This is a genomic window from Burkholderia sp. Z1 (genome assembly GCF_014893795.1).
In the GTDB taxonomy this organism is placed as follows: Bacteria; Pseudomonadota; Gammaproteobacteria; order Burkholderiales; family Burkholderiaceae; genus Burkholderia; species Burkholderia theae.
The window spans coordinates 3036084-3091825 of sequence record NZ_JACFYL010000002.1; the positions used below are offsets into that span (position 1 = coordinate 3036084).

General features: G+C 66.0%; 56 protein-coding genes (2 of these 56 cut by a window edge). 20 read left to right on the forward strand and 36 right to left on the reverse strand.

Going from position 1 to position 55742, the window contains the following annotated elements:
- The 5 genes from H3H55_RS30480 to gstA all read right to left on the reverse strand — a co-directional run.
- Positions 1-557 carry the 5' end (the start) of an efflux RND transporter permease subunit gene (locus H3H55_RS30480; RefSeq protein ID WP_193101486.1) on the reverse strand. 2650 nt of this gene lie to the left of the window's left edge, so the window shows 557 of its 3207 coding nt (coding positions 1-557); its start codon is at positions 555-557; the stop codon falls past the left edge of the window.
- Complete coding sequence (locus H3H55_RS30485) at positions 554-2086, reverse strand: efflux RND transporter periplasmic adaptor subunit (protein ID WP_193101488.1); 1533 nt, start codon at positions 2084-2086, stop codon at positions 554-556. The genes H3H55_RS30480 and H3H55_RS30485 overlap by 4 nt, the downstream gene beginning before the upstream one ends.
- A gap of 11 nt (positions 2087-2097) precedes the next feature.
- The gene (locus H3H55_RS30490) at positions 2098-3390 is read right to left on the reverse strand and encodes a TolC family protein (RefSeq protein ID WP_193101490.1); all 1293 of its coding nucleotides are present in this window, start codon (positions 3388-3390) and stop codon (positions 2098-2100) included.
- 92 nt (positions 3391-3482) lie between these two features.
- Positions 3483-3869 (reverse strand): hypothetical protein, encoded by a 387-nt coding sequence (locus H3H55_RS30495; protein WP_193101492.1) that lies wholly within the window; start codon positions 3867-3869, stop codon positions 3483-3485.
- Positions 3870-3975: 106 nt separating this feature from the next.
- Complete coding sequence (gene gstA, locus H3H55_RS30500) at positions 3976-4608, reverse strand: glutathione transferase GstA (protein ID WP_193101495.1); 633 nt, start codon at positions 4606-4608, stop codon at positions 3976-3978.
- 136 nt (positions 4609-4744) lie between these two features.
- On the opposite strand from gstA, the gene H3H55_RS30505 reads away from it, so the two are divergent.
- Both H3H55_RS30505 and H3H55_RS30510 read left to right on the forward strand, forming a co-directional pair.
- Complete coding sequence (locus H3H55_RS30505; protein ID WP_193101497.1) at positions 4745-5125, forward strand: winged helix-turn-helix transcriptional regulator; 381 nt, start codon at positions 4745-4747, stop codon at positions 5123-5125.
- 22 nt (positions 5126-5147) lie between these two features.
- A complete protein-coding gene (locus tag H3H55_RS30510) occupies positions 5148-5516 on the forward strand; it encodes a hypothetical protein (RefSeq protein ID WP_193101499.1) in 369 nt (122 codons plus the stop codon).
- 129 nt (positions 5517-5645) lie between these two features.
- On the opposite strand, the gene H3H55_RS30515 is transcribed toward H3H55_RS30510, so the two are convergent.
- The 8 genes from H3H55_RS30515 to H3H55_RS30550 all read right to left on the reverse strand — a co-directional run bounded on the left by H3H55_RS30515 (position 5646) and on the right by H3H55_RS30550 (position 14125).
- Positions 5646-6407: an Asp/Glu racemase gene (locus H3H55_RS30515; protein ID WP_319022339.1), complete on the reverse strand. Its 762-nt coding sequence runs from the start codon at positions 6405-6407 to the stop codon at positions 5646-5648.
- On the reverse strand, positions 6404-7432 hold the full coding sequence (locus tag H3H55_RS30520) for a carbon-nitrogen hydrolase family protein (RefSeq protein ID WP_193102243.1): 1029 nt from the start codon (positions 7430-7432) through the stop codon (positions 6404-6406). The genes H3H55_RS30515 and H3H55_RS30520 overlap by 4 nt, the downstream gene beginning before the upstream one ends.
- Entirely contained in the window at positions 7425-8396 is a 972-nt protein-coding gene (locus H3H55_RS30525) for a fumarylacetoacetate hydrolase family protein (RefSeq protein WP_193101500.1), read from the reverse strand. The genes H3H55_RS30520 and H3H55_RS30525 overlap by 8 nt, the downstream gene beginning before the upstream one ends.
- Before the next feature lie 53 nt (positions 8397-8449).
- Complete coding sequence (locus H3H55_RS30530; RefSeq protein WP_193101502.1) at positions 8450-9589, reverse strand: cupin domain-containing protein; 1140 nt, start codon at positions 9587-9589, stop codon at positions 8450-8452.
- 40 nt (positions 9590-9629) lie between these two features.
- The gene (locus H3H55_RS30535; protein ID WP_193101504.1) at positions 9630-11045 is read right to left on the reverse strand and encodes an amino acid permease; all 1416 of its coding nucleotides are present in this window, start codon (positions 11043-11045) and stop codon (positions 9630-9632) included.
- A 73-nt stretch (positions 11046-11118) separates the two neighbouring features.
- The gene (gene kynU / locus H3H55_RS30540) at positions 11119-12354 is read right to left on the reverse strand and encodes a kynureninase (protein ID WP_193102245.1); all 1236 of its coding nucleotides are present in this window, start codon (positions 12352-12354) and stop codon (positions 11119-11121) included.
- Positions 12354-13295 (reverse strand): tryptophan 2,3-dioxygenase, encoded by a 942-nt coding sequence (locus tag H3H55_RS30545; RefSeq protein WP_129516427.1) that lies wholly within the window; start codon positions 13293-13295, stop codon positions 12354-12356. Before H3H55_RS30545 ends, kynU begins: the two co-directional genes overlap by 1 nt.
- Positions 13295-14125 carry an alpha/beta hydrolase gene (locus tag H3H55_RS30550; protein ID WP_193101506.1) on the reverse strand — a complete coding sequence of 277 codons (831 nt, stop codon included), beginning with the start codon at positions 14123-14125 and terminating at the stop codon, positions 13295-13297. Before H3H55_RS30550 ends, H3H55_RS30545 begins: the two co-directional genes overlap by 1 nt.
- Positions 14126-14307: 182 nt before the next feature.
- On the opposite strand from H3H55_RS30550, the gene H3H55_RS30555 reads away from it, so the two are divergent.
- On the forward strand, positions 14308-14781 hold the full coding sequence (locus H3H55_RS30555) for an Lrp/AsnC family transcriptional regulator (protein WP_048249133.1): 474 nt from the start codon (positions 14308-14310) through the stop codon (positions 14779-14781).
- A 213-nt stretch (positions 14782-14994) separates the two neighbouring features.
- Positions 14995-16374 (forward strand): MFS transporter, encoded by a 1380-nt coding sequence (locus H3H55_RS30560; RefSeq protein WP_193101508.1) that lies wholly within the window; start codon positions 14995-14997, stop codon positions 16372-16374.
- Positions 16375-16411: 37 nt separating this feature from the next.
- Here the strand turns inward: H3H55_RS30560 and H3H55_RS30565 are convergent, their stop codons facing one another.
- From H3H55_RS30565 to H3H55_RS30580, 4 genes are all read right to left on the reverse strand, one after another.
- Positions 16412-17488: a C45 family autoproteolytic acyltransferase/hydolase gene (locus H3H55_RS30565; RefSeq protein WP_193101510.1), complete on the reverse strand. Its 1077-nt coding sequence runs from the start codon at positions 17486-17488 to the stop codon at positions 16412-16414.
- Between the two features lie 88 nt (positions 17489-17576).
- Complete coding sequence (locus H3H55_RS30570) at positions 17577-19151, reverse strand: DUF3138 family protein (protein ID WP_193101512.1); 1575 nt, start codon at positions 19149-19151, stop codon at positions 17577-17579.
- A gap of 96 nt (positions 19152-19247) precedes the next feature.
- Positions 19248-20363 (reverse strand): polyamine ABC transporter substrate-binding protein, encoded by a 1116-nt coding sequence (locus H3H55_RS30575; protein ID WP_193101513.1) that lies wholly within the window; start codon positions 20361-20363, stop codon positions 19248-19250.
- A gap of 211 nt (positions 20364-20574) precedes the next feature.
- Entirely contained in the window at positions 20575-22299 is a 1725-nt protein-coding gene (locus H3H55_RS30580; RefSeq protein WP_193101515.1) for an amidohydrolase, read from the reverse strand.
- A gap of 229 nt (positions 22300-22528) precedes the next feature.
- Between H3H55_RS30580 and H3H55_RS30585 the strand changes: the two genes are divergently transcribed.
- Positions 22529-23368: a helix-turn-helix transcriptional regulator gene (locus H3H55_RS30585; RefSeq protein ID WP_193101516.1), complete on the forward strand. Its 840-nt coding sequence runs from the start codon at positions 22529-22531 to the stop codon at positions 23366-23368.
- A gap of 16 nt (positions 23369-23384) precedes the next feature.
- On the opposite strand, the gene H3H55_RS30590 is transcribed toward H3H55_RS30585, so the two are convergent.
- From H3H55_RS30590 to H3H55_RS30605, 4 genes are all read right to left on the reverse strand, one after another.
- Entirely contained in the window at positions 23385-24305 is a 921-nt protein-coding gene (locus H3H55_RS30590; RefSeq protein WP_129516419.1) for a LysR family transcriptional regulator, read from the reverse strand.
- 71 nt (positions 24306-24376) lie between these two features.
- Entirely contained in the window at positions 24377-25567 is a 1191-nt protein-coding gene (locus H3H55_RS30595; RefSeq protein ID WP_193101518.1) for an MFS transporter, read from the reverse strand.
- An 88-nt stretch (positions 25568-25655) separates the two neighbouring features.
- On the reverse strand, positions 25656-27116 hold the full coding sequence (locus tag H3H55_RS30600) for an NAD(P)/FAD-dependent oxidoreductase (RefSeq protein ID WP_193101520.1): 1461 nt from the start codon (positions 27114-27116) through the stop codon (positions 25656-25658).
- Positions 27117-27200: 84 nt separating this feature from the next.
- Complete coding sequence (locus tag H3H55_RS30605; protein ID WP_048249140.1) at positions 27201-27545, reverse strand: cupin domain-containing protein; 345 nt, start codon at positions 27543-27545, stop codon at positions 27201-27203.
- Positions 27546-27743: 198 nt separating this feature from the next.
- On the opposite strand from H3H55_RS30605, the gene H3H55_RS30610 reads away from it, so the two are divergent.
- The 5 genes from H3H55_RS30610 (at position 27744) to H3H55_RS30630 (ending at position 33373) form a co-directional block, all read left to right on the forward strand.
- Entirely contained in the window at positions 27744-28628 is an 885-nt protein-coding gene (locus H3H55_RS30610; RefSeq protein ID WP_193101522.1) for a helix-turn-helix transcriptional regulator, read from the forward strand.
- A 154-nt stretch (positions 28629-28782) separates the two neighbouring features.
- Entirely contained in the window at positions 28783-29733 is a 951-nt protein-coding gene (gene speB / locus H3H55_RS30615; protein WP_048249142.1) for an agmatinase, read from the forward strand.
- Positions 29734-29761: 28 nt separating this feature from the next.
- Complete coding sequence (locus H3H55_RS30620; RefSeq protein ID WP_193101524.1) at positions 29762-31243, forward strand: aldehyde dehydrogenase family protein; 1482 nt, start codon at positions 29762-29764, stop codon at positions 31241-31243.
- Between the two features lie 117 nt (positions 31244-31360).
- Positions 31361-31906, forward strand: coding sequence for a hypothetical protein (locus tag H3H55_RS30625; RefSeq protein WP_193101526.1), 546 nt, complete (start codon positions 31361-31363; stop codon positions 31904-31906).
- A gap of 120 nt (positions 31907-32026) precedes the next feature.
- A complete protein-coding gene (locus H3H55_RS30630) occupies positions 32027-33373 on the forward strand; it encodes a DUF2325 domain-containing protein (RefSeq protein WP_193101527.1) in 1347 nt (448 codons plus the stop codon).
- Between the two features lie 34 nt (positions 33374-33407).
- Here the strand turns inward: H3H55_RS30630 and H3H55_RS30635 are convergent, their stop codons facing one another.
- The 4 genes from H3H55_RS30635 to H3H55_RS30650 form a co-directional block, all read right to left on the reverse strand.
- Complete coding sequence (locus H3H55_RS30635; protein ID WP_129517372.1) at positions 33408-33731, reverse strand: winged helix-turn-helix domain-containing protein; 324 nt, start codon at positions 33729-33731, stop codon at positions 33408-33410.
- A 120-nt stretch (positions 33732-33851) separates the two neighbouring features.
- Positions 33852-34343: a molybdopterin-dependent oxidoreductase gene (locus H3H55_RS30640; RefSeq protein ID WP_048249147.1), complete on the reverse strand. Its 492-nt coding sequence runs from the start codon at positions 34341-34343 to the stop codon at positions 33852-33854.
- Between the two features lie 141 nt (positions 34344-34484).
- Positions 34485-35252: a DeoR/GlpR family DNA-binding transcription regulator gene (locus tag H3H55_RS30645; RefSeq protein WP_193101529.1), complete on the reverse strand. Its 768-nt coding sequence runs from the start codon at positions 35250-35252 to the stop codon at positions 34485-34487.
- 43 nt (positions 35253-35295) lie between these two features.
- Entirely contained in the window at positions 35296-35976 is a 681-nt protein-coding gene (locus H3H55_RS30650) for an MgtC/SapB family protein (protein WP_048249149.1), read from the reverse strand.
- A gap of 268 nt (positions 35977-36244) precedes the next feature.
- Between H3H55_RS30650 and H3H55_RS30655 the strand changes: the two genes are divergently transcribed.
- From H3H55_RS30655 to H3H55_RS30670, 4 genes are all read left to right on the forward strand, one after another.
- On the forward strand, positions 36245-37189 hold the full coding sequence (locus H3H55_RS30655) for a choline ABC transporter substrate-binding protein (protein ID WP_193101531.1): 945 nt from the start codon (positions 36245-36247) through the stop codon (positions 37187-37189).
- A gap of 23 nt (positions 37190-37212) precedes the next feature.
- Positions 37213-37893, forward strand: a complete 681-nt coding sequence (locus H3H55_RS30660) for an HAD family hydrolase (RefSeq protein WP_193101532.1) — start codon at positions 37213-37215, stop codon at positions 37891-37893.
- 168 nt (positions 37894-38061) lie between these two features.
- Positions 38062-38199: a hypothetical protein gene (locus H3H55_RS37425; RefSeq protein ID WP_226127085.1), complete on the forward strand. Its 138-nt coding sequence runs from the start codon at positions 38062-38064 to the stop codon at positions 38197-38199.
- A 44-nt stretch (positions 38200-38243) separates the two neighbouring features.
- On the forward strand, positions 38244-40694 hold the full coding sequence (locus tag H3H55_RS30670) for a phosphocholine-specific phospholipase C (RefSeq protein ID WP_193101536.1): 2451 nt from the start codon (positions 38244-38246) through the stop codon (positions 40692-40694).
- 48 nt (positions 40695-40742) lie between these two features.
- Here the strand turns inward: H3H55_RS30670 and H3H55_RS30675 are convergent, their stop codons facing one another.
- A complete protein-coding gene (locus tag H3H55_RS30675) occupies positions 40743-41402 on the reverse strand; it encodes a M24 family metallopeptidase (protein WP_193101538.1) in 660 nt (219 codons plus the stop codon).
- A gap of 197 nt (positions 41403-41599) precedes the next feature.
- On the reverse strand, positions 41600-42763 hold the full coding sequence (locus H3H55_RS30680) for a porin (RefSeq protein WP_193101540.1): 1164 nt from the start codon (positions 42761-42763) through the stop codon (positions 41600-41602).
- Between the two features lie 679 nt (positions 42764-43442).
- Between H3H55_RS30680 and H3H55_RS30685 the strand changes: the two genes are divergently transcribed.
- Positions 43443-44033: a GNAT family N-acetyltransferase gene (locus tag H3H55_RS30685; protein ID WP_193101542.1), complete on the forward strand. Its 591-nt coding sequence runs from the start codon at positions 43443-43445 to the stop codon at positions 44031-44033.
- 30 nt (positions 44034-44063) lie between these two features.
- On the opposite strand, the gene tam is transcribed toward H3H55_RS30685, so the two are convergent.
- Positions 44064-44849, reverse strand: coding sequence for a trans-aconitate 2-methyltransferase (tam, locus tag H3H55_RS30690; RefSeq protein WP_193101544.1), 786 nt, complete (start codon positions 44847-44849; stop codon positions 44064-44066).
- Positions 44850-44987: 138 nt separating this feature from the next.
- Between tam and H3H55_RS30695 the strand changes: the two genes are divergently transcribed.
- The 3 genes from H3H55_RS30695 (at position 44988) to H3H55_RS30705 (ending at position 48021) form a co-directional block, all read left to right on the forward strand.
- Complete coding sequence (locus H3H55_RS30695; RefSeq protein ID WP_193101546.1) at positions 44988-45884, forward strand: LysR family transcriptional regulator; 897 nt, start codon at positions 44988-44990, stop codon at positions 45882-45884.
- Positions 45885-46024: 140 nt separating this feature from the next.
- On the forward strand, positions 46025-47308 hold the full coding sequence (locus tag H3H55_RS30700) for a cystathionine gamma-synthase family protein (protein ID WP_193101549.1): 1284 nt from the start codon (positions 46025-46027) through the stop codon (positions 47306-47308).
- Positions 47302-48021, forward strand: coding sequence for a hypothetical protein (locus tag H3H55_RS30705; RefSeq protein WP_193101550.1), 720 nt, complete (start codon positions 47302-47304; stop codon positions 48019-48021). Before H3H55_RS30700 ends, H3H55_RS30705 begins: the two co-directional genes overlap by 7 nt.
- A gap of 28 nt (positions 48022-48049) precedes the next feature.
- Here the strand turns inward: H3H55_RS30705 and H3H55_RS30710 are convergent, their stop codons facing one another.
- From H3H55_RS30710 to H3H55_RS30730, 5 genes are all read right to left on the reverse strand, one after another.
- On the reverse strand, positions 48050-48484 hold the full coding sequence (locus H3H55_RS30710) for a GNAT family N-acetyltransferase (RefSeq protein WP_193101552.1): 435 nt from the start codon (positions 48482-48484) through the stop codon (positions 48050-48052).
- Positions 48485-48579: 95 nt separating this feature from the next.
- Complete coding sequence (locus H3H55_RS30715) at positions 48580-49416, reverse strand: hypothetical protein (protein ID WP_193101553.1); 837 nt, start codon at positions 49414-49416, stop codon at positions 48580-48582.
- 188 nt (positions 49417-49604) lie between these two features.
- Positions 49605-50444 (reverse strand): ABC transporter permease subunit, encoded by an 840-nt coding sequence (locus H3H55_RS30720; RefSeq protein ID WP_048252093.1) that lies wholly within the window; start codon positions 50442-50444, stop codon positions 49605-49607.
- The gene (locus H3H55_RS30725; RefSeq protein ID WP_193101555.1) at positions 50441-51427 is read right to left on the reverse strand and encodes an ABC transporter permease subunit; all 987 of its coding nucleotides are present in this window, start codon (positions 51425-51427) and stop codon (positions 50441-50443) included. The genes H3H55_RS30720 and H3H55_RS30725 overlap by 4 nt, the downstream gene beginning before the upstream one ends.
- Before the next feature lie 10 nt (positions 51428-51437).
- Positions 51438-52538, reverse strand: coding sequence for an ABC transporter ATP-binding protein (locus H3H55_RS30730; protein WP_226800414.1), 1101 nt, complete (start codon positions 52536-52538; stop codon positions 51438-51440).
- Here H3H55_RS30730 and H3H55_RS30735 point away from each other — a divergent pair.
- Entirely contained in the window at positions 52531-52899 is a 369-nt protein-coding gene (locus tag H3H55_RS30735) for a hypothetical protein (RefSeq protein ID WP_193102283.1), read from the forward strand. The two genes, H3H55_RS30730 and H3H55_RS30735, sit on opposite strands and share 8 nt — an antisense overlap.
- Before the next feature lie 164 nt (positions 52900-53063).
- Here the strand turns inward: H3H55_RS30735 and H3H55_RS30740 are convergent, their stop codons facing one another.
- From H3H55_RS30740 to H3H55_RS30750, 3 genes are all read right to left on the reverse strand, one after another.
- Positions 53064-53531, reverse strand: coding sequence for a nucleoside deaminase (locus H3H55_RS30740; protein WP_193101557.1), 468 nt, complete (start codon positions 53529-53531; stop codon positions 53064-53066).
- 110 nt (positions 53532-53641) lie between these two features.
- Positions 53642-54112: a cyanase gene (gene cynS / locus H3H55_RS30745; protein WP_193101559.1), complete on the reverse strand. Its 471-nt coding sequence runs from the start codon at positions 54110-54112 to the stop codon at positions 53642-53644.
- Between the two features lie 34 nt (positions 54113-54146).
- Positions 54147-54806 (reverse strand): carbonic anhydrase, encoded by a 660-nt coding sequence (locus tag H3H55_RS30750; protein WP_193101560.1) that lies wholly within the window; start codon positions 54804-54806, stop codon positions 54147-54149.
- A gap of 113 nt (positions 54807-54919) precedes the next feature.
- On the opposite strand from H3H55_RS30750, the gene cynR reads away from it, so the two are divergent.
- Positions 54920-55742, forward strand: partial view of a transcriptional regulator CynR gene (gene cynR / locus H3H55_RS30755; RefSeq protein WP_193101562.1) — the 5' portion only. Its footprint extends 59 nt past the window's final position; the window shows 823 of its 882 coding nt (coding positions 1-823); it begins with the start codon at positions 54920-54922; its stop codon lies beyond the right edge, outside the window.

Genomic DNA, 55742 nt, shown 5'->3' on the forward strand with positions numbered 1-55742 from the left:
TGGCGCACCATGCCGCCGATGCTCGCGACTTCCGACACGTCCGGCACCGCCTTCAGCTCGAACTTCAGGAACCAGTCGTTGAGCGCGCGCAGTTGCCCGAGGTCGTGGTGGCCGCTGCGATCGACGAGCGCGTACTCGTACACCCAGCCGACGCCGGTCGCATCCGGCCCGAGCGACACGGTCGCACCCGCCGGCAGCCGACTCTGCACCTGGCTCAGATATTCGAGCACGCGCGAGCGCGCCCAGTACGGATCGGTGTGATCGTCGAACAGCACGTAGACGAACGCGTCGCCAAACGACGAATACGCGCGGACGGTTTTCGCGCCCGGCACGCCGAGCAGCGTCGTCGTCAGCGGATAGGTCACCTGATCCTCGACGACCTGCGGCGCCTTGCCCGGAAACGACGCCTTCACGATCACCTGCGTGTCCGACAGGTCGGGTAACGCATCGAGCGGCGTCTGCCGCAGCGAATGAACGCCCCATGCGGCGACCAGCACCGTGGCGAGCAGCACCAGGAAGCGGTGGTGGATGGACCAGCGAATGATGCGCGCGATCATCGTTCGCCTCCCTGCGGATCGACCTTCGTCAGCCGGTAGCCGTCACCGCTCTGCGTGAACGCGAAGCGCACCGTCTGGCCCGGCTTCACGTCCGGGAACGCGTGCGCCGACGGCTTGCCGAACGTCATCGTCATCGCGCCCCAGCCGAGCGCCGGAACCGGCTGATGCGAGAACGTGATGTCGTCGGCCGTGACCTTCTCGACCTTGCCGGTGGTTTCGTAGATCGGCGCAGCCGCTGCGGACGATGCCGACGATGCGGCCGCGCTGGCCCCGGCCGCGCGTTCCAGCCGCGGCAGCACGCTTTTCAGGCTGGCCTCGGAATCGATCAGGAACTGCCCCGATGCGACGACCGTGTCGCCGTCGTTCAACCCGTCGAGCACTTCCGTGTCGCCGCCGACGTCGTTGCCCACCGTCACCGACACCGGCTGCAGCCGCCCGTCGCCGTTCTTCACGATGACGATCGAGCGCTTGCCGGTCGCGATCACCGCTTCGGACGGCACGAGCAGGCGCGACACGGTCTGCTTCGCATCGACACGCACGCGCATCAGCATGCCGGGCGTGAGCTTCAGCGCGGCATTGTCGATCTCCACGCGTGCCTGCAGCGTGCGGCTGCTCGTGCTGATGCCCGGCAGCACTTCGCGGATGCGCCCGCTGAAGTGCTGTGCCGGATCGCCCGCGAACGTCGCATCGACCGACATCCCCGGCTGCACGTTCAGCGCGAGCGCTTCCGGCACCTCGACGATGAGCCACAGCGTCGACAGCCCGGCGATCTTCGCGAGCGTCTGCCCGGGCGCGACCATCGCGCCGTCGCGCACGTTCAGCTCGCTGACGACGCCGGTTTCCGGCGCGCTCAGCACGACGTGCGTCTGCGCGCGGCCGGTGCGGTCGAGGTTCGCGATCATGCCGTCGGGAATCGACAGCGCGCGCATCCGCGCACGCGACGCATCGAGCAGGCTGCCGTCCATCCCGCCGCGCTTGAGCGCGAGATATTCCTCCTGCGGCGCGAGCCAGTCCGGCACGAACAGCGACGCGACCGGCGCACCCTTCGCGATGCGCTGCATCGGCGCGCGCGCATACAAACGGTCGATGTAGCCGGTGACGCGCGACTGCACGACGTCCGCGCGCGATTCGTCGAACTGCGTGGTGCCCACCGCATCGAACCCGGCCGCCGTCTGCTGCCGGCGCACGGTCGCGTAGCGAATGCCGAGGTTCTGCTGCAGGCCCGGATCGATCCGGATACCGGACGAACCGCCGCCGTCATCCGCATAGACGGGCTGCAGCTGCATGTCCATGAACGGCGATTTGCCCGGTTTGTCGAAATGCTGGTTCGGCACCATCGGGTCGTGCCAGTACAGCACCTTGCGCCCCGTGTTCGGATCGGTCCTGCCGGCCGAGGCAGCGGCGGGTGCCGGTGCCGCCATCGCCGCGTTACCCGCCGCATGGCGCGTGCCCGCGACATACCCCGCGCCGAGCAGCGCCGCGCCGGCGAATGTCATCAGCACCGCGCGCATCAGTGATTGCTTCGTCATGTGGTTCTCCTTCACTGCGCGGCGGCCAGCGTTGCCGGCACGACCTGATATTCGAGCTGCGCCCAGGTCTGCGACACGTCGCGCCTGAGATCGAGCACCTGCAACTGCGCTTCCAGTTGCGCGCGCCGCGCGGCGAACGTATCGGCGAGCGAACCCGTGCCGGCCCGGTACGCGGCGTTGGCGAGCTGCACGCGCTGATCGGCGGCGGGCAGCAGCGATGCGCCCAGGTTCGCGATGCGTTCGCGGCCGCTCGCCAGCGTCTCGGACTGCGTACGGATATCGGCCTGCACCTGGCGCAACGTGTCCTCGTACATCAGGCGCGCCTTGGTCGCGAGCGCGGCCTTCTCGGCAACGTCGCGGTTCTGGCGGTTCTTGCGGTTGAGCGGCAACGGGATCGAGACACCGACGGACACCATGTTCGAATACGCGCCGCCACGCTGCTGGTACGCGATCTCCCACGTCCAGTTCGGGCTGCGCTCGCTGTTCGCGACCGCGGTGTCGGCTTCGGCAACCGCGATGTCGTCCGCGGCCGCGACGAGCGCCGGTTGCGACAGGCGCAGTTCGTCCGGCGGCAGCGACGACACGAAGGATTCGGGCGCGGGCGGTGCACCCGTCACGTCCGCCACCGGCGTGGCCGTCCAGCGAGTAAGCGTGATGAGCGCAGTGCGATATGTCTGCTTTGCCTTGAGCACCTGATCCTGCGTTTGCGCGAGCATTGCGCGGGCCTGCACGACATCGCCCGCGCTCGCCTTCGCGCCGCGATACGACGCCTGTGTCGCATCGAGCTCATGGTTCATGTGAGCGAGCAGCGCCTGCTGAAGCGCGAGCGCCTGCTTCGCATAGACGGCGTCGAGCCACGCCGTCGCGGTCTGCCGGCGCACGGCGGCAAGCTGCTGGAGATAGTCCGCGCGCTCACGGCCGACCTGCTCGTCGGCCAGCGCCGAGCGCAGCCGCCGTTTATCGCCGGATACCCACTCCTGCTCGATGCCGATGCGGCGCATCGTCATGAAGTCCTGGCCGACGGTGAAGCGCTGCCCGCCGTTGACCGGCAGGTTGTCGATGCCGGCCTTGAGCATCGGGTCCGGCAACTGGCCGGCCTTGACGGCCGCTTCGGAACTCGCATGGACCGAAGCCTGCGCGGCCTGCATCGAAGCGGAATGATCGGTGGCGGACTGCAGCGCGGCGTCCAGCGTGAATGGCGCCTGTTGTGCGTGCACGGCGCCCGCCACCAGCAGCGCGGCCCACAGCACGGGCGCGCGCCGACACACACGCCGCGTGCGCGGCGTGCAGAAATCGAATGACATGGTTTAACCCCAACGTCGGAACCCAAAGGGATTCCACGTCCTGAGCACAGGACGAACCTCACCGCGTGGGCGGTGAACCGGTCGGATCGGGATCAGCTAATGCGTGGAGGGCGCCACAACCCGCTCGGGTCGCGGACCGGGACGGACTGCGTGTAGTGGAAGACGATCGTGCTGGCGAATGCAGCGGGACGGCTGACGTCGGCGCGGGCGGCCGGGTGATAGAGACTGCCGAACTGGCATTGGGCCGTCACCTTGCAGGCCATGCCCTTGGCTTTGGCCTTCGCTTGCGCGTGGCCGGCGGACGGCGATTTCATCGAATCGCAATCGCTCATGTCGGCGGACATCGTCATGCCCATGTCCGCGTCCATCGACATCGTGTGCTGCATCGGACATTCACCGGTCAGGCCGCTGGCTGCCAGCCCACTGATGGGCAGCACCGCGCAAAGCAGCAGCAGGATGAAGGTCCGAAGCAATCGCATGGCGGCGATTATAGCGCGGCATTTTGCGGCGTGGCGGCACGTCGATATGCCGAAACGGTCGCGGTGCGGCGGGATGACGCACCGTATCCGCGACCGTCGCCGCACGCTACCGCAGCAGGCCGTCCGCCTCCAGCACGTGCTGCACGGCCGGCCGCGCCCGGACCCGTTCGTACCACGCGCGCAGATGCGCATGCCGGCTCAGGTCGATATCCGCGTTGTACACCGAGCGCATCCAGTCGGCCTTGCCCCAGCCGGTCAGTGCGAACAGATAGGCATCGGCGACCGTGAACGTGTCGCCCGTCAGGAACGTCTTGCCGTCGAGCTGGCGGTCGATCCATGCAAAGCGGCTGTCGAGCTTCTGCCGCGCCGGCTCCACATATTTCCCCGCCTGCACCGCATACAGCAGCGGGATGAAGCCCTTGTGGATCTCGGTGCCGAGGAAGTTGAGCCACTCCATCAGCCGGTACCGGGCGAGCGTGCCGTACGCGGGCGCGAGCGCGGCTTCCGGGCGCAGATCCGCGAGATACTGCGCGATCACCGGCCCTTCGCGCAGCAGCGTGCCGTCGTCGAGTTCGAGCAGCGGCACGTAGCCGAGTTCGGTCACGTCGTAGTAGTCGCGGCCGTCTTCAATGACGTGTTTGCGCGCGTCGACCTTGACGATCTCCGCGTCGATGCCGCCTTCGCGCAGCACGATGCGGATGGCCTGGGAACAGCTGCCGGGAGCGTGATAAAGCTTCATGCGTTTCCTTGGTGGGTTGACCGTGACTCGATTCGCCGCGACGCGGGCGCTAATATCTCGCATCGACGCAGGGCTGGGAAGACGGCAGTCGTTTGTGCCGTAGTCACAAAAAATTTACCGATCAGGGTTCAGCAGCATGAAAACGAGTGCAACAGGATGTTCCGTTGAAGAAGCGATGCGCCTGCTCGGCGGCCGCTGGCGGCTGCTGCTGGTGTCGTATCTGCTCGACGGGCCGCGACGCTTCAGCGACCTGCGCCGCGACATGCCCGGCATCTCGCAGCGCATGCTGACGCTCGACCTGCGCGCGCTGGAAGACGCCGGGCTCGTGCGGCGGACCGTCTATCCGGAAGTGCCGGTGCGGGTCGAGTACGATCTGACCGCGGACGGCGACCGGCTGCGGCCGGTGGTCGACGTGATGCGCGAATTCGGGTTGTGGCTGAAGGCGCGCGATGCGCAGGCCGATGCGATGCCCGACGCCGCGGCTGCGATCGAAACGACGATGCACGCCTCCCGCTAACCATTTCGAAGGAACAACACTCATGGAACTTCACGCTACCGTCGGCGCGGCCACGTCCGACCTCGACGACGACGAAAGCTTCGCCAACATCTACTGTCACGACGCGGAGCAGGACTATTGCTTCGCGCTGTCGCGCTTTCCGGACGACGCGCTGATCGAAGTGATGGTGCGCGACCAGATCACCTGGCGCGTCAAGGATCTGTCGGTGCGCCTGACGGACGACACGATCGACGTCGAGATCGAACCGGGCATCGCGGCGCGGCTCGACGGTCAGACGCGTTACGTGATCCATCTCGCGCCGGGTCAGTACGATCCAGTCGCGCTGCGCGCCGCGCTGAAGGAGATCTTCGTCGGCAAGAACGGCTATCGCGACGACAGCGTGGGCGGCTAGCCGCACTGCTGCTCGTTGCTTGCGCATCGATGATCTCCGCCGAGCACGCGACCACGCCGCAGCTCACGTCTCCGGTTTCCAGCGGTTGAAGGTGCTGTATCGCAATCCGCTCGGGTCGTCCGAACCGGGTCAGTAATGACCGGAAAATAGTGCCCCGAATCCCGGGACCTTCGTGCTCAAGCCCAGTTTCTTGAGCATCGCGTAGGTCGTCGCTACGGATGACGAAATCACCGGCAAACCGGTGCGATCCTCGATAGGCTGCACGGACGGCAAGGACGGCATCTGCACACACGCCGACGCAACGATCGCATCGACGCCTGCAGTCTTCAGCTTGCGGGTGATGTCGACGGGTGCATGCGGGTCCTGACGACCGACCTCCAGGTTGTCGGCGATCTCCAATGAAATACTGTCGATCACCTCGATGCCCTCGTTCCCGAGGTAGTCGATGACGAGTCCGGTCAGCGGCTTCATGTAGGGCGTCAGGATCGACACCTTCCTGGCACCAAGCGCTTTCAGACCATCGACGAGTGCGCCAGCGCTGGTGACGACAGGAGCAGGTCCGCCGTTTTCCACGGTCCGTCGGTGCAATCGCGCCTCGGACGCACGGTGATATCCGTGCCCCATACTCATGATGGCCACGAGACACGCATAGCCGAGCACGTCCACGCGCGCGTCAGACAGTTCCAGTGCACAGCGATCGCTGTCTGCGTCCATGGCAGCCAGTTCTTCCCGGGTGACATGCTTCATCCGCATGCGGCTCGCGTGGAACGTAAAACGCTCCGTGTGGCCGACCTCCCGCGCGCGCAGGATGGCTGGAATTTCGGCTTCCATCGTGGTGTTGGAAGACGGTACGATTTGACCGATGCGGTAGTCGCGGCGAGTCTCGCTCATGATTGAATGCCCTGGTTGCGTTCGATGACTACCGGTTCCCCATCGAGTTCATCGGCCGCGCGCGAATCGTCGAAGCGCGCGGCTGTGAGGGGCCGTCGATTGACGCTCAGCTCGAACACGTCGAAGCGATTGTAGTGACCGGTGATGTCATGCATCTGGCGAGGCTGAATGCAGCGCCCCAGATCGATATCGGCATACGCGATGCCTTCTTCGTCGATCAGCGGTTTGCCGATTGTGCGTCCGTCGGGCCCCACAAATCCGGAGAACGCGCTGTTGCGGCGCGAAAGCATGTCGCGCGCATCGGGAAAGTCGACCTCGAGCGCCGCGACGATCTCCGCCGAGATGGTCGAGCACGAGACGACCGTGAACAGTTTGCCTTCGAAGCTGTGAGCAGCCGAGCGCATCCTGATCGCTTCCGCCATGTCGTAGTCCGGCGGCGCCACCGGCAGCGAAATGTAGTTCGCGACGTGTATGAGTTCGCCCTGAGCCAGCAGCGCGAAGCGCGCCAGCGTGTTGGTGTTCTCGCCGCACGCCAGCACACCCAGCGGGCCGACGCTGGTGTCATGTACGCGGAGCGCGGAAGCGTCTCCCGGCGCCCAGGTCAGCTTCTCGGCCCACGTGGGCACGAGCTTGCGGTGACGGCCCAGCAGGCGCCCCTCGTCGGACAGCGTGACGACCGTGTTGTAGATCGTGCCGACGCCACGGCAGTTTCGCTCGTTGACGCCGACCACCACGTTGATGCGATGACGCGCGGCGGCCTGCGCGATCTTCGCGATCTCGGGGCCCGGTATCTCGATCGCCGAGCGGGCGAGCCGCTCGAACCAGACACTGCCCTGCACCGGGTTGCCGATCCAGTTCCAGTACGGATAGCCGGAAACGAATACCTCCGGGAACGCGATCAGGCGCGCCCCGTTGTCGGCTGCCTCGCCGATCAGACGGACGACCTTGTCGACGGTCGCGTCGGTATCGAGAAAAATCGGCGACGTCTGTACGGTCGCCGCCCTGAATGCGTGAAGTTCAAGCATGTCGATAGCTCCTGTCGTCTGCACCCGTCACTGTTCCGCGCGTCGGCACGTCGCCTACGGCCACGACCGGATTGCGCAACGTGCCGATCCCCTCGACCCACGCCTCGACCACGTCGCCTGGCCATAACCATTCCTGCGGGGTCCGGCCGGCACCCACACCCGATGGCGTACCCGTCGCGATGATGTCGCCAGGCTCCAGCGCGATGCCGGCGCTGATGTCCGCGATAAGCGTCGGGATCTTGAACAGCAAGTGGCGGGTGTTGGCGTTCTGTTTCTCCACGCCGTTGACCCTCAGGCCCAGATTCAGGTCATGCGGATCGGGGATTTCGTCGGCGGTGACGATAACCGGCCCCAGCGGTGCGTAGGTGTCTTGCCCCTTCGAGTAGATCCACTGGCCGGCACGACGGTTGTCGCGCGCGCTGATGTCGTTGATGACGGTGTAGCCGAACACATGATCCAGCGCGCGCGCCTCCCCGACACGCCTCGCGCGACGGCCGATTACCACGGCCAGCTCGACTTCCCAGTCGAGCTGCCGCGTGATGCCTGCGTCGTGCTCGATCGCATCGTCAGGCCCGATCACCGCGGTCGGCGGCTTGGAAAAGATCACCGGTTGCTTCGGCAGATCCTTCGACGTATCCAGCGAGCGGCTGGACTCCTCCACGTGCTCGACATAGTTCAGGCCGATGCCGAAGATGTTCTTGCGTGGCCGCGGGATGGGCGCGAGCAGCCTGACGTTGGCCAGCGGCAGCGCCGTATCCAGCGGCCACTTGTCCCGGTGATGGATCAGCAGTTCAGTCGCGACCGCCACCGCGTGGGGTCCGAGGTCGATGAAGTCGAGGATATCGCCGGGAATCGCATGCCCGACGTGTGCGCCAAGGCGCTGAAGATCGATCACGAGATCATCGACAATGGCCCCCATGCGGGCGGACGCATTGACATGAGCGCGATAGGTAACGAGTCGCATGAGTAAGTCAGTTCAGAAGGAGATGATTGAAATGAACGGGTTCCGGGATGCGCTCAGCCCGACACAAGCGGCAGCACCGGTTGGTGTCCGCCGTTGTCGGCCAGCGCTTCCTCGCGATACAGGCCCAGCTTTTCCATCACCGGCAGGTCGTTGAAGCTGAACAGCACCGCATCCTCGCTGCCGCTGGCATTGGCGTGCTCGTGCCAGGCCCACGAGGGCACACAAAAGATGTCTCGCTCCTGCCAGTCGAAGCGCTGCCCGTTGATGACGGAATGGCCCCGGCCCTTGGCAACCTGATAGAGGAAGCTGCCGGTGTGTCGATGCGCGCTGCCGACAAAACCCGGCGGCAGCATCTGCATGCTCGCGCCGATGGTCGCCATCACGTGGCCGCCGTCGATCGGGTTGGTGTAATGCATCAACGCGCCGTCGAAGGGATCGTGCGCTTGCGCGCCCGCGTAGCGTTGCAGCGCGGCATAGGTCGCCTCCCACGTGTACTTGAACAGCGGCGAATAACGCCGGGTCCAGCCCGCATGCTGCGGGCGCAGGCCGGCTGCCCCCCAGATGCCCGGGGAATCGTCGACCGGGTAGCCCACGGCCTGCTGCAGATCCGGATGCACGGCATAGAAACCGGCCTCCAGTGCATTGACCAGCGGAATGTCCAGGCCGTCCTGCCAGATGCACGGCAGGCCATCGTCCTCGACGCCGTGCTCATGCCAGGTGCCATTCGGAGTCAGCACGAAATCGTTCACGCCCAGCGTCATCTTGTGACCGTCGACGATCGTATAGGCGCCGCTTCCCTCCATGATGAATCGCAGCGCCGAAGACGAATGCGCATGGGCGCCTGCCCGCTCGCCCGGATGCATGACCTGCAAGCCCGAGTACAACCACCCGACCGCGGCGGCAACCTCCCGCCGGCCGGGGTTGTCCAGATAGATGACGCGCCGGCCGGCTTTCTCCGGTGTCACGAGCGACACCGAACGCAGCACGTGTTCGCGCAAGTCGCGGTAGCGCCAGAGCACCGGCACCGAATCGGACCTGGGTTGCCAAGGCTCGATCTTGTTGGCCACGGTCCATAGCGCGCCGGTTTTCAGCTGCTCCAGTTCCCGGTAGTAGGCCACCAGCTCGGGCGAATCCTCGACATTCGCACGACCGGCCGCGTCTTCACGATAGGTATCGTAGTGATTCGTCGACATCAAATGCTCCTTGTATGTCATTCATCCCGGAGACGAATGGTCAGGACTCCACGGCACCATGCTGCGCGATCACCGCCTGCGACGCCCGCGGCTTCCGGATCAGCGCATAGGCGACGACCAGCACCACCAGAAGCGGGATCCCCGTGATCACGGTCATACGAAAGGCCGGCACGAAATAGGTGGATCCGATAATCGCCGCCATTGCGACGGCGCCGAGAAGCGTCAGGAACGGAAAGCCCGGCAGACGGAACGTTGGCGTGACGCCATCGCGCTCGCACGCGCGGCGGAAGCGATAATGCGTGACGAAAATCATGAGCCACCCGAACAATGCGCCGAACATTGCAATGGACATGACCAGGACGAACGAACCTTGCGGCATCACGATGCTCGTGACGGCTGCGAAGGCAACGCCGCCCGATGACACCACGAGGCTTCGCAGCGGAATGCCGTTGGCACCGACGACACTCAGGCCGGCCGGCGCATAGCCGCTACAGGCAAGGCTGAAGATCATGCGCGTGGCGACATAGAGCTGCGAGTTCATCGCCGACAATGCCGCCATCAACACGACGAAGTTCATGATGCCGGCCCCCCACGAGAAGCCCGTCGTCTCCATGACCATCACGAACGGGCTTTTCCCCGTTCCCGCCAACTGCCACGGCACAATCGCGAGCATCAGCGCAACGGTGAGCAGATAGAAAACGATCAGCCGTAACACCGCGGACTTGAAAGCGCCGCGCGCTGCACGCTCAGGGTCCTCGGCCTCGCCCGCGGCGACCGCGATGAACTCGATCCCGATGAAGCTGAAGATCGCGACGACGACCGCATGCCACGTACCGTCCCAGCCGTGCGGGAAGAACCCGCCGTTCGCATGGAAGTTGGCGAAGCCGATGCCACTGGCGGGCGTAGCGGTGAATACCGTGTAGCTTCCCATCAGGATGAACCCGACGATCGCGGCAACCTTGACGACCGAAAACCAGTATTCGGCGACGCCGAACGAGCCGACGCTGCGAGCATTCAGGCAGATCAGCACAATCGAGAAGAGCACGATCCATAACCAGCCCGGCGAGCCCGGAAACCAGAACTTCATGTAGACGGATATCGCGGTGACTTCCGCACCGATGACCAACACCACCGATATCCAGTACGCGTAGCGGACGACGAAACCGGCAAGGCTGCCCAGATAGTGCTCGGCATAGGAGCCGAACGACCCGGTACTGGGATGGGTCACCACCATTTCGGCCAGACACCCCATCAGGAGCAGCGCGACACACGCGCCGATCGCAAAGCTGAGAATCACGCTCGGCCCCGCGACCTGAATGGCCGCGCCGCTTCCCAGAAACAGCCCGGTACCGATCGCGCCGCCTATGGCGATCATCGTCAGCTGCGGCGACGTCAGGCTCTTCCTCAGTCCTCGCTCGCGTTCGGTTCTCGCCAGAAATCCACTCACTTCCGACATCGTTGTCTCCGATAATTAATATGGAATGCGAATCATGATGCGGGGACCCTTCCTCCCCGTCATACCCGCCGAACTAGGTGAAGTCGCGGCGTTGCGCGTACTGTGCCTTATCCCACGCGCGCTCCTCCATGATGCGATCGATCTCGTCGACCAGATGGTCCGTGTCCTCCATCGTATTGAAGAGCGGCGCGAAGCCGAATCGCATGAAATCGGGCATGCGAAAATCGCCGATGACGCCTCGCCGGGCCAGTTCCTGCATGATCGCGTACCCCTTCGGATGGCGAAGCGATACGTGGCTACCGCGTCGCGTCGCCTCCGAAGGCGATGCGATCACGAACCCGTGGCGCACCAACCGTGCCTCCACCGCGGAGATGAACCGGGTGGTCAACTCCAGACTGCGAGTCCGAGCGTCTTCGATCGACACGTCGTCGAAGACGTCCAGTGCACGAAGCAGGACCGACAATGCGATGACCTGGTTCGTCCCGCACAGAAAGCGCTCGATGCCGGGCGCGGGCGCGTATGCCCCGGTAAAGTCAAACGGCGTCGCATGTCCAAACCAGCCGGCCAGCGGCTGTTCGCAATTCGGAATGTGGCGTGCCGCGGCGTACAGGAACGCCGGCGCGCCCGGACCGCCGTTCAGGTACTTGTAGCCGCATCCCACGGCAAAGTCGACGCCGCTGGCATCGAGGTTGCATGGCAACGCGCCGGCCGAATGAGACAGATCGGCAACCAGGAGCGCGCCTGCGTCGTGCGCCGCGCGAGTGATGCCGGCCAGGTCGTAGATCTCGGACGTCCGGTAATCGACATGGCACAGCAGGACCACGGCGACCTGCTCGCCCAGTACTTCGGACATCTCGCTCACTGGCACATTGAGGATCTCCAGCCCCATCAGACGCGCGACTTCTCCCGCGATGTAAAGATCGGTCGGAAAGGACGCGGCGTCTGTTACGATCAGCCGCCGCCCCGGTCGCAGACGCACGGCGGCCGTCAACACCTTGAACAAGTTGACCGAGGTCGAGTCGCAGGCCACCACCTGCCCCGGCGCCGCGCCGATCAGGCGGCCGATGCGTTCACCGACGCGCTGCGGCAACGTATTCCATCGTGCGTCCTGCCACGAGCGGATCAGGCCTTCCCCCCATTCATGCGTGGTCGATACGTAGACCTGCGTCTGCACCGCCTTGGGCAGCGGGCCCAGCGAATTGCCGTCGAAGTAGCGAATGTCGGGCGGCAGTGCGAATCGAGCGCGCGTCAGATCGAACGGATCTGCATGAACGGGCGTCGCGGCCGTCTGTTGGTCTTCAAACGTCATCACGCCCCCAGCACCGTACGGATCGCCCACAGTTCGGGGAAGAAGCGGTGTTCCACCACGTGCTTGAGCCAGCCCACCCCTGCGGAACCGCCGGTGCCCGGTTTGAACCCCAGGATGCGCTCGACCGATACGAAATGCCGCCATCGGTACTGGGAAAAGAGATCCGCAATCTCGATCAGCGCCTCGCCGAGTACATAAAGATCGTTGTCCGGCGCGGGATCGGCGTAGACCGCAAGCCATGCCTTCTCCACGTCAGGATTCGGGACGTAGGTTTCGGACCAGTTCCGCTCCAGCGCATTCGCCGGAATGGCGACCCCGCGGCGATGAAGCAACGCGATGACGTCGTCGTAGAGGCTCGGCGAGTTCAGGGACTGCTTGAGTTGAGGGAACACATCCGGATTATTCGCATGTGCCTGAGCCATGCGGACGGCCTTGTTGCCGAGGATGAATTCGACGTGCCGATACATATACGACTGCTGGCCCGACGAGATGCCGAGGCAATCGCGGAATTCGTTGAAGCCGCTCGTCGTGATCGTCGATAGCACGTCCCACGTCTTGACGAGGTATTCGAACAGTCGCTTGATCCGTGGTGCCAGCGCGAGCGCACCCGTGACGTCATCCGCCTTGATGCGTTGCTGCATGTTGTACAGCTCGTAGTGAATCGCCTTGAACGTCAGTTCCTTGCACTGCGTCATGAGGATGAAGACCATCTCGTCATGCCCTTCACTGCGCATATGCTGCAGGCTCAGCAAAAGGTCGTTGCGGTGATAGTCGATGAAAGGATTGCTCTTGCCCTCGAAGTCGACCATCGGCTCGCCCGCCGTGGTCTTCACGGCGTCCGTACGGCTCTCGTCAGTCGAGATACCGATATCTCTCACGACCGACAGCTCAAGCGCCGGATCGCGAATCTCGGGGATGACGCGTTTGCGATATACAGCCATTACAAGCCTCCAAGCAGGTTATCGACGGCTTTCCCCAACTGGCTGGCGGGGTTTGCCAGATCAAACAGAATGTCAAAGTGGTTCCGGCCCGCTACTTCGAGCCGCTCCACCGGCACGCCATACTTCGCCAGTCGTTCCGCGTGTTCGGCGCTCTGACGTTTGAATTCGGCGGTTTCGTGTTCGCCCCAGCACACGAGTGTCGGCACGACCTGCCGGACCGGAAGCAACGCCGGACTGACAATGTGCGCCCGGATCGGATCCAGTTTCAGCGGTGCATTGATATAGGTGTGTGTGAGCGGGCGCAGATCGTAGATGCCCGAAATCAGGATCGAGCCAACCACGCGGTGCCGCACATCGGCCGACTCAGGCATCCGCACGGCCTGCATCGCGGCAAGATGGGCGCCGGCCGAACTGCCCGCCAGCACCAGATTCGTGTCCGGATATTCGCGCGTCAGCTCCTCGATCGCACATCCGCATTGACCGATCATCTCCTCGATGGTCGCGTTCGGCGCGAGCGTGTAGTTCACGGCCGCATACGATATGCCTCGCGCGAGAAACCCCGCGGCGGGAAAGCACGAATCGTCAGCGGCCAGCTCCTGCCAGTACCCGCCGTGGATAAAGACGAACATCAAACGGCGATCGGACGATGCCGCGTCGAACACGATCGAATACTCGTCCACGGCAGCGCCGTACGCGAGACGGCGGTGAGCCCGCGCGCCCAGTACGTTCGCGCTCTCGGCTGCATAGGCTGCGACTGTCTTCCGGTAGTCGGGCGCCACGCTGCTCGGGGAATATTCCCGCTCCAGGGTGACCTTGACGTCTTCGTGCATGACTGCCTCCTTGATGGAGAAATTCTAGCCAGCCACGATGGGCTTTTCTTTTCGCTTTTGCCGCGCAGGCCCGGATATTCCGGCAAAATATGTCCACCCCAAAACACATTCAGACAGAATTTGCCTGCATCGATCCAGAACCGGGGAAACCCTTACCACTGCCGCGTACCCGAGGTCCAGACATGAAGCCCGTTCCGTTGAGCCCCGCAGACATTCAGATCCTCACCCATCTGCAATCTGATCCCAGAATGTCGATGGCAGCACTGGCCGAGGCGACCCATAGTTCGCAGTCTCCGTGCTGGAGGCGGGTCAAGCGGCTGGAAGAGTCGGGCGTGATCTCGGGCTATAGCCTCGAACTCGACCGCAAGGCACTCGGTCTGGGGATCGATGCATTCGTTTACGTGAAGATCTCGTCGCATCGCGAGCAGGATGCGGTTGAATTTGAAAATGCCGTCAAGACGGTCGATCAAGTGCTGTCCTGCTTCATCTTGTCCGGGATAGAGGACTATCTGTTGCGTGTGGTCGCGACTGACCTCGACAGCTTCGCCATGTTCAGTCGGAAAAGACTGGCGACCTTGCCGCACGTTCGTGAAGTACGCAGCGCGTTCGTGATGCATACGATCAAGGACTCGCATCAATTACCGTTGCCTGACTGATCTCCTCGCGCGCGGAGAACACGGGTGGCCGATGCACGATGCGGCCCGGCTGCCACCTTTCCCACATACTGAACGCCCAACTTCCCATTAATAGGGATGCCTGTTCAAATGTTGACGCGTTTCGCTCCACGGCTCTAACGTTCGCCCCAACGCCATTCGATTCGGCCGCCCCGCTCGCGGGCGCCGGCCGGGCATAGAACACAGGAGACGACCGTGGCCCAATCCGCGTCACGCACCCATGCCAACCCGCCGGAGCCGCCGCTTGCTCGCGCGGACATCTCGCCGGAATCCGTCGCTCACGCAACCGCAACCGCCCGCCCAAGCCGCAAGCGGCTGCTGATCCTCGCGCTGCTATTCGTCACGGTCGTGATCAACTATCTCGACCGCAGCAACCTGTCGATCGCCGCGCCGGCGTTGTTCAAGGAACTGAACATCGATCCCGTCCGCGCGGGCCTCGTGTTCTCCGCGTTCGGCTGGACCTATGCGCTGATGCAGATTCCGGGCGGCTGGCTCGTCGACAAGGTCTCGCCGCGCGTGCTGTATGCGGGCGCGCTGGCGCTGTGGTCGGCCGCGACGCTGCTGCTCGGCTTCGCGGGTTCGTTCGTCGGGCTGATCGTGCTGCGTCTCGCGGTCGGCGCGCTCGAGGCGCCGGCCTACCCGATCAACAACCGCGTGGTCACGACGTGGTTCCCGACCCGAGAACGCGCAAGCGCGATCGGCGGCTACACGTCGGGCCAGTTCGTCGGCCTCGCGTTCCTCACGCCGGTGCTCGCATGGCTGCAGGTGCATCTCGGCTGGCACATGGTGTTCGTCGCGACCGGCCTCGCCGGCATCGCGTGGGCCGCGATCTGGTATGCGGTGTACCGCGAGCCGCGCGCATTTCGCGGCGTCAACGCGGCCGAGATCGCACTGATCCGCGACGGCGGCGGGCTCGTCGATCTCGAAGACCGCATCGCGGCGCGCAGCGAACGCACGCCGTCGACCTGGCGCGATCTCGGCGTCGTGCTCGGCCGGCGCAAGCTGTGGGGTATCTATCTCGGCCAGTTCGCGCTGAACTCGACGCTGTGGTTCTTCCTCACGTGGTTCCCGACCTATCTCGTCAAGTATCGCGGGATGGATTTCATCAAGTCGGGCTTCCTCGCGTCGCTGCCGTTCCTCGCCGCGTTCGTCGGCGTGCTGTGCTCGGGCGTGCTGTCGGACTGGCTGATGCGCCGCGGCGCATCGCAGGGCTTCGCGCGCAAGCTGCCGATCATCTCGGGGCTGCTGATCTCGACCAGCATCATCGGCGCGAACTACGTGACGTCGACGGGCTGGGTGATCGCGTTCATGACGATCGCGTTCTTCGGCAACGGCTTCGCGTCGATCACGTGGTCGCTCGTGTCGGGGCTCGCACCCGCGCGGCTGATCGGCCTCACGGGCGGCGTGTTCAACCTGATCGGCAACCTGTCTGCGATCGCGACACCGATCGTGATCGGGCTGCTCGTGAACGGCGCGGACTTCTCGCGCGCGATCACCTACATCGCCGCGATGGCGCTCGCGGGCAGCCTGTCGTACGGGCTGCTCGTCGGCAAGGTCGAACGCATCGACGCCTGACCGCCGCGCGGGCGGCACACGCGTGCCGCCCGGCGGATCAGAACCGCAGCGCCCCGTCGCGCGCGAGGTCGTGCGGATTGCCGGCCACGTAGTCGAGCGCGCACGCGTCGGTGTCGATGCCGACGGTCAGCAGCGTTTCCCAGCGCTCGGTATCGGGCATCGACCGATCCGGGTGGAAACACACCACGGCCTGATCGCCGGCCGCGCCGCACATCGCCGCCGCGCGCTCGCGTACCTCGGCGCTCGTCATGCCCGCCACGACATCGTTCAGGTGCGCGAAACGTTCGCGCGTGGTCGAGCTGTCCGGCATGCACTCGCCGCCGCTCAACGCGCGGTCGAGGAAATGGTTCGTATGCAGCAGCCAGCCGTCCGGACGCGGCACGACCACCCCCACGCCCGACGGGCTCAACTCGATGCTCGCCGCGCGCGGGTTCGCGTCATGCCGCGTGAACACGGTCAGCACCGTCGACGCGCTCACCCGCGCGGTGCGCGCGAGTTCGATCGCTTCCTGCACCGTCGTCGCGTCTTCGAGCAGGCGCCGCGCGATCGCATGCACGGGCACGCCGGCGCTGTCGTTGTCGCTCGCGTGATGCAGGATGTTGAAGTGCAGCCCGAGCCCCGCGCTGTTCACGCCGAGCTTTGCCAGCATCCCGAATTCGGAGAACAGCTTGACGGTGCGGCCGTGCGGCGTGTCGAACTGCATCAGCAGCCCCTGCGGCGCGAGGCTGTCATGCCAGTCCCACGTCTGCAGCGTGCGCGGCGCATGCGGGCCGGCCGGCGCGTAGACGGTCGTCGAGCATTCGCCTTCGGCCGACGCGGGGGCGGTCGCGAGAATCTCGGTGCGCGCGTTCAGGCATGCGAGCTGCCAGCGCGGCAAGTCGACACCATCGGCGATCGCCTCGACTTCGGCGGCGAGGCGCGGGCACCATGCGCCGAGCGCGGCCAGACTCGCTTCGCCGATCTCCCGCGCGCGCTGCGGATCGATGCCGAGCTTCGGGAAGAACGCGAGATAGCGCGCGACCGTCTCGCGGATCTCGGGCGCGAAGCGTTCGCCGATCAGGCGGCCTCGCGCGCGCGGATCGGTGAGGTCGGTCACGAGGGTATGCAGCTTCAAGATCAAATCTCCTGTGTCGAATGAGGTCCGGGCCCGCTCGGCCCGGAACGTGATTGCGTTGCGTCGCGAATCGGACGGCACGCGCCGGTCAGAACGAGTAGATGAACTGCATCCCGGCCAGGTCGTTGCTGCGCGAGTACGTGCCGTTGCTCTTCAGGAACACCGGATGATTCGCCGCGTCGTGGCGGTATTCGACTTTCACGGTGATCTGCTGGGTCGGATAGAACAACAGGTCGGCCGTGATCGCGTAGCGCTGCGCGCCCTTGCACTCGGTGCCGTTCGTCGACGAACCCTGGAAGCACGCCGGATCGATGCCGAAGCCGCTCGACCCGTTCACCGACGGGTTGCCGCCCGCGAGCCCGTACTGGATGTTCGTGCCGCCACCGCCGTTCGACGTGTTGTTCAGGTAGTCGAAGCGCAGCGTCGCGCCCATGCGGCCAACCCACGACGTCGTCCACTTCGTATGGCCGAGCAGCGACATCCCGTACCAGCGCGCGGTGCCGCCGTTCCATGCGCCCTTCTGCAGCTCGCCATAGTCGACCTGCGCGTTGACCTGGGTCTTGTCGTGCGTATAGGTCATGTCGGCTTCCACGTACTTGTAGAGGCCGGTCGGCGACGATCCGTTGCACTGGTAGCCGTAGCCGCCCGCGACCGCGCACGGCGAGAACAGCGACTGCCGGCCGAGCATCGCGGAGATGCCGAAGTCGTATGCGGTCGACGTCGCGTTGTCGAAGCGCGCGGTGATGGTCGGCGTCCAGTTGGTCTTCGTCGTGTTGTTCGCCGCGTTCGCGATCGCGCCGGCCGTGCGCAACACCTCGTTGCCGATCACTACCTGCCAGAAACGCGTCATCGCCGCATTGGAACCCTTCAGCCCGACGCCGATCAGGTTGCCCGGCTCGCTGAAGTCGTACAGCAGCCCGTGCGTGAGCGTCAGCATCTGGTTCGACGGCTGCACCTCGTAGCCCGCGAGGCTCGGCATCATCCCGACCTCGAAGGTGCGCGTCGTGCTGAGCGGCACGTTGACCTGCGCCTGCGTGATGATGTTGTTGCCGACGCCGCCGTGCGCATTGCTGAACACGTTGCCGAAGCCGCGGTTCGGCTGGATCACGATCTCCGCCGACGGCGCCATCGGGCCGACGCCGAAGGTCTTCTTGATGTCGAGGTAGACGTCGCCGATCGTGCTGTTGAAGTAGTCGTACGCGCCCGGATCGTGATTCAGGAACTGGAAGCCGGACGTGCGCTGCGCACGGTTGAACAGGTACACGGGATCGACATAACCGGTGATGCTCAGGCCCGCGAGCGGGCCGGTCGTCGCGGCTTCCTGCAGCGAGTCGACCTTCAGCGACGCGTTCGAGATCTGCTCGCGCATCTGCTGCAGGTCATCGTTCGTGAATGCGGGTGTCGAATCGGCTGCCGGCGCAGCGGCCGCCGCCGTGTTGACCGAGCCGATCTTCGCGCCGCCCGATGCGGTAGCGGTTGCGGCGCCGGGTGTCTGTGCGGACATCATGCTCGCGCGCAGCTCGTTCACCTGCTGCTGCAACGCGGTGACCTGCGCCTGCAGCGCCTTCATCTTGCTTGCGTCGGTTGCCTGCGGCGTGTGTGCGAATGCCGAAGCCGCTTCGAACGCGAGCAGGCACAGCGCCGTCATGTGTTTGATTTTCATGGGGTGGGTGTCGTCGGGACGAGCGCGCCCCCGCCCGCCGCGGTGGGCGGCGAGGCGCGCAAAAGGGATGCGGGAGTGGTGGGGGCTGCGGCCGGCTTACTCGGTCTTCAGCTTCGTCCAGAGACGGTTCTGCAGACGCATCAGCTCAGGCGGGATCGGCTTGCTGAGGCTCAGCTTGCGGATCACGTCGGCCGGCGGGAACACGGCCGGATCGCTGGTCACCTCGGTGCGCACCAGATGCTTCGACGACGGCACGGCCGACGGATACGACGTGTCGTTGGTCAGGTTCGCGCTCTCCTTCTCCGACAGCACGAAGTTGACGAACTTGTGTGCGGCGTCCGGATGCGGCGCATCCTTCGGGATCGCCATCATGTCGAACCACATCGCACTGCCCTCGGTCGGGATCACATACTTGATGTGATACGACTTCTTCGCGGATGCGGCCGCGATGCGCGCGGAGTTCACGTCGCCCGACCAGCCGAGCGCGAGGCAGATGTCGCCGCCCGCGAGATCGTTGATGTAGCTGCTCGAATTGAACTGCGTGATGTACGGCCGCACCGATTTCAGCAGCTCGTACGCGGCCTGGTAGTCGGCCGGGTTGGTCGTGTTCGCATCCTTCTTCAGGTAGACCAGCGCCATCCCGAACGCGTCGACCGGCGAATCGAGCACCGACACGCCGCAGCTCTTCAGCTTCTGCGCGTACTTCGGGTCGAACAGCAGCGCCCAGCTGTCGAGCGGCGCGTCGTTGCCGAGCGCGGCCTTCACCTTCTCGACGTTCATCCCGAGGCCATCCGTGCCCCACGTCCACGGAATGCCGAACTGGTTGCCCGGATCGTCCTTCGACAGCACCTTCATGATTTCCGGATCGAGCAGCCCGTAGTTCGGCACCTGGCTCTTGTCGATCTTGCGGAAGATGCCGGCCTGCAGCTGCCGCGCCCAGAAGATGTCGGACGGCACGACGACGTCGTAGCCCGACGTGCCCGACAGCAGCTTCGCCTGCAGCGTCTCGTTCGAATCGAACTCCTGGTAGACGACCTTGATGCCGGTCGCCTTCTCGAAGTTCGCGATCGTCGCCTTGCCGATCGAGTTGCCCCAGTTGTACACGTTGACGACGTCCGCCGCGTGCGCGACCGGTGCGCCGGCCCACACGAGCCCGCCCAGCGCGAGCGCCGCGCATGCCGTCTTCAGATGATGCTTCCAGTCCCCTGCCATGTTTTCCTCCGTCGATATCATGATCCGTTCGCGATGAACGGGTGTGTGCTTCGGTCCGGAAAAATGTAGCCAGAGGAAATTGGCCGGTCTGCCCTGCCAATAGGGGGACACGCCGCACAATCGGCGCATCCGGTTCCGGCCGGATGCGCCGATCGATCAAAACGGAAGCGATTTGAAAGTTGTCGTCATCGCTTCGTCAGCAGACGAGCGCTCAGGATGCCTGCACACCGGTGCGCGCGCCGAAATCGTCGCCCACGTGCGTGATGCGGCCACCCATCATCGTCAGCCCGACGTCGATGCGGCCGATATCGTACTGGCCGACTTCGAACAGGTCGTTTTCGAGCACGACCAGATCCGCGCGCTTGCCAGGCGTCAGCGAGCCGACCTCGTGCTCCATCCCGAGCTGGTACGCGCCGTGGATCGTGTACGCGGCGATCAGCTGCGGAATGCTCAGGCGCTCGGCGATGTCCGGGAACACCGGCGCATCGGGCTCGCCCGCGAGCTGGCGCGTATGGCCCGACTCGATGTGTTCGAGCGGCTTGTGCTGGCAGCGGCACTGGCACGCGAGGCCGTCCATGCCGATCGACACCGTCACGCCTTCGTCGAGGAACGTGCGGAACTTGTACATGTTGCTCCAGCGCTCATGGCCGTAGTGGTCGCGCAGTTGCTCGGTATAGGCATCGACCACGCCCCACTGCAGCTGCGTGTTCGCCATGACGCCCGCGCGGCGGAAGCGCGGAATGTCGTCCGGATGCGTGAGGAACGCGTGCGTGATCACGTGGCGGCGATCGCGCGGCGGGTTCGAGCGGTTGACCGCGTCGAAGCCGTCGAGCGCCATCCGCACAGCCGCGTCGCCCACGCAGTGGACCATCACGTTCGCGTTCGCGCGATCGGCTTCGACCAGATAGCGGTTGAACGCGTCGGCCGGCATCGTCGGCGCGCCGCAGGTGTCGGGGCGGTCCGCGTACGGCTCGAGCAGGTACGCGGTGTGGTTCGCCTCGGTGCCGTCGAGGAACAGCTTCAGCGCGCGCGCCTTCACGAGCGGCGAATCGTACTGCTCGCGATACTGGACGAGCGTGCCGACCGGATCGTCGATCTCGCCGATCACCGCGACGCTGCCGACCACGCGCAGCTTCAGGTCGCCCGCGCGCTCCATCGTCTGCAGCGTCTCGTACAGCAGCGACTGATCGCCGCTCGGATCGAAGAAGCCCGCGTCGAACACGGTCGTCACGCCGGCCGCGCACAGCTTCTTCTGCCACGGCGGAATCGATTTCAGGTACAGGTCGATACCGGTCGGCAGCAGGCCGGCCGCGCTGATCCGCTGCATCAGCAACGAATACGCGGCACCGTCGACGATCAGGCCGGTCGGCTCGCCCGTCACCGCGTCCTTCTCGAACCAGCTCGCGCCTTCCTGCACGGGCGGCGTCGACGCATCGATCCCGGCGATCTCCAGTGCCTTCGAGTTCACCCACATCGAATGGAAATCGGTCGACAGCAGGCACACGGGGCGATCCGCGCAGATCGCGTCGAGCGTCTCCTTGCGCAGCAGCGCCGGCGGAATCGTCGCCTGCACCCAGCCCATCCCGGTGATCGCCGGCTCGTCCGGATGCGACTCGACGTACGTGCGCAGCGCGGCGAGCACCTGCTGCGGATCCTCGTAGTTCACGAACGCCTGGAACGCGAACGCGGTCGTCTCGAAGTGCCAGTGCGATTCGACGAAGCCCGGCAGCACGAGCCGGCCCGCCGCGTCGACCACCTTCGTCCCGGCGCCGACGTAAGCCTGCACGGCCGCCGTGTCGCCGACGTGGACGATCCGGCCGTCGCGCACGGCGACGGCCTGCGCCCACGGCTTGTGCGGATCGACGGTGTAGACCTTCGCGTTGGTCAGAACGAAATCCGCCGGCGTCGCGGCGGCATGCGTCGGTTGAATCTGCATTGCCTGTCCTTTGTAGGTTTCGAAGCGCTTTCACTATAGACAGACGATACGCACGGGTCTGCCCCCCCGACACCGGGGCTTTCGCGAATTCCGGCGCGCCGCGCGCACGCCGTGTCATCAATGTGAGGACAGCCCGCGAAATCGGCGCATTTATCCGGTGAATTCCCGGCAGACGCGCGCGCGGGCTTCGCGTAACGTCGCGCTGTCACCCGCCCGCCCCCGTCCGATCATGCGACTTCTTCATCCCGATCCCGCCGCGCACGGCCACTACCTGGTCGGCGTGCGTCCCGACACGCTCGGCGCGGCGATCCGCGCGGTCGGCACGCCGGACTTCATCGGCGCGGTCACGGCGTTCGTCAACGACAGCATCGCGGCCGACGCCGTGCATCTCGAACGCTGGCGCACCGACACGGGCAGCGCGTCGGGCCACGTGGTCGAATGGCTCGGCAGCGGCAGCGTGCGCCGCGCGGCGGACACGCTGCGCGTGATGGACCTCTACTACCAGGACTACTGCCACGTCGATCCGCTGTTCGCGCCGCTGCGCGGCAAGGCCGGCACGCTGCTCGTGCAGCGCCACATCGACGGGCTCGCGAACGGCGAGTTCCGCCGCCGGATCTTCGACGAACCGGGCATCGCGCAGGAATGCGTGCTGGTGCACGGCAACGCGCACGTGCAATACGCGCTCGGCCTCGCGCGCGCCGGCGGGCAGGCCGCGTTCACGACGGACGAGCTGTTCCACTTCCGGCAGATGGTCGACCTGCTGTTCCCGATGTTCGAGCTGCATGCGCGCACGTACGCCGCACGGCGGGTCGCGTCGGCAGCGCCGAACGCGCTGTCGCATGCCGGGCAGGCCGGTTTCGATGCACGCCTCGAACGGCAGGACGTGCAGCTGTCGCGCCGCGAGCACGAGATCTGCCGGCTGATGCTGTGCGGGCGCTCGGTGCCCGAGGCCGCGCAGCAGCTCGACGTGAAGCTGTCGACGGCCGAGTCGTACGTGAAGCGCGCATTCGCGAAGCTCGGCGTGCGCACGCGCCGCGAGCTGTTCGACTGGGTGCTGGTCGACTGCTGAACGCGTGGGCGTTGCGCTACGCGGCCAGCGCGGCCGCCTTGATGTTGAACGCGCGCAGCAGGTCCTCGCAGAACGCGTCGACGATCGGCTTGTCGCTCGTGCTGCGCTTCATCGCGAGATGCAGCGGCACGTCGAAGCTGAACGTCGCGCGGCCGACGGCCTTGACGAGCCCGCGCTGCTCGAACGGCTCCGCGTAATGCGCGGGCAGGTAGCCGAGATGGCCGCCCGACAGGATCAGGATCGTCGCGGCCTCGATGCTGTCCGCGCTCGCGGTCACGCGCCGCTCGGGCAGCGGATACTGCTCCTCCGGCACCGGATAGGTGCGCCATACCCAGTCGTGAAGCTGCAGGTCGTCCGCCGTCACGGGCCGCGACGCATGGAACAGCGGATGCCCGCGCCCGCAGTAGATCACCTGCTGCTCGGTGAAGAGCGGCGTGTAGAGCAAGCCGGGCACGCGATGCCAGAAATAGCCGATCGCGAGATCGAGCTGGTTGTTGACGAGGCTTTCCTCGAGTTCCTGCGGCGACGCAACCTTCATCGAGAACGTGACGGCCTGGTCGCGCTTGCGGAACGCGCCGATCGCGTCGGCCACGCGCGCGTTCTCGACGAGCGGTGCCTGGCCGATCAGGCCGATCGACAGCGTGCCGACCAGCTTGCGGTCGATATCGCGCACGCGCGCGACGAATTCGGAGGTCGCCGCGACGAGCGTGCGCGCGGTTGCTGCGAAGCGTTCGCCCTTCGACGTCAGGCGAAAGCCGCCGCGCCCGCGATCGCACAGCTTGAAGCCGACGCGCGCCTCGAGCGCCGACAGCTGCGTGCTGATGGTCGACTGCCGCACGCCGAGCGACGCCTCGGCGGCCGTGATGCCGCGTGCGTCGACGACGGCGAGAAAGACCCGGATGAGCCGGAGATCGAGATCGGTGGTATTCGAAAACATGCTGAAGCCGCCTTCGCCGATGAATCGAACCGGACGCGCGCCGCCATCGGCAGCGGCGCGCGTCGCCTCCGTCACTCCGATGTCGCCGCGAGCGCGCGTTCCATGCCGAACACGGCAGGCCGCAGCCGCCCGTAGCAGAGGAACGCCACCGCGCACAGCACGATCGCCGCGAAAAGCGCCGACTGCGTGCCCGCGCTCTCGATCAGCGAGCCGCCCGCGACCGAGCCGACGCCATAACCGAGCGCGACACAGCCCGGCGACAGCGCGGCCGACTTGCCGATCAGGTCGTACTGCGGAATCGTCGCGTAGATCAGCAGCGCGCCGCCCGTCCAGCAGCCGATGAAGACGATCGCGCCGAGCGTGAACGTCGGGACCGACGCCGGCATCGCGAGCAGCACGGCCGCGACCGCGCAGCCGCCGAGGTTCACGAGCGTCCAGCGGCGCAGGCCCGCACCGGCACCAAGCTTCGGCATCGCCGCGCAGATCACGAGGCTCGCGACGTTCGCGATGCCGAGCACGAGCGACACCGACTTGCCGCTCAGGCCCGCATCGGTGCCGATCTTCTCGAGGAAGGTCCACACGACGCCGACGCCGCCGTACAGCGCGAGCTGCGCGCACAGCACGAGCATCGCGCCCCTGCGGTCGATGCTGCCGGCAGCGCCGGCCGGCGTCGGTGCGGCCAGCGTCTCGCCGCGGCGAAACAGCGGCGTCGCGAGCACGAACATGCCGAGCACGCACGCGACGAAACCGAACACGCCATGCGCGCCCCATGCGCCGCTCAGCATCGGGAAGATGGTGGCGAGCAGCACCATGCTCCACATCACCTGCCCCATCAGCATCACGCCGAGATTGCGTTCCGGCGCGCGCGAGTACGACAGGTAGCGCAGCGCGATGCCGTTCAGCCCGCCCGAGCCGACACCCGCGATGAACTGCAGCGCCGAATACGCGACGAGCCCGTGCGTCGCGAGCGTGCCGAGGTTCGCGCCGGCCGCGAGCGTCACCGCGCCCGCGAGCACGAGCCTGACCGGCTGGCGGCCGAGCACGAACGCGACGAGCAGCGTGCCCGTCGATTCGCCGAGCACCTCGACGAAGCTGGACAGTCCGAGCGCCGCTTCGCCGAAGCCCCAATGACGTTCGACCTGCCCGACGATCGCGGGCAGGCCGAGAAATACCGTCGGCCCGAGAATGCCGAGCAGCAGCATCACGACGACGAACAGCGCGTTTTCCTGTCGCGCTTCATCCTGCAGATTCACTACGTTCATCAGGTGTCTCTCTCCGTGTCCGCTGCGCGGACCGTCTCCTCATGGGAGTTTGGTATGGCGGCGGCCCGGTTGCGAGCCGCCGCGTCGTTTACATCGGGAAGCCCATCGCCTTGAGGCCGCTGATCCACGCACGCTTCCAGCCGCCTTCGGCATCCGCGCCGTCGAATGCATGGAACGTGATCTTCGCGGCGACCCAGCGCATCGGCTCGGGCGGGATGTAGCTCGGGCTCTGGTTCGCGATGTCGAGCTTGCGTTCGGGGCTGTCGCGATCGAACAGGATGTTCAGCCCCATGAACGCGCCGAACCGGCTCGCCGCGACGCCGAAGCCCGTATAACCGGCGACGAACACCGCCTTGTCGCCGAGATAGCGTTTCGCGAACACCGAGCCGCGCGAGCAGTAGTCGATCGGGCCGCCCCACGCGTGCGAGAAACGCACGTCGCTCAGTTGCGGGAAGGTGCGGTAGAACGCCTCCGCGAGCCGGTAGTACGTATCGCGCTGGCCGTCCTGATGCGGTTCCGGGTCGCCGTCGAAGTGATAGCTGACGAGGCCGCCGAAGATGATGTTGTTGTTCTTCGTCAGGCGGAAATAGTTGAGCTGCGTGCGCGTGTCGTACACACCCTGGCGATTCTTCCAGCCGATCCGCGCGAGCTGCTCGTCGGTCAGCGGCTCGGTCGCGAGCACGTGGTCGCGCACTTGCATCACGCGGCGGTTGATGTCCGGAATCCCGACTTTCGCGGTGCCGCTGCCGAACACGACGCGCGGGGCCCGCACGCTGCCCTTCGGCGTCTTCACGAACACCGTGCTGCCTTCGTCGGTCACGGTCGTGAGCGGCGTGTGCTCGTACAGCTTCACGCCGAGCGACAGTGCCGCGCGCTTGAGCCCCCACGCGAGTTTCGCCGGATGCACGATGCCGCTGCGGTTGCGCGACCACAGCGCGCCCGCGAACAGCGGCGAGTTCAGTTGTTCGAGCGTTTCGTCGCGATTCAGCAGCACGACGTTGTGGCCGTACTCGCGATGCAGGTCGTAGTCGCCCTTCAGGTGCGCGAGGTGCTCGGGATCGACCGCGACCGTCATCTCGCCGTTCCATTCGATGTCGGCGTCGATGTCGTAGCGCTTCAGCGTCTCCTCGAACCCGTCGAGGTTGTGATGGCCGAATTCCTCGAGCTGCGCGATGTCGTTCGGGAACACGCGCACCGCGTTCGGCAGCCCGTGCATCACCGACGTCGAGATGATCCCGCCCGCGCGGCCCGATGCACCGTGCGCAACCTTGCCGGCCTCGATCAGCACCACGTTCAGGTGCGGCATCTGTTCCTTCGCCTGCACGGCCGACCACAGCCCGGTGAAGCCGCCGCCGACGATCAGCAGGTCGGCTGTCACGTCGCCGACGAGTTCCGGCTCGGTCGCCGGCGCAGCCGGGTTGTCGAGCCAGTACGGGAACAGCTTCGTATTCGCGAGCGCCGCCTCGACGCCCAGCGCGACCGGTGCGCCACGCATGGCGTGCGCCTGAACCGGCGCGGTCTGTTTTGCTTCGTTGACTTCCATTTCCATGATCCCTGCCATCACACGCGAAAACGAAACCGCCGCCGGGCGCGCGTCACACGGACGACGACACCACGGCGGCGGTTTCGGGCATCACGACTTCTCGAGCAGCACGTAGAACTTCTTCGCGTCCTCGATCGTCTCCCAGCGGCCCGCGAAGCCGGCCGGCAGCAGGTAGCCCTGCCCCGGCGTGAATTCCTTGCGGTTGCCTTCGACGTCGGTCAGCGCGATCCGGCCCTCGACGAGCCACACCGCTTCGTCGGCCGCGGTTTCCGGAAACTCCACCGAGCCGACCTTGCCTTCCCACCAGCCGATGATGTAGTTGCCGCTCTTGCCTTCGGCCGCGCGCCAGTCGCTTTCGTCCATCCCGAAGTCGAGCTTCGTGAATTCGCCCACGCCTGCGCCCAGCGGCAGGATGTCCTTGATCAGTTTGGTCATCTGGATCTTTCGTCTCTCGATTGAAAAAAGCAGAGACAAAGTTACCCATTTACACTGCCCTGGTATGCCCCCCTCCGGGGGGGACAAGCCACGTTTTGCGGGGGGCGCGAAGTCGCAAGGACACCTGCCAGTGTTTCCCCTTAATGACGTTTTCCGTTGCCGACGCTACAATCCCGCCGCTTCTCACCGGGGAACCGCATGCTGCTCAACGTGAACCCCTTCCACCGCGACAACGACCGCTTCAACGTGTCGTTCAAGGCGCTGGGCGAGCTGATCGAGACGGTCGGCACGCCGCATTTCGTGCCGCGCCTCACGCAATTGCTGAACGACGTGGTGCCGCTCGACGTCGCGCACGTCGAACGCTCGCGCGTCGACGGCACGATGCCCACCGGCTATCGATGCGAATGGATCGGCAGCAGCGGCATCGGCACCGCGACGTCGGACATCTCGGACGTGATGACGCTCTACTACGAGCGCTTCCTCGACAGCGACCCGCTGTTCGCGGGGCTGCGCGGCAAGACGGGCACGATGCTCGTCGTGCGCGACATCGCGGCGATCCCGCCCGGCGAATTCCGCCAGCGGATATTCGACGACGTGCATATCGGCCACGAATGCGTGCTCGCACGCGGCACGCGCTATTCGCAGCATTCGATCGCGCTGGAGCGCGGCCGCGACCGGCCGCCGTTCACGCTCGCCGAGATGAACCGCTTTCGCAGCATCAGCGACGTGCTGTTCCCGCTGCTCGAACTGCACGCGTCGACCACGGCCGTGCGGCGCGTCGCGCACCCGACACCCGAAGTCCATCCGCTCGCGCAGTTCGATGCGCGGATCGCCGCCGACGGCGTAAAGCTGTCGAAGCGCGAATACGAAACCTGCAAGCACCTGCTGTCCGGCAAGACCGTGCCCGAGACCGCCGCGATCCTCGGCGTGCGCGTCGCATCGGCCGAGTCGTACGTGAAGCGCGCGTTCGCGAAGCTCGGTGTACGCACGAAACGCGAACTCGCCGCATGGGGCGCGGCCACGACACCCTTCCCTTCCACCGGACCGCACGACGGCGCATCGCCACCCGCGATCGCCCGCTGACGGCACGAGCCGCCTTCGGTTGCGCCGCGTCGATGCGCGGGCGCTACTCGCATCGAGACCCGTCGATGTAAACGTTGCGACTTCAAAATCTTCGCGCGCACGTTCTCCTCTACCATCGGCCGATCGCTTTACCTCAAAAAAAGGAGACGGCCCCATGCCCCGCGAACTGAACCAACCGATGGGCGGCAACGAGATGCCGCGTTTTGGCGGCATCGCCACGATGATGCGGCTGCCGCAAGCCGCGACGACCGACGGCCTCGACGTGTGTTTCGTCGGCGTGCCGCTCGACCTCGGCACGTCGAACCGCTCGGGTTCGCGCTTCGGCCCGCGCCAGATCCGCACCGAATCCGTGCTGCTGCGGCCGTACAACATGGCCACGCGCGCCGCGCCGTTCGATTCGCTGCAGGTTGCCGATATCGGCGACGTCGCGACCAATCCGTACGACCTGAAGGACTCGGTGCGCCGCATCGAGGACGCGTATGACGAGATCGTCGCGAACGGCTGCCGGCCGATCACGCTCGGCGGCGACCACACGATCGCGTGGCCGATCCTGCGCGCGCTGCACAAGAAGTACGGCAAGGTCGCCGTCGTGCACGTCGACGCGCATGCGGACGTGAACGACACGATGTTCGGCGAGAAGATCGCGCACGGCACGCCGTTCCGCCGCGCGGTGGAAGACGGCCTGCTGCAATGCGACAAGGTCACGCAGATCGGCCTGCGCGGCACCGGTTACCACGCGGACGATTTCGACTGGTGCCGCCAGCAGGGCTTCACCGTCGTGCAGGCCGAAGAGTGCTGGAACAAGTCACTCGCGCCGCTGATGGCGCAGGTGCGCGAACGCGTCGGCGACACGCCCGTCTATCTCAGCTTCGACATCGACGGCCTCGACCCGTCGTTCGCGCCCGGCACCGGCACGCCGGAGATCGGCGGCCTCACCGTGCAGCAGGGCCTCGAAATCGTGCGCGGGATGAAGGGCCTGAATATCGTCGGCGCGGATCTCGTCGAAGTCGCGCCGCCGTACGACCCGACCGGCACCACCGCGCTCACCGGCGCGAACCTCGCGTTCGAGATGCTCTGCGTGATGCCGGGCGTTCTGTACCGCTAACCCGACCGACATCGACAGGATGACCTTCATGTCCACCGCCGAACTTTCCCGTTCCGCCACGACGTTCGTGCTGCCCGCGGCGCGCATCGCCGGCCAGCCCGTGCACACGCACTCCGACACGGCCGGTGCGCCGATCTTCAACGCGTCGACCGGTGCCGCGATCGGCTGGCAGGAATTCGCGACCACCGCGCACGTCGACGCCGCGGTTCGCGCCGCGCGCGACGCGTTCGCCGGCTGGCGCGACACGCCGCCCGCCGAGCGCGGCCGCATCCTCGCGACGATCGCCGAGCGCGTCGAAGCCGAACGCGACCGCCTCGCGGCGCTGCAGATGCAGGTGAGCGGCAAGCCACCGTTCGAAGCGGAAGCCGACGTCGGCGACGTCGTGGCGACGTTCGCCTACTACGCGAAGCTGTGCGAAGACCCGGCGCTATTCGCGGCCGAACCTGTCGCGCTGCCGAGCGACGCCGTCACGGCCGAACGCTTTTACGACGCGGTCGGCGTCGCGGCGCTGATCATGCCGTGGAATTTCCCGATGGTCACGACCGCATGGAAGCTCGCGCCCGCGCTCGCGGCCGGCTGTGCGGTCGTGCTGAAGCCGTCCGAACTCACGTCGCCGGTCGAGCACGCGCTGCTCGACATCGTCGTGCAAGCCGGCGTGCCGGCCGGCATCGTCAACGTCGTGAACGGCGGCGCCGAAGTCGGCGCGGCGCTCACCGCGCATCCGCTGATCGACAAGATCTCGTTTACCGGCAGTACGGCGGCCGGCCGCAAGGTCATGCAGGCCGCGGCCGAGGACATGAAACGCGTGACGCTCGAACTCGGCGGCAAGTCGTCGCTGATCGTGCGCGAGGACGCCGATCTCGACGTCGCGGTGTCGCTCGCGGTTGCCGGCGCGTTCACCAACGCCGGCCAGATGTGCTCGGCCACCGCGCGCATCCTCGTGCACGACAGCGTGTACCGCAGTTTCATGGCCGCGTTCGAGACCGCCGTGCGCGCACTCGTCGTCGCGCCGCCGGCCGCGGAACAGGTCGCGATGGGGCCGCTGATCTCGGCCGCGCAGCGTGCGCGCGTCGAAACGATGCTCCGGCACGGCATCGATGCGGGCGCACGCGTCGCGTTCAGCGGCCGGGTCGCGGATGCCGGCGGCGAAGGCTTCTTCATGGCACCCGTCGTGATCGCCGAGCCGGCCGTCGACAATCCGCTGTGGACCGACGAAGTGTTCGGCCCCGTCGCGTGCGTGAGATCGTTCCGCACCGACGACGAAGCGATCGCGCTCGCGAACGACACGCGCTACGGGCTCGTCGCGACCGTCGTCACGCGCGATGCGGGTATCGCAAAGCAGTTCCAGCAACGCGTGCGCGCGGGGCTCGTGTGGATCAATGCGCCGCAACTGATCTACCCGCACGTGTGCTGGGGTGGTTTCGGGCTCAGCGGGATCGGCCGAGAACTCGGCGTCGCGGGGCTGCGCAGCTATCAGGAACTGCGCCACGCGATGCGCGCGATCGACTGACCAGTGCGGCCGTTCAGGCCGTTGGCGACACCGTGCCGAGCGGCAGGTGTCGTCTTTTTTTGCGGCATCGATATATTCCGTAGAATATATCGATATCTGTACTCTCGGAGCAACACCATGGCCCGCACGCCGACGGATCGCGCCCCGCCGCGCGCCGCACGGGAACAACCGTTCGCGCGCAAGATCACCGCGCTCAAGCCGTTGTCGAGCGACGCGCGCGCGCAGCAGGTCACGGATGTCGTCGACGCGTTCCGGCGCCTGCGCGGCAGCGTCGTGCGCTTCATCCGGATGTTCTCGGCCGCGCATGCCGCGGCCGCGCCGGATGATGCGCTGGCCGCGCTGGGTTTTCGCGAGCTGCTGTCAACGCTCGAAGACGACGCACGCGCCGCCCGCTTCACACGCCTGCCCGAACTCGAACGGGCGATCGCACACGCGCGCCGCCTCGAACGCACGCGCGACGACGTGTTCTCCGATTCGTTCAGCAACGATCCGGCCGCGATGCGCGACGCCGTGGCCGCGCTGGAGCGCGTCGACGTGCTGTTCGTCGGGCTGTGCGTCGAATCCGTGATGGAGCGCCACGTGCCGGCATCCCTCCCCGTTTCGACCGCGGCGTCGGCCCCGGCCGCAGCGCCGCGCACCGACCGTTCGACCGCGCTCTGCTGACCGCGCCACCCCGCGTTACTCGGTGATTTCTCCGGAATTTAGCCCGTTATATTCCGTGGTATATTTCGCGAATCTTTCGCGCATCCGTCTCCGGTCCGATCGTGCCGGATAGAGGTCAACATGCACGCTCCGCCCTTTCGCCTTGCCCGCACGGCGGGCCTTTCGTCGTCCGGCGGCCATCCGTCCGCGGCAAGCGGCGCGCGGATCGACGCCTGCTGCGCGCCGTCCCGCGCGCAACAGGTCGAGCTGAAGCGCCGCACGCGCCTGTCCGAACTCGATGCGAACCTGCACTGCTCGATTATCGGCACCTGCCTGACCACGCACGAACTGCGCCGGCTCGTGCCGAAATTCGCCGATGTCGACCGGCAGCACGCGACCGACCTTGAAATCCATCACGCGGCCGTCGAGCTTGCGATCGCCGGCACCGGCGGCGCCAAGGCACTGCACAAGGCACTCGACGAGCGTTATGCCGGCGCCATACGCGCATTCGACAGTGCGAAGGACGCGGCCGAACTGCTCGCACGCTGGAAGGAAGCGCTCAAGAGCGGCGACATCCCGCCCGCGTACTGGGCGCTGATGACGCATCCGCGCACGACGATGAGCGTGCGCCAGGCCGCCTTCGGCGACCTGCACATGCTGTCGCACCTGGTCGGCGCGGCCAATCGCGCCGATATCCGGCGGCTGGTCGCGCTGGAGGAAGAGAATGCGGCGCTGCATGCGAAGATCGAGCGGCAGCAGGCGCGCCTGCACGAGATGAGCACGGAGCGCGACGCGACGCGGCAGGAACGGGATGCGCTCGTCGCGCGCCAGAACGCGCAGCCGCTGGCGACCGAGAACGTATTGCGCGACGAAGTGCGCGAGTTGCGCGAGGCGTTGGCCGCGCGCGACGAACGGCTCGCGCTGCACACGAGCCGCCGCGAGGCAGCCGAGCAGCGGATCGCCGCGGAGCAGGCGAGCGCCCGCGCGATGCGTGCGCGGCTCGACGACCTGATGGCGATGGTGAAGACGCTGCGCGCCGAAGCGAGCGCGATCGAACACGCGATGCAGGCGTCGATGGAGGATCCGGCCGAGCGGCCGGTGGACACGCTGTCGATTCTGCAGCGCAAGCGCGTCGTTTATGTCGGCGGGCGGCCCGGTTCGAACCGCGCGATCCGGCGGATCGTCGAGGCGTCGGGCGGCGACGTGACGATGCACGACGGCGGCATCGAGGATCGCAAGGGCCTGCTGGCCGCCGCGTTACCGGGCGCGCACCTGGTCGTGTTCCCGGTCGACTGCATCGACCATGATTCGATGAACCTGCTCAAGCGCATCTGCGAACGCCACGGGATCGCGTACTACCCGTTGCGGACCGCCAGCGTCGCCAGCTTCGTCGAACTGATCGGACGGCTCGATGCGCAAGCGCGCGATGTCATGCAACCGGATGCGCCTGCGGGCGACACGCCGCGTTTCTGCTTGCGGCACGGTTAGTCCACGCCAGACTATCAGGCGTCGGCACCACCCTTCAGCGGCGCACCATTTTCGTGAGCGCGGCGATCTCGTCCGCGCAGGCCGCATACGCACGTTCCTCGATTCCGCGATAGAGGCGGATGATCTCCTCGCCGACCGGCGTCAGCACGCTGCCGCCGCCGCTTTGCCCGCCATGTTCGGACACCGTCGCCGGCGACTTCAGCGAGCGGTTCAGCTCATCCATCAGCAGCCACGCACGCCGGTACGACATCTGCATGCTGCGCGCCGCCGCCGAAATCGAGCCGTGCTCGCGTACGGCTTCGAGCAGCGCGACCTTGCCCGGGCCGAGCGCGATCGTGTCGGCCTGCTGGATACGCATCCTGAACCGCGCCTCAGGCTTGGGGTGTGCCGAAGTCTTCATGTTGTCCCGCCGATTGAACGATGCGGGCAAGCATACACGATGGCCGGCGCGGCGAACGCCGGCGGCACGCGTGCGGCGTCAGACCTCGAGCACGCGCGCGACGATGCCGGCCAGCCGCTTCACATGGCGTGGCGCGGGGAGGATGTCGGCACCCGAGAACAGCAGCGGTGCGCCGTCGTCGATCGACAGCGGCGCATCGCCGCATTCGAACGCGACGATCACGTGTTCGCCGACGGGCGTGTTGAACAGTTCGTGCCACGAGAACGTGACCGCATAACCGTCGTGCGCATGCGCGATGAACACCATGCGCTTGAAGTCGCCCGGCGCATCGTTGCGCAGCCCGGCCGCATCGAGCAGGTCCTTCAGCCGCGCGCCGCGATACGGCGCGACCGAGCGGATGAAGCGGTTCGTCGTGAAGCAGCGCAGGTCGAACGGCTCGGCCGTCGCGCTGGCGTGCCGGCGCAGATCGTCGAGCGTTACCGTCATCGGCCGCACGAATGCGCCCGTCAGCGCGATCGAGCCTGCCGCCGCCTGATGCGCCGAAGGCGCCGCCGTCCCTGCCATCTCCATCGCCCGCCTCCATGACGGCCCGCCGGCTGGCGCGCCTTCGTTGTATCGGCGGATATATTACGCCGGGAAAAGGCCGGCCGACAGAATGCGTGCCGCATGAACGGCATAACGGCGGCCGATCGTGCCCCGCGCGACGCGGCGCTATGACAGCACGATGTGCTTGATGGCCTTCCTGATGTGCTTGAAGCTGTCGACCGATTCCGCCTTCTGGTCCGTCACCAGCGCGCCGATCCGCGCCGGCTCGCAGAAGCTGATCCGGCTGTTCGTGCCGAGCTTGCTGAAATCGGCCAGGATCGCGACCTCCGCCGCGTTGCTCACCATCGCGCGCGCCACTTCGGTTTCCATCCGGTCGTAGTTCGTCGCGCCCCTGACGTGGTCGACCCCCACCGGCGACAGCAGCGCGAGATCGGCGCGGTAGCGGAAGATCTCGGCGACCGTGCCGTCGCCGACCGTCGCGGCCGCGCGACTGCCGATCATCCCGCCGAGCAGGATCGTTTCGTTCTTCGCTTGCCCCGGGTCGCTCGACCGCATCTTCAGCGCGACATCGATCGAGTTCGTGACGATCGTGAGACCCGACAGCTTCGACAGCTCCTCGGCCAGCAGCGCGGTGGTCGTGCCCGCGTCGATGAACAGCGTCTGCGAGCCTGTGACCAGCCTGGCTGCCGCGCGGGCGATCGCCTGCTTCGCCTTCACGTGCGTCTGCGCGCGCTCGGCGATCGGCGCCTCGTCGCCCACCTGCACCGCGCCGCCATGCACGCGCTTCAGTTCCCCCAGCGCCTCGAGATCGACGAGATCGCGCCGCACGGTTTCCCGCGACACGTTCAGGTCGGCCATGATCCGGTCGGTCGAGACGCGCTGCATCTTCGATAACAGAAGCCGAATCCTCTGATATCGCTCTTCTTGCCACATGAAATGTCCTCGGAATGAACGTCAATGTTATTCGAACGGCGAACTACGTAGCGCTCTCCTCCATCTTTTTGATGCCGACGAGGGTCTGCAGGGATTGACGGACGGCCTGGAATTCCGCGCTCGTCATCTTCGAAAACACCACGTGGATGCGGTCGTCGTCCGGCGCGGCGTCGTCCTGTTCGATGACGAACTGGACGATGCGCGCCTGATCGATGCCCGGCATCGCCTGCAGCGACGTCAGCTTCACCGCGCCGCGGCTCGCGAGGATGCGCACGCCCCAGCGCTGCCGCGCGGCGAAGAAGCGCTTCTCGATCGGCTTCAGGCCGGCGAGGATCGCCAGCACGATCGCGGTCGCGGCGATCGCGGCCACATACATGCCGCCGCCCACGGCCAGCCCGACCGCCGCCACGACCCACAGGCTCGCCGCCGTCGTCAGGCCGCGGATGATCTCGCCGCGCAGCATGATCGACCCGGCGCCGAGAAAGCCGATGCCCGACACGACCTGCGCGGCGACCCGCGACGGGTCCAGCGACACGTTCTTCGCGTTCTGGATATCCGCGAAGCCGAACGCCGACACGACCATCACGAGCGCCGCGCCCACCGCCACCAGCATGTGCGTGCGCAGGCCGGCCGCCCACGACAGGCGCTCGCGCTCGATGCCGATGATGCTGCCGAGCAATGCCGCCAGCAACAGGCGGGAAATGATTTCCAGCTGACTGATCATTCGAAGTCTCCTTGCTTTGCCCTACCCGCTTGATGAAGCACGGCCCGTCCGGACCGCCGCCCGACTTTTCCTGCCTTCGTCCACCCACCGTCGCGACCGGCGGCCGGCAAGTTGTATTTTTGTGCGATCTTGCGATTTTGTGCTTTCTAATATACGGTACGAAAAACCGCAAAGCCAGACCCAAGTTCGTTTGTTTCATCCGATCAATACGATCAATCGTCGTACCAATCAGGCAACACGATCCGGAACACTTGCTTAGGAGACCAACATGATGAAGAAGGCATGGATGCTGGCGGCAACATTGCTGGCGGCGCTGGCGACCGCCCCCGTTCACGCATCCGAGGGTGACGTCTGCAAGAAGGTGACGCTCGGCGATGTCGGCTGGAGCGACATCGCGGCCACCACCGGCGTCGCGATGATGCTGCTGGACGGGCTGGGGTACGAGGCGACCAAGACGATCGCGTCGCCGCCGATCGTGCTGGCCGGCGTGAAGAAGGCGCAGATCGATGCGTTCCTCGGCTACTGGGATCCGAGCATGACGCCGACCGTGAAGCCGTTCGTCGACGCCGGCGCCGTGCACCAGTTGCCTCAGCCCAACCTGGTCGGCGCGCGCTACACGCTGGCCGTGCCGCAATACGCGTCGGACAAGGGCCTCAAGAGCTTCGCCGACATCGCTAAATTCCGCGACCAGCTCGACGGCAAGATCTACGGGATCGGTGCCGGCAACAACGGCAACGCGCTGATCCAGCGGATGATCGACAAGAACGAGTTCGGGCTCGGCGGCTTCAAGCTGGTCGAATCGAGCGAGGCCGGGATGCTCGTCCAGGTGACGCGCGCCGTGCAGGAGCACCGGATGATCGTGTTCCTTGGGTGGGAACCGCACCCGATGAACATCAACTACAAGATCGCCTACCTCGACGGCGGCGACACCGTGTTCGGCCCGAACTACGGATCGGCGAAGGTCTATACGCTCGTCACGCCCGGTTATCTCGAACGCTGCCCGAACGTCGGCCGGCTGCTGACCAACCTGAAATTCACGACCGACGAAGAGAACCAGTTGATGGTGCCGATCATGAATCACGCGGACCCGGTCGCCGTCGCGAAGGAATGGGCGAAGAAGAACCCCGGCGTGCTGTCGAAGTGGCTCGACGGCGTCACGACCATCGACGGGAAGAACGCCAGGGACGCGATCGAGAAACTCATCGGCGCGTAAGCACGCAAGACAAGGAACCACCCATGCACAAGAATCTCGCGCTGTTCGACCTCGACCACACGCTGCTGCCGCTCGACAGCGACCAGGCCTGGAGCCGCTTCATCACGCGGGTCGGCTGGCAGGAAGACGACGCGCATGCGGCGCTGATCGACGAGCACTACGGCCACTATGCGGCCGGCACGCTCGACATGGACGCGTACCTCGCCGTGACGCTCGCGCCGCTTACCCGCTACTCGCGCGAGCAGCTCGAACACTGGCACGCGCAGTTCATGGACGAGGTGATCCGGCCGGCGATCACGCCGCAGGCGCGCTCGCTGGTCGACCGGCATCGCGAGAACGGCGATCTCTGCTGCATTGTCACGGCGACCAACGTCTTCGTCACGCGGCCGATCGCGGCCGAGTTCGGGATAGAGCACCTGCTCGGTATCGAGCTCGATACCGACGACGGCACGCCGGACGGCGCGTTTACCGGGCGCAGCACCGGCGTGCCGAGTTTCCGCGAAGGCAAGATCATCCGCACGACCGCATGGCTCGAATCGCTCGGCTACGCGCCGTCGGATTTCGAACGGACCTACTTCTACAGCGATTCGATCAACGACGTGCCGCTGCTGGACTACGTCACGGACCCGGTCGCGACCAATCCCGACGTACGGCTTTCTCAGGTTGCCGGCACACGCGGCTGGCCTGTCATAAAGTTGTTCTGAATCGGGCGATATTCTCTGCTGTCCATTTTCATGTCTGGAGGGGTAATGAAATACGGAGCACGCAGCAACCATCTCAATAATTCAGGAATCCGATTCGAATCGAATCGAAAGCATGTCGTCAAGTCGCGCCGGTCGGAAAGCCGCTTTCCGCACTGGCGCGGCGCTTTCATGATCGCGCTCCTGTGCACGCTGGCCGCTTGCGGCGACGGCGACTCGGGCACCGCGGCCAACGTGGCGGCCGCGCGCGCGGCCGCACCGGGTTCGGCATCCACGCCCGTCCTGCACTGCGCGAGCGCGTGCCACTGACCGACGCAGGCCCCACGGCCAGCCATCCACGACAGAGAGCGATCATGCAAAACAAACCCACAACACGACGTCAGTTCCTCGCCGATGCGTTGAAGCTCGCCGGTGCGACCGCGATCACGGGCATGCTGCCCGAAAGCATCGCGCGCGCGCAGGCCATTCCCGCGGCCACCGTTACCGGCACGATCCAGGACGTGAAGCACGTCGTGATCCTGATGCAGGAAAACCGCTCGTTCGACCACTATCTCGGCACGCTGGGCGGCGCACGCGGCTTCGGCGATCCGCGGCCGGTCGTCATTTCGAGCGGGTATCCGGTGTGGCGCCAGCCCTGGCTGACGTCCTACGTGTTTCCGTTCAACCCGTCCCCGCCCTTCGGCACGGCGAACGGCGACACCTACTACGGCGACCTGGACCACAGCTGGAGCGGCACGCACAGTGCCTGGAACAACGGCCGCTACGACAACTGGGCCGACGCGAAGACCAGCGGCACGATGTACTACTTCACGCAGAAGGACATCCCGTTCTACTACGCACTGGCGAGCGCGTTCACGGTGTGCGACGACTACCACTGCTCGATGCTCGGTCCGACCGACCCGAACCGGCTGTATCTGTGGACCGGGTGCTGCGGCAACGTCGCCGGCTATTCGCCGTACACGACCAACACGATGACCGGTACCGGCTGGACCACGATGCCGGAGCGGCTGAACGCGGCCGGCGTCACGTGGAAGTTCTACCAGGACAAGGGCAACGGGCTGGATGCCGGCCACGGCTACGGCGAATACAACGGCTCCAGCAAGGATCTGTGGTGGAACGGCAATTACGGTGACAACGTCATCCTGAACTTCAAGCAGTACCAGAACCTGGGCGCCACCGATCCGCTCGCGCCGGCGCTCAACGGCACGCAGATCGATCCGACCGGCGGCGGCAAGGAATACGACACGAACCTGTTCAGCCAACTGCTGGCCGACGTCACGAACGACACGCTGCCGCAAGTGTCGTGGATTGCCGCGCCTTACGCGTACTGCGAGCATCCGTCGTGGGCCGCGAGCGGCGGCGAATGGTACGTGAGCAACGTCCTGAATGCGCTGACCTCGAATCCGAAGGTGTGGGCCAGCACGGTGCTGCTCGTGATGTACGACGAGAACGACGGCCTGTTCGATCACATCCCGCCCGCCGTCCCGGCCAGCTCCGCGGCCGGCACCGGGCAGTCGACCGTCTCGACGGCCGCGGAATTCGTCGCCAGCAGCGGCAGCGCATCGGATGGCTCGGCCAGCGGCGACGTGCCGATCGGGCTCGGGCCGCGCGTGCCGATGTTCGTGATCTCGCCGTGGTCGAAGGGCGGCAAGGTGAATTCGCAGGTCTTCGATCACACGTCGGTGATCCGTTTCCTGGAGGCGCGCTTCGGGTTTCAGGAAACCAATATCTCGCCGTGGCGACGCGCGGTCTGCGGCGACCTGACGTCGGCCTTCGATTTCTCGAACGCCGACCAGACCGTTCCCGCGATCCAGCCGCCGGCGAGCAACATGAACCCGAACGGCCCGGCCGTCCCGATCCCCTACCCGACCACCACCGCGGTGCCGGCGCAGACAACCGGCCGCAGCACCGCCTGCCGCCTGCCCTACGAGTTCTTCGTGCAAGGCAAGGTCAACCGCGCCGGCAACGCGCTGTCGCTGACGATGACCAACACCGGCACCGCCGGCGTACACCTGCAGGCGTGGGTCGACGGCACGAGCACGATTCCCCGGCATTACACGATCGCGGCCGGCGCGAGCCAGTGCGCGAACCTGTCGGATTCGCTCGCGCTGAATGCCGGCGGCAGCTACGACTATTCCGTGTACGGCCCGAACGGCTTCCTGCAGACGTTCCGCGGCAGCGTCGGTTCGTCCGGCAACACGGGATCGACCGCCGAAATCAGCCTGTGCTACGACGTGGCGAACGGCAACGTGCAGATCACGCTCGACAACTCCGCCGGCGCCAGCGCGACGACGTTCCAGCTCACCGACAACGCCTACGGCATGAACACGAGGCAGTCGGTCACCGTCGCCGCCGGCGCGACGCAAGCCGTCACGTGGTACGGCGACGGCGGCTGGTACGACGCAAGCATCCGCGACGCGAACGATCCGAACTTCCTGCGCCGGGTGGCCGGCTGCGTGCAGACGCAATCCGGCGCCCTGCTCACGGATTCGGCGATCGGCAATACCGGCCAGAAGTTCGTCGCGTCGCTCGCTTCGCAGGGCTCGACGTTCGGCACGCTGCGGTTCGACTACGTCGCGCCGCCGTGGAGCCACAGCCCGAAGAACTGGGTGGGCATCTTTGCACATGGCGCGCAGCCGACCAAGGGCAGCTACAAGTCGTGGGCGTACCTGCCGAAGAGCACCGGCTCGCTGCTGTTCTCGTCCACGGCCAACAGCACGCTGGCGTCGGGGCAGTACGACGCGTGGTATCTGTTCGACGACGGCTACACGCCGCTCGCGGGTCCCGTCACGATCAACATCTGACGGCATGACCGGACCGTGTCGGCCGCCCGCAGGGGCGGCCGACACGCGCTAAACGAGCAGATCCTCGTGGAACGCGCCGAACGGCCGCGTCGGGTGGGCAATCTGGATTTCGAGGATCCACAGGCCGGCGGCCGGCGCGCCGTCGAAGTCGCCGAGATTGCCGGCCTTGTAGATCGCGTGCGGGAAATCGCTGACGCGATGCCCCTTGATGTCGACGTTCAACCGGAAGCCGTGCGCGTCGGCGCGCTGTGCCGCGAACTCGTACAGCGCGATGCCCGCGCATCCGGTGGTCCGCCAGTGATGCTCGACTTCGTCGTAGATGACGCGCGCCGCGCGTGCGCAGGCCTGCATGTCCGGATCGTCGCCGCGGACGAACGTCGCGCCCGCGTCGCCCTCGTGCTTCGCCCATACGGCGCCGAGGTCGATGAAGAAGATGTCGTCGTCGGCGAGGACGGGATCCGCCACCGAGCGCTCCTTGAACGTGCGCAGCGTGTTTTCCCCGAAGCGAACGAGGATCGGATGCCAGATCCGGTCCATCCCGAGCGCCTTGAGCACGCTCAGCCCCAGCGCATTGGCCTCCGATTCGCGCATGCCGGGCCGGATGCCCGCGGCGATCGCGTCGACGGCCTGCCACGTCATGGTTCTTGCGTGCTGCATCGCGTCGAGCGAAAAGGCCTCGCCGACGGCTTCGCGGTGCATCGAATTCAAGATGGTGCTCCCGTGCGGGTGAATGTGGGTGGGGTCAGTCGATCGTCGTTTCGATATGCACAGAAGAATATATCGATTTCCGGACCGCTGCTGTGTCGCGTTTCGTCGCGTGCCAAAGCAAAACGGGCGCTCCTATGGAGCGCCCGCCGTCGCATCGGGCGCCGCCTGTATCGGCAACGCCTGCCTGCCCGCGTCGATCAGAACTTGTGACGCAGACCGATACGCGTAACGAACTGCGTGTTCGCGCCCGCGTTGCCGATGAACGACGGCGACGAGCCGATCTCGGCCTGCACCGGCACCGCGCGGCCGTTGATCGTGTTGCTGCCCGACGCCTTCTGGTAGGCCGCGCTCACGTACACGTCCGTGCGCTTCGACAGCGCATAGTCCACCGCGGCGTTGACCTGGTGCCACTTGCCTTCATAACGGCCGTCGAGCTTCGAGAACGTATAACCGAGCCCGCCGCTCAAGGCCGGCGTAAACGCATAACGGCCGCCGATTTCGTAGTTGTTCAGCTTCGACGATTCGCCCGACAGCGGCGCGAACTTCGTATGCGTCCAGTTCGCCCACACGAGGGCCGCCGCGATCGCATAACGCGTGCCGACGCCGAACGTCTCGAGGTCGCGCAGCCCAGCCGTGTTGATGTTCGCGATGCTCACGCCGAATGCGGGCGTCGCGCCGTTCGGGAAGCGGATGTTCGTGTACGCGGCGCCGATGCCGAACGGCCCTTGCGCATAGTTCGCGCCGAAGCTGTACGCGCTCGACGAACCCTGCGTGCCGTTCGCGCCGGTCGTGGTCGGCGTGCCCGCGAACTGCGTCGAGTTCGAGAAGCCGTACAGCGCGCCGAACGTCAGGCCCGCGAAGTTCGCGCTCTGGAACTTCACCGCGTTGTTGATACGGCTCGACGTCAGCTGGTCGAGGTCGTTGATGTGATACGCGTAGTTGCCGGCCGGCGTCTGGCTGCCCATCGTGTAGTTCGCGCCGAGGTAGTCGGTCGAGAACGAGTACTGGCGGCCGAACGTCAGCGAGCCGATCCCGTTCTTCGACAGGCCGACGAACGCCTGCCGGCCGAACAGCGCGCCGCCCTGGCCGAGCGTGCCGTCGCCGCTGCTGAAGCCGTTCTCCAGCACGAACAGCGCCTTCAGCCCGCCGCCGAGATCCTCGGTGCCGCGGATGCCCCAGCGGCTGCCCGACGCGACGCCGTCGCCGTATTTGACAAGCTTGTCGTGTCCGGCCGACGTCGCAACCTTGTTCGAATACGTGATACCCGCGTCGATCAGCCCGTAGAGCGTGACGCTGCTTTGCGCCTGCGCGGCGGTGCCGAACATCCCGAGTGCGGCCGCGGCCACGATGGTCTTCTTCATGCTGCTTCCCTTTTGTTGTGAACGCACGCGCCTGCGTCGCAGCGAGATGCGCGGCGTGTTGACGAAAAAACGATGACGGACGTATGCAAGCCCGGGGCACCGGATCGCCGGACGCGCCAACGCCTCATGCGCGTGTGCACGATGTTCCGTTTCGATGCCAGTGTGGGCTTGCTGAAGCGGCATGCCGAGAGGCGGCCGCTCGTATTGCAGCGTCGGGGAGCTTGCGCACCGGTTGCGCACGCCATGACGACGCGTTGCTCCGGCGATGCAGGTCAGAATCTCTTCCGGCTTTCGTGGAGCGAGTTGACGACGTGACGCCTGCCGGCGCCACGACCTTCGATATATTTTTCGAAATATATCGAGTTGTCATCGAACGGTAAACAATTATTCGGGTTCCTGTCGTCTTTCATCCACAGGCGATCGATGGTCGACCCGAATCGGCGACGCGATGCAAGTCAGCCAGCATCGCACCGCCCCCGCACAGGGCCGTCGCCGAAATCCAGCATAATCAGGCGGTTGAACGCGCGCCGCAGCCGGTCTGTGCCGGTTTGGCGCGCGGCGCATTGTGCAGGTGCAAAAAAACGAAGCAGAAAAGGACGCGACGCGGTGCGCATCACGGCGCCGGCGATCGCGGCACGGACAAGACCACGCCATCCCGCCGAAGACAGGACACCGACACATGGACCGAGCCGAGCACATCAACATCGAACAGGCGAGCGGGCTTTCCGCCGACGAACTGGACCGATGCGACTTCTCGTTCGATATCGCGTGGGAACTGAATGCGCCGTATCAGGACTTGCTCGATCTTCGCGCGCTGCCGGCGCAGCGCAAGGACTACGGCTTCGATCCGGCCGGCTACGCGCACGATGCGCCGGGCAAAGCGGCGCTCTTTCGCGCGACGGCCGGCGGGCGGCTCGCCGGGTTCGTCGCGATCGCGCAAAGCTGGAACGGCATGGCCGAGATCACGGAGCTGGCCGTCGACCGCCCCTATCGGCGCCAGGGTATCGGGCAGTTCCTGCTGGCGGCCGCGGAAGCATGGGCGCGCAACCACGGGTTCGGCTTCATGCGGCTGGAGACGCAGGCGAACAATGTCGCGGCCTGCAGCACGTATGCACGCGCGGGCTTCGTGCTGGGTGGCCACGACCGCTTCCTGTATGCGGACGGCGAGAACGACGGGGAAGTCGCGCTCTTCTGGTACAAGGACCTGCGCGACGGGCAGACCGCACGCAGTCGCACGGTCGACCCGGAATCGCTGCGGCCGGTGCGCTGACGCGCCGCCGGCCGCCGCGTCATTGCCGCGTCACTTGCGCGTCGCGACGATAAACAGACGCGGGAACGGCAGCAGCACCGTGCCGTCGCCGAGCGCCGGATAGCCGTCCGGCCCGGCGATCGCATCGCGATAGCGCGCGAGGAACGCGCGCTGTTCGCCGTCATCGAGCGCCGCGAGGAACGGCCGCAGCGCGCTGCCCTTGAACCATTCGACGACCGCGTCCGCGCCGCCGCGCAGCGGGTGGGTGTAGGTCGTGCGCCACACGTCCACGCGCGAACACAGCGGCGACAGCAGCGCGTAGTAGTAACGCGCGTCGAACCGCTCGGTGCGCGCCGCGCTTTTCAGCTTGTCCGTCCACGGTCCGGCCGCGGCGACTTCGCGCATCAGCCGGTGCGCGGGTTCGTCGAGGTTGTCGGGCATCTGCACCGCGAGATGGCCGCCCGACGCGAGCCGGCCGACGAGCGACGGAAACAGCGTGTCGTGCGCGGGCACCCATTGCAGCACCGCGTTCGACAGAATCAGGTCATAACCGCCCGGATCGTCCCATGTGGCGACATCGGCAATATCGAAACGCAGTGCCGGCAGGCGCTTGCGCGCGGCCGCGATCATGTCCGCCGACGCGTCGATCCCGTGGATCGTCGCGTCCGGCGCGCGCGCGATCAGCACCTCCGTCGAATTGCCGGGCCCGCAGCCGATGTCGATCGCGGTATGGATCGGCGTGTTCGGCACCGCGGCCAGCAGATCGCGGATCGGCCGCGTGCGTTCGTCCTCGAATTGCACGTACTGGGCGGCGTATCGATCGAGTGGGGTCGTCATGTCGTTTCTCCGGGTCGGCTTGGACGGCCGTGCCTCTGCCAGCGTGCGCGATGCGGGAGGCCGTCGATGTGAAGCATTCTGCGATCGTCACGAAGTTCAGTAAAATGAATTTAATATCGTGATTGATTCAAAAATCTGATGAAGATCGATACGCTCGGTGTCCAGGCTTTCGTCGCGATCGCCGACGGCGGCAGCTTCCGGCAGGCGGCCGATACGCTGCACGTCACGCAGACGGCCATCACGCAGCGGCTGCGCAAGCTCGAAACCTTTCTCGGCGTCGCGCTCGTCGAGCGCACCACGCGCCGCACCACACTCACCGAAATCGGCCGGCGCTTCCTGCCGCAAGCGCGGCGGCTGCTGAACGAGCTGTCCGACGCGCTCGCCGAAATTCGCGAGACAGGCCTGAGCCAGCGCGGCGACGTCACGATCGCGTGCGTGCCGACGGTCGGCGTGCAATACCTGCCCCGCATCCTGCGCGCATTCTCCGCGCACCGGCCGCACGATCGCGTGAAGATCCTCGATCACGCGTCGGCGTCGGTACTGCAGGCCGTGCTGCATCGCGAGGCCGAGTTCGGCATCGGCATCGCCGGCGACCAGCATCCCGAACTGGTCAACGTACCGCTGACGACCGACCCGTACGTGCTGGTGTGCCGCGACGATCATCCGCTCGCGAAGCGGCGGCGCATTCGCTGGGCGGCACTGCAGCCGCACCCGCTGATCTTCGCCGGCGAAGTGAGCGGCAATCGCGGGCTGCTCGACGGCGCACTGAAAACGAGCGGCGTGTCGCTGCATTCGTTCTACGAAGTGCAGCGCAGCTCGACGGCGCTCGGGCTCGTCGCGGAGGGGCTCGGCGCGGCCGTCGTGCCCAAGCTCGCGATCCAGAAGAACGCGTATCCGATGATCCGCACGATCGAGCTCGTCGAGCCGACGGTGTCGCGCACGCTTGTGCTCGTCACACGCAAGAGCGCGCAACTGTCGCCCGCCGCCCGTGCGCTGTACGACATGATCTTCGAACAGGCGACACCCTGTCGATAGTGTCAGGGGCGTGTCACGGAAGCCGTGCCTTCGGTTAGTATCGCCACACGCGGTCGCGACGACCGGTGCCTACCCGGCGCCGCACGCGTCGTGCCACCGCTGCAACGGCTGTTCCTCACTACCCCAGCACGGAGCACTGCATGGCCTATCGCAACTACCACAAGCGCAAGATTGCAGACCGGGAACTCCATCCCGAAACCCAGATGATGTCGTACGGCTACGATCCGTTCCTGTCGGAAGGATCGGTGAAGCCGCCCGTGTTCCTCACGTCGACGTTCGCGTTCCGCACGGCCGAGGACGGCGCCGAATTCTTCGACGTCGTGGCCGGTCGCAAGCCTTTGCCCGAAGGCGAAGGCGCGGGCCTCGTCTACAGCCGTTTCAATCACCCGAACCTGGAGATCGTCGAGGATCGCCTCGCGCTGCTCGACGATTCCGAAGCCGCCGTCGTGACGTCGAGCGGCATGTCCGCGATCGCGGCGATCCTGCTGACCTTCCTGCGGCCGGGCGACTGCGTCGTTCAGTCCGTGCCGCTGTATGGCGGCACCGAAACGCTGATCTCGAAGTTCCTGCCCGAGTGGGGCATTCGCTCCGAAGTGATCGCCGACGGGCTGTCCACCCTCTCGATCCGCGCCGCGCTCGAAGCGGCCGCGCAAAAGGGCAACGTGCGGATGTGCTACATCGAGACGCCCGCCAACCCGACCAACGCGCTGTTCGACCTCGACGGCCTGCGCAGCGAGATCGATGCGTTCGAGGCGCGCCACGGCTATCGCCCGCTGTCGGTCTGTGACAACACGCTGCTCGGGCCGCTGTATCAGAAGCCATCGCGACAAGGCATCGACCTGAGCGTGTACTCGCTGACGAAATACATCGGCGGGCATAGCGACCTCGTTGCTGGTGGCGTTACGGGCTCCCGCAACCTGATCACGAAGATCCGCTCGATTCGCAGCACGCTCGGCTCGCAGCTCGACCCGCATTCGTCGTGGATGATCACGCGCTCGATGGAAACGCTCGTGCTGCGCATGCAGCAGGCCGCGCGCAGCGGCAGAGACGTCGCCCGCTGGCTCGCCGGCAATCCGCATCGACCGGTGCGCGTGCTGCACCCCGAGCTCATCGAAGATCCGGCCTACCAGGCCGTCTACCAGCGCCAGTGCAGCGGGCCCGGCTCGACATTCGCATTCATCCTCGACGGCGGCCGCGAGCAGGCGTTCAGGTTCATCAACCACCTGACGCTCTTCAAGTCCGCGGTCAGTCTCGGCGGCACGGAGTCGCTGATCTGCCATCCGGCGTCGACGACGCATTCGGGCGTGCCGGCCGATGCGCGCGCCGCGGCGGGCGTGTCGGAAGGGTTGATTCGCGTGTCGGTCGGGCTCGAACATCCGGACGACCTGATCGCCGACCTGTCGTACGCACTGGAGCATTGCTGACGCAGGTGACATGCGCCCCGTGCCGTTCGCGCGGGGGCGGTTCCCGCGCCGGCGCGGGGCGGGCATTCAGTGACGCCGCCCACGCCCGGATGCCCGCGTTCGAGCCGCGTCATCGTGCTTGCACAAGGATCAGCACCATGAACACCACGCGGCATACGTACCGGATCACCGATCTGCAAGGCGCGCCGATCGCGACCATGACGATCGTGCAGGCAATCGAAAAACTGGACGGGTCACCCGATCGCTACTGCACGGGCCGCGTGTCCGTCGAACTCGAATACCTGGAATCGCGATTCGGATCGACGACTCGGGTCAAGAAATTCCCGTTCGACGAAAAATGGCTTCCGCTGGACGAATCGTCGTTCAAGATGCACGTCGGCGACTTCATGCTGCCGCCGGAATTGTGCTGCCGAGGCATCGGCACGCTGTGCTGGTCGGAGATCCATCGAACGCTTCCCCTTCCGCCGGGCTTCTCGCTCGTTCTCGCCGGCAGTCTCAGCGAAAGGGATGCAACGATTACCGGCACGATCCTCGGAAAGATGCGAACGATCGACAACATCGCGCGCCGGAACGCATTCTGGCGCCGCATGCTGGATCCGGCCAACCAGACGTTCATGCCCGACGAGAACGGTGGGGGATATTTCAGAGGCCGGTTCGTGGATCCGGCCGCTCACGGCAGCTACACGCCAAAGGCGATCGCCACGAAAATCTGACCGTGCGACGCAAGCCGGCGGAACCGGTTCAAAGCACCTTCACCATGAACACGCGCGACGTCCCTTCCGGCTCGCACGGCACTTCGCCGAATGCTTCGTAACCCTGCTTCCGGTAGAAGTCCGGCGCCTGGAACGAGATCGTGTAGAGCACCGCGCGCGCGCATCCGCGGCGTTTCGCTTCCGTTTCGGCCTCGCGCAGCAGCCGGCTGCCGAATCCACCACCGCGCAGCGATTCGGGCAGGTAGAACAGATCGATGAAGAAAAGACCGAGCGACGTGCGCCCCGTCAGCCCGCCCACGATCTCGCCGGTCGCGCGATCGGTGACGTACACGTCGAGCGTGGCCGCGTCGGCGCGCCCCGTCATCGCGTGATTGAATTCGCCGAGCTTGCTGCTGATGAAGTCGCGTGCGGCCGGCTGCTCGGTGTCGGTCAGTTGCAGGGTAACGTCGGGAAGGGCTGTCATCGGAAGGACGCGTACGTGAATGGGCCGCCGGGTGTGTCGTACCGTCAGCGGGCATCGCACGACTATAGCGCTTCGCCCGCTGCGTGGCGACCGCGCTACTCCCGCGCGATATCGCGCGCCATGTGGAATTCCCACGCGTTGTTCGGCCACAGCGGGAACCCGAATCCCGGCGCGGAAGGCACCGTCGCGAATCGCGGCGGCTGTGCCGCCTTGCAAGTCGCATCGTCGCCGTAGCCGACCAGTTCGGTCACGAGCGAGCCCGCGTTCTTCAGCGTCTCGTCGGCCGAAGCATCGGTCATCGAAGGCTCGAACCCGCTCTGCACATTCGCGCGCAGCACGACCCGTCCGATCGACGGCGCATACCACGATACTTCCTTGCTGTAGCCCGACACCTTGCACGCCGGATCGTCGCAATGCATGCCCATGTCGCGCAGCGTCGCATCGGTCGTGCCGGGATCACTCTTGGTCCACGACGTCGTGCGCACGATCACGAACGTGTCGTACGTGCCCGCGCCAACTTGCCGCTTCTCCGTACCGATCACCTCGCTCGACGCAACGGCCCGGTAGCGGTAATGCCAAGCCCATCCCCGACCGATGCTCGCGGTCACGGTTTCGTCGAAGCGGTCCTCCCACTGCTTGCCCGGCTTCAGCGGAAACACGAGCAGCCTGCGCTCGCCGTGTCGCGCCGGATTCGGCGTCGTATAGGTCGAGACGTCCTCGTCGAGCTTCATCGGTGCAGCGGCCGGCCCGACGTCATAGCTCGCGACGCCGCCATGTACGGCCTTGAGTGTCATCGGCGTCACGTGGCCCTCGCCAACGCTGTAGCACCACGTCGTGCCGACGGCCGGCAGTGTCCGGGCGTCGGCAGCCGGCGCGGCGGCCGCCCATTGTCCGTGGCTCATCGCGACCGCGGCGGCGGCAACGCCGATCATCGGCGCCATTCTTCTTGACGGGTAGCAGGGCATGGGAGGAACGCGTGTCGTTGAATTGTCCGACATGATGCCAGCAAAGCACCCGGCACTCGACCGCCCCGTGACCCGCCCTGCACGCAAGCGACCCACGCAATCGGCGGGCCCGTCACGCGCCCGCCGTCGCCTTCTTCACGCCATCGCGCCCGCGCTCACGCCACCGCGAACGCCGCCTTCATGTCGGCCACCCGGCGCCGTTCGCGCGCGATCATCATCCGGTTCACGACGATCACGCCGATCGTCACGGCCGTGATGAACAGCGTCGCCAGTGCGTTCATCTCCGGGTTCAGCCCGAGCCGCACGCGCGAGAACACCACCAGCGGCAGCGTCGTCGACCCCGGACCCGACAGGAACGCCGACAGCACCAGGTCGTCGATCGACAGCGTGAACGACAGCAGCCACCCCGACAGCAGTGCCTGCGAAATCAGCGGCAGCGTCACCACGAAGAACACCTTCAGCGGCGTCGCGCCGAGATCGAGCGCTGCCTCTTCAAGCGACTTGTTCATCTCCTTCACGCGCGACTGCACGATGATCGCCACGTACGACACGCACAGCATCACGTGACCGATCCAGATCGTCAGCATCCCGCGCCCCTTCGGCCAGCCGAACATCTGCTCCAGCGCCACGAACAGCAGCAGCAGCGAGATGCCCTGGATCACTTCCGGAATCACCAGCGGCGCGTTGATCATCCCCGTGTACAGCGTGAAGCCCTTGAAGCGGCCGAAGCGCGCGAGCACGAAACCCGCCCACGTGCCGATCACGACCGACGCGGTGGCCGTCAGGAGACCGATCTTCAGCGACAGCCATGCGGCGGTCAGCAGCTCGTCGTCCTCCAGCAGCGCCGCGTACCACTTCAGCGAGAAGCCCGACCACACCGTCACCAGCTTCGACTCGTTGAACGAGTACACGACCAGGCTGATGATCGGGATGTACAGGAACAGGAAGCCGAAGGCGAGGACGCCCGTCGACAGCGGTTTGCTCGGCTTGATCATTTCGCTTCCTCCAGTTCCTTGACCTGGTAGTACTGGAACAGCGCCATCGGCACCAGCAGCAGCATCACCATCGCGACCGTCACCGCGGACGCCATCGGCCAGTCCATGTTGTTGAAGAATTCATCCCACATCACGCGCCCGATCATCAGCGTGTCGGCGCCGCCGAGCAGCTCCGGAATCACGTACTCGCCCACCGCCGGGATGAACACCAGCAGGCTGCCGGCGATGATCCCGTTCTTCGACAGCGGCAGCGTGATCCGCGTGAACGCGACCCACGGCTTCGCGCCCAGGTCGTACGCGGCTTCGAGCAGCGTGAGGTCCATCTTCACCAGGTGCGCGTACAGCGGCATCACCATGAACGGCAGGTACGAATAGACCATCCCGATGTAGACGCCCGCATCGCTGTGATACAGGCGCAGCGGCGTGTGGATGATGCCGAGCGCGATCAGCGTGTGGTTCAGCAGGCCGTCGTCCTTCAGGATGCCGATCCATGCGTAGACGCGGATCAGGAACGAGGTCCAGAACGGCAGCATCACGGCCATCATCAGCACGTTGCGGCGGTTCGGCTCCGAGCGGGCGATGTAGTACGCCATCGGGTACCCGATCAGCAGGCACAGCACGGTCGACACGGCGGCCATCTTCAGCGAGCTGAGGTAGGTCGCGATGTACAGGTCGTCCTGCCGCAGGAACGCGTAGTGCGACAGCTGCAGTGCGAAGTGCACGACGCCGTCCTTGAACTCGACGAGCGACGTGTACGGCGGGATGCCCATCACCTGGTCGGCGAAGCTGATCTTCAGCACCAGCACGAACGGCAGCGCGAAGAAGACCGCGAGCCACAGGAACGGCACGCCGATCGCGACGCTGCGGCCCGACGGCAGCAAGCGCGACAGCGCGGCGAAGCGGCCCGGGCGGGCCCGGCCGGCGCCGGTGCTCGCGGCGCCGGGCGACACCGGCGTGGACGGAGTGGAAGCAGAGGTTCTCATCGTGTCGTCCTCATTGCGTCAGCACGACGCCGCTGGCCGGCGACCACGACACGAACACGTCGTCGTTCCACGCCGGGGCCGTGTCGCTCATCAGGTGCGAACTCGACAGGTTCGACACGACCGTCTTCCCGCTCGGCAGGCGCACGTGATACAGCGAGTAGCTGCCCATGTACGCGATGTCGGTCACGACGCCGCGCGCCCAGTTGTGCTTCGAGCCCGGCTTCTCGCGCGACACGTGCACGCGTTCCGGGCGCACCGAGATGCCGACCGGCATCCCGAGCGGGCCGGTGATGCCGTGGCTCACGTACATGCGTGCTTCGAGGTCGTCGCTCTCGACGAAGATGTGATCGGGCTCGTCCTCGACGACGCGGCCCTCGAACAGGTTGGTCGAGCCGATGAATTCCGCCGAGAAACGGCTGTTCGGAAACTCATACACTTCGCCCGGCGCGCCGATCTGCACGATCTTGCCTTCGCTCATCACCGCGAGGCGGCTCGCCATCGTCATCGCTTCTTCCTGATCGTGCGTAACCATCACGCAGGTCACGTCGACCTTGTCGATGATGTTCACGAGTTCGAGCTGGGTCTTCTGGCGGATCTTCTTGTCGAGCGCGGACATCGGCTCGTCGAGCAGCAGCAGCTTCGGGCGCTTGACCAGCGAGCGGGCCAGCGCGACACGCTGCTGCTGGCCGCCGGAAAGTTGATGCGGCTTGCGCTGTGCGTACTTGCTCATCTGCACGAGTGCGAGCGCGTCGGCCACGCGTTCCTTGATTTCGTTCTTCGGCGTGCCTTCCTGCTTCAGGCCGAACGCAACGTTCGATTCGACCGACATGTGCGGGAACAGCGCGTACGACTGGAACATCATGTTGACCGGGCGGCGGTACGGCGGCAGCGCTGCGAGGTCTTCGCCGTCGACGAAGATCTTGCCGGAGGTGGCCGTTTCCAGCCCGGCAAGCATGCGCAGCAGCGTGGACTTGCCGCAGCCCGAGCTGCCGAGCAGCGCGAACAGCTCGTTTTTCGCGATCGTCAGGTTCACGTTGTCGACGGCCGTGCTGTCGCCGAATTTCTTCACGACGTTTTCGATGCGCACGAAGGCGTCGTTCGGCTTGAGCATTTCCGTCGTCGTTCGACGCACCGCATCAGGTGTACTGAATGAATCCCGTTTCATGATGGTCCGTGTTAAGCAGGTAAGCGAATCTCAGGCGTCAGGCGCGACCGGTCGCAAGGTCGCGCGGCACAGGCGGAGAGGGATCGAGCGATTCCTCATCCGGAACGAATGGCGCAACGAGGCAGGTGTGGGGCAACGCACGGCGATCGGCGGCAATCAGCCGCGACCGGCATCGGCTGTCGCGCTGGCTGTCATGAACATTTCATTGGTTTTCATCGGGCTTTCCGCACGTTTCTGTCGTCTCCAGTGCGAATTTTTAAACCCGTCAAAAACTTTATGGATCGCGGATTTCCGTTCCGGACATTGAACGGGATCGATGTTTGGGGAGGCGGGAAAACGGGGGGCACGACACAAACCCGCGCGGCAACACGGGCGCCCGGCGGCAGGTCAACCGTCGGGCAGAGCAGAGGGTGGGGAAAACGAGCAGCCGGGATGGCTGCACCGCGCGACCGGTGCGTCGCGCGGGTCACGTCACTTCGCGTTCAGTTCCTTCCAGCGCCGGTAAACGCCGATCGCGTCGCCGTGTTTCTGCTGCACCATCGGCAACCTTCGTTCGCCGATCGGCTTTGCGAACTCGGCATAGAACGTGTCGAGCTCGAAGTACTTGCGGTCGTCGCGATAGAACGGCGCGTAGTCCTCGCGCGTCGTGATGTAGATCACGCGCTTCGGGCTGCAGTAGTACAGCGAGCCGAGGCACATCGGGCACGGGCTCGCGAGGATGTAGATCTCGCAGTCGGTCAGGTGCTCGGTGCCGAGCTTGCGGCATGCGTCGCGCACCGCGAGGATCTCGGCGTGGGCCGTCGGGTCGCTGGTCTGCGCGACGAGGTTCGGGCTCTCCGCGACGATCTCGCCGTCGTGGACGATCACCGTCGCGAACGGGCGGCCGCCCTCTTCCACGTTCTTCATCGCAAGATCGACCGTGCGCTTCACAAAATCCATGGCTGCGTCCTCGTTGAAACGGGATGACGGAAACGCGCGCCGGCCCGCGGCCGACGCACGTCGAGCCAACCCGCGCGGCACCGTCGTCGCGGTGCCGCGCAGCGCCGGCGTCAGAACGGCTTGGTCGGCAGGTACTTGCCGTCGAGCGTGATCACCGCGCGCGAGCCGCCTTCGGGGTCGTCGACCTTCTTCACGTCGAGCCGGAAATTGATCGCGCTGATGATGCCGTCGCCGAACTTCTCGTGGACCAGCGCCTTCAGCGTCGTGCCGTACACCTGCAGCATTTCGTAGAAGCGGTAAATGGTCGGGTCGGTCGGCACGCGATCGTCGATGCTGCCGCGCAGCGGGATCGACTGCAGCAGCAGCACCGCATCGTCGTCGAGGCCGAGCTTGTCGGCGACGACGCGCGCCGCGTTCTCCGGCAGCGCATGCTGGCCGAGCAGCGCGGCCGTGACGAACGCTTCGCTCAGGCCCGTGCCTTCGGTGAGCTGCGCGAACGACAGGTTCTTGCGCGCCTTTGCGAGGACGACGGTCTCCGCAAGCGCGTGGCGGGCGGTCTGGCTGTGTTGGGACTGGATCATGGCAATACCTCGTGGGTGGGTAGGTGGAATGGGTTCAGGCCGCGACGGAAAGCGTCGCGGGCGTGGCGCGGACGCCTGGATGGTCCGCCAGGGAGACGAACCGGCCGGTTGCGCCGTCGTAGGCGTCGATGCAGCCCGATTCGATGTCGTAGACCCAGCCGTGCAGCGCGAGGCGCCCTTCTTCGAGCGCGAGTCGCACGGCAGGGTGCGTCTTCAGGTTCGCGAGTTGCGCGACGACGTTCTCGCGCACCATCGAGTCGATCCGTTCGCGTTCGCTGCGATGCGCGCGCGCCTCGTTCACGACGCGCGCCGAATCGGCGTAGCGCAGCCAGTGGCCGACGGCCGGCATGTGGTCCATGCACTGGCAGGTCGCGATCGCCGTCATCGCGCCGCAATCGGAGTGCCCGCAGATCACGACGTCGGTCACGCGCAGCGCGGCCACCGCGTATTCGACCGACGCCGACACGCCGCCCGGCTCCGGGCCGTACGACGGCACGATGTTGCCGGCATTGCGGATCACGAACAGGTCGCCCGGTTCGCGCTGCGTGACGAGTTCCGGCACGAGCCGGCTGTCCGAGCACGAGATGAACAGCGCACGCGGGTTCTGGCTGCGCGCGAGATCGCGGAACAGCGCGGCCCGCGTCGGGTAGGCATCGCGCTGGAACTTCAGAAAGCCTTCAATGATGTCCTTCATCGCTTGTTCTCCGGTTCGGGTGAAATCGATGAAGGGCAGGTTACGCCGCGCTTCCAATAAGGTAAAAGACTGATTTATGATCAGGCCGATAAGCACGACTTATAGGAACCACCATGCTGCTGCGCCATATCCACTACTTCCTGGCTGTTGCCGAACACCGCAGCTTCACGCGTGCGGCCGCCGCGCTGCACGTGTCGCAGCCCGCTCTGTCGCAGCAGATTCGCCAGCTCGAGGAAACGCTCGGCGCGCAGCTGTTCGACCGCACCGGGCGCGTCACGCGGTTGACGGATTCAGGCGAGGTGTATTTCCGCTATGCGCGGCAGGCGCTGCACGATCTCGCGGAAGGCCGGCGCGCGATTCACGACGTGCAGGATCTCAGCCGTGGCTCGCTGCGGCTCGCGGTCACGCCGACCTTCACGAGCTATCTCGTCGGGCCGCTCGTCGAGGCGTTTCACGATCGTTATCCGGACGTGTCGCTGTCGGTGCGCGAGATGTCGCAGGAGCGCATCGAGGCGCTGCTCGTCGACGACGAGCTCGATGTCGGCATCGCGTTCGAGGATGTGCAGACGGCGGATATCGAAGTGGAAACGCTGCTGGTCGAGACACTCGCGCTCGTCGTGAACCGTCGGCACGCGCTCGCCGGGAAACGCAAGGCCGGCCTGCGCACGCTGCACGACGCGCCGCTCGTGCTGCTGACCGCTGAGTTCGCGACGCGCACGCAGATCGACCGTTATTTCCGCGAGCACGACGTGCAGCCGCGCGTGCAGATGGAGGCGAATTCGCTGGGTGCGGTGATCGAGATCGTGCGCCGCACGAATCTCGCGACGCTGCTGCCCGCGACGATCGCGACCGGGCACGACGATCTCGTTGCCGTCGCGCTCGACCCGGCCGTGCTGCGGCGCACCGCCGTACTGCTGCAGCGCAAGGGCGCGTACC

What these genes read in the sequence shown, in the direction of transcription:
- H3H55_RS30670 (WP_193101536.1), top strand. Translation starts at nt 38,244, where the DNA reads ATGCAAAACAAACCCACAACACGACGTCAGTTCCTCGCCGATGCGTTG.
- H3H55_RS30660 (WP_193101532.1), top strand. Translation starts at nt 37,213, where the DNA reads ATGCACAAGAATCTCGCGCTGTTCGACCTCGACCACACGCTGCTGCCG.
- H3H55_RS30620 (WP_193101524.1), top strand. Translation starts at nt 29,762, where the DNA reads ATGTCCACCGCCGAACTTTCCCGTTCCGCCACGACGTTCGTGCTGCCC.
- H3H55_RS30590 (WP_129516419.1), bottom strand. Translation starts at nt 24,305, where the DNA reads ATGTTTTCGAATACCACCGATCTCGATCTCCGGCTCATCCGGGTCTTT.
- H3H55_RS30740 (WP_193101557.1), bottom strand. Translation starts at nt 53,531, where the DNA reads ATGGATTTTGTGAAGCGCACGGTCGATCTTGCGATGAAGAACGTGGAA.
- tam (WP_193101544.1), bottom strand. Translation starts at nt 44,849, where the DNA reads ATGACGACCCCACTCGATCGATACGCCGCCCAGTACGTGCAATTCGAG.
- H3H55_RS30545 (WP_129516427.1), bottom strand. Translation starts at nt 13,295, where the DNA reads ATGGCTGTATATCGCAAACGCGTCATCCCCGAGATTCGCGATCCGGCG.
- H3H55_RS30600 (WP_193101520.1), bottom strand. Translation starts at nt 27,116, where the DNA reads ATGGAAATGGAAGTCAACGAAGCAAAACAGACCGCGCCGGTTCAGGCG.
- H3H55_RS30700 (WP_193101549.1), top strand. Translation starts at nt 46,025, where the DNA reads ATGGCCTATCGCAACTACCACAAGCGCAAGATTGCAGACCGGGAACTC.
- H3H55_RS30610 (WP_193101522.1), top strand. Translation starts at nt 27,744, where the DNA reads ATGCTGCTCAACGTGAACCCCTTCCACCGCGACAACGACCGCTTCAAC.
- gstA (WP_193101495.1), bottom strand. Translation starts at nt 4,608, where the DNA reads ATGAAGCTTTATCACGCTCCCGGCAGCTGTTCCCAGGCCATCCGCATC.
- H3H55_RS30505 (WP_193101497.1), top strand. Translation starts at nt 4,745, where the DNA reads ATGAAAACGAGTGCAACAGGATGTTCCGTTGAAGAAGCGATGCGCCTG.
- H3H55_RS30605 (WP_048249140.1), bottom strand. Translation starts at nt 27,545, where the DNA reads ATGACCAAACTGATCAAGGACATCCTGCCGCTGGGCGCAGGCGTGGGC.
- H3H55_RS30635 (WP_129517372.1), bottom strand. Translation starts at nt 33,731, where the DNA reads ATGCGTATCCAGCAGGCCGACACGATCGCGCTCGGCCCGGGCAAGGTC.
- H3H55_RS30750 (WP_193101560.1), bottom strand. Translation starts at nt 54,806, where the DNA reads ATGAAGGACATCATTGAAGGCTTTCTGAAGTTCCAGCGCGATGCCTAC.
- H3H55_RS30640 (WP_048249147.1), bottom strand. Translation starts at nt 34,343, where the DNA reads ATGGAGATGGCAGGGACGGCGGCGCCTTCGGCGCATCAGGCGGCGGCA.
- H3H55_RS30525 (WP_193101500.1), bottom strand. Translation starts at nt 8,396, where the DNA reads ATGCGACTCGTTACCTATCGCGCTCATGTCAATGCGTCCGCCCGCATG.
- H3H55_RS30650 (WP_048249149.1), bottom strand. Translation starts at nt 35,976, where the DNA reads ATGATCAGTCAGCTGGAAATCATTTCCCGCCTGTTGCTGGCGGCATTG.
- H3H55_RS30655 (WP_193101531.1), top strand. Translation starts at nt 36,245, where the DNA reads ATGATGAAGAAGGCATGGATGCTGGCGGCAACATTGCTGGCGGCGCTG.
- H3H55_RS30625 (WP_193101526.1), top strand. Translation starts at nt 31,361, where the DNA reads ATGGCCCGCACGCCGACGGATCGCGCCCCGCCGCGCGCCGCACGGGAA.
- cynS (WP_193101559.1), bottom strand. Translation starts at nt 54,112, where the DNA reads ATGATCCAGTCCCAACACAGCCAGACCGCCCGCCACGCGCTTGCGGAG.
- H3H55_RS30550 (WP_193101506.1), bottom strand. Translation starts at nt 14,125, where the DNA reads ATGCACGAAGACGTCAAGGTCACCCTGGAGCGGGAATATTCCCCGAGC.
- H3H55_RS30485 (WP_193101488.1), bottom strand. Translation starts at nt 2,086, where the DNA reads ATGACGAAGCAATCACTGATGCGCGCGGTGCTGATGACATTCGCCGGC.
- H3H55_RS30585 (WP_193101516.1), top strand. Translation starts at nt 22,529, where the DNA reads ATGCGACTTCTTCATCCCGATCCCGCCGCGCACGGCCACTACCTGGTC.
- H3H55_RS30730 (WP_226800414.1), bottom strand. Translation starts at nt 52,538, where the DNA reads ATGCTCAAGCCGAACGACGCCTTCGTGCGCATCGAAAACGTCGTGAAG.
- H3H55_RS30575 (WP_193101513.1), bottom strand. Translation starts at nt 20,363, where the DNA reads ATGGCAGGGGACTGGAAGCATCATCTGAAGACGGCATGCGCGGCGCTC.
- H3H55_RS30495 (WP_193101492.1), bottom strand. Translation starts at nt 3,869, where the DNA reads ATGCGATTGCTTCGGACCTTCATCCTGCTGCTGCTTTGCGCGGTGCTG.
- kynU (WP_193102245.1), bottom strand. Translation starts at nt 12,354, where the DNA reads ATGACGTTTGAAGACCAACAGACGGCCGCGACGCCCGTTCATGCAGAT.
- H3H55_RS30710 (WP_193101552.1), bottom strand. Translation starts at nt 48,484, where the DNA reads ATGACAGCCCTTCCCGACGTTACCCTGCAACTGACCGACACCGAGCAG.
- H3H55_RS30555 (WP_048249133.1), top strand. Translation starts at nt 14,308, where the DNA reads ATGAAGCCCGTTCCGTTGAGCCCCGCAGACATTCAGATCCTCACCCAT.
- H3H55_RS30725 (WP_193101555.1), bottom strand. Translation starts at nt 51,427, where the DNA reads ATGAGAACCTCTGCTTCCACTCCGTCCACGCCGGTGTCGCCCGGCGCC.
- H3H55_RS30570 (WP_193101512.1), bottom strand. Translation starts at nt 19,151, where the DNA reads ATGAAAATCAAACACATGACGGCGCTGTGCCTGCTCGCGTTCGAAGCG.
- H3H55_RS30680 (WP_193101540.1), bottom strand. Translation starts at nt 42,763, where the DNA reads ATGAAGAAGACCATCGTGGCCGCGGCCGCACTCGGGATGTTCGGCACC.
- H3H55_RS30715 (WP_193101553.1), bottom strand. Translation starts at nt 49,416, where the DNA reads ATGATCGGCGTTGCCGCCGCCGCGGTCGCGATGAGCCACGGACAATGG.
- H3H55_RS30530 (WP_193101502.1), bottom strand. Translation starts at nt 9,589, where the DNA reads ATGTCGACGAATCACTACGATACCTATCGTGAAGACGCGGCCGGTCGT.
- H3H55_RS30515 (WP_319022339.1), bottom strand. Translation starts at nt 6,407, where the DNA reads ATGAGCGAGACTCGCCGCGACTACCGCATCGGTCAAATCGTACCGTCT.
- H3H55_RS30685 (WP_193101542.1), top strand. Translation starts at nt 43,443, where the DNA reads ATGGACCGAGCCGAGCACATCAACATCGAACAGGCGAGCGGGCTTTCC.
- H3H55_RS30630 (WP_193101527.1), top strand. Translation starts at nt 32,027, where the DNA reads ATGCACGCTCCGCCCTTTCGCCTTGCCCGCACGGCGGGCCTTTCGTCG.
- H3H55_RS30520 (WP_193102243.1), bottom strand. Translation starts at nt 7,432, where the DNA reads ATGCTTGAACTTCACGCATTCAGGGCGGCGACCGTACAGACGTCGCCG.
- H3H55_RS30510 (WP_193101499.1), top strand. Translation starts at nt 5,148, where the DNA reads ATGGAACTTCACGCTACCGTCGGCGCGGCCACGTCCGACCTCGACGAC.
- H3H55_RS30580 (WP_193101515.1), bottom strand. Translation starts at nt 22,299, where the DNA reads ATGCAGATTCAACCGACGCATGCCGCCGCGACGCCGGCGGATTTCGTT.
- H3H55_RS37425 (WP_226127085.1), top strand. Translation starts at nt 38,062, where the DNA reads ATGATCGCGCTCCTGTGCACGCTGGCCGCTTGCGGCGACGGCGACTCG.
- H3H55_RS30695 (WP_193101546.1), top strand. Translation starts at nt 44,988, where the DNA reads ATGAAGATCGATACGCTCGGTGTCCAGGCTTTCGTCGCGATCGCCGAC.
- H3H55_RS30595 (WP_193101518.1), bottom strand. Translation starts at nt 25,567, where the DNA reads ATGAACGTAGTGAATCTGCAGGATGAAGCGCGACAGGAAAACGCGCTG.
- H3H55_RS30490 (WP_193101490.1), bottom strand. Translation starts at nt 3,390, where the DNA reads ATGTCATTCGATTTCTGCACGCCGCGCACGCGGCGTGTGTGTCGGCGC.
- H3H55_RS30720 (WP_048252093.1), bottom strand. Translation starts at nt 50,444, where the DNA reads ATGATCAAGCCGAGCAAACCGCTGTCGACGGGCGTCCTCGCCTTCGGC.
- H3H55_RS30535 (WP_193101504.1), bottom strand. Translation starts at nt 11,045, where the DNA reads ATGTCGGAAGTGAGTGGATTTCTGGCGAGAACCGAACGCGAGCGAGGA.
- speB (WP_048249142.1), top strand. Translation starts at nt 28,783, where the DNA reads ATGCCCCGCGAACTGAACCAACCGATGGGCGGCAACGAGATGCCGCGT.
- H3H55_RS30645 (WP_193101529.1), bottom strand. Translation starts at nt 35,252, where the DNA reads ATGTGGCAAGAAGAGCGATATCAGAGGATTCGGCTTCTGTTATCGAAG.